Consider the following 55,800-nt stretch of genomic DNA (forward strand, 5'->3'; position numbering starts at 1 on the left):
AATCCGCAGCCGCTCGCCGAGGGGCTCGGCGTGATCGTCAGCGCGGTCGAGGTGACCGAGCACGTCGCCGCGCGCGAGAAGCTCGTCGCCGCGAACGCCGAGCGCGACCGGCTGCTGGGCGAACTGCGCGACGCGAACCAGGCGAAGGACCAGTTTCTCGCGGTGCTCGGCCACGAGCTGCGCAATCCGCTGACGCCGATCTCGCTCGCGCTCGAGCTGATCCGCAACCGCGACGGCCAGGCGACGCCGAACGAGATCGCGATCATCCAGCGGCAGCTCGATCACATGGTCCGGCTGATCGACGACCTGCTCGACGTGTCGCGCATCACGCGCGGCAAGATCACGCTGAAGAAGGAATCCTTGCGGCTCGCGGACATCGTCGACCGCGCGGTCGAGGTCGCCAGCCCGCTGCTCGAGCAGCGCCGTCACCGCCTGCATGTCGACGCCGATCCCGACGCGCGTTGCCACGGCGACCCGGTGCGGCTGTCGCAGGTCGTCGCGAACCTGCTGACCAATGCGGCGAAATACACGATGCCGGGCGGCGACATCACCGTGCGCGCGACGCACGGCGCGGACGGCGCCGCGATCATCGAGGTCTGCGACAACGGCGCCGGCATTCCGCCCGACCGCCTCGACAGCATCTTCGAGCCGTTCTACCGGCTCGACGGCGAAACGAAGCAGGCGCACGGCGGCCTCGGCATCGGCCTCGCGCTCGTGCGCAGCCTCGTGAACCTGCATGGCGGCACGGTGCGCGCGGACAGCGCCGGCCCCGGCTGCGGCAGCACATTTACGATCGCGCTGCCCGAGTACCGGCCGAAAGCCGTGGCGGTGGTCACGCCGCAGCCGCCGCCGGGCATCCGCGAGTTGGCGCCGAGCAGCACCGGCCGGCGCGTGATGCTGGTCGACGACAACGAGGATGCCGCATCGACGCTCGCGCAATGGCTGCGCGACGCCGGCCATGAAGTCGCCGTCGTGCACGACCCGGTGACCGCGCTGGCCGCCTACCGCGCGTACCGCCCCGACGTCGCGATCCTCGATATCGGGCTGCCGGTGATGGACGGCTACGAGCTGCTGCGGCGGCTGAAGGCGATCAACGAAGTGACGACGTGCATGTTCCTCGCGCTGACCGGTTATGGCCGCAGCGCGGATCGCGAGCGCTGCCTCGCGACCGGGTTCCTGCAGCATTTCGTGAAGCCGGTCGATCCGGCCGCGCTGCATCTCGCGATGACGCTGCCGCGGCCGGGCGGCGATGCGCACGACGGCGCGGGTGCGGAAGCCGGACGCTGAACGCTGACCGCGGCACGGCTACGGTACATACGCGCCATAGACGGCGGGCGGCGCGCGGCTCAGTTCTCCGATGAACAGCGGACCGACGTCAGCCCGGCCGACTCGAGAGTGCGGATCAGTTGCGGCAGCATCACGTCGGTGTTGGCCTGTTCGCGCCACTGCACGAGCAGTTCCTCCTCGCGCAGCGCACGCGCGACCGATTCGTGAAAGCCGCGCGTGCGGCACGTGAATCCCGCGGCGTGCAGCCGGGTCGTCAGCCGCTCGCGCGCCGTCGAGCCGAGTTCGTATTCGACCGTGACCCGCGCCGTCCTGACGCCGCGCAGCCGTTCCTCGACCAGCCGCAGCGGCCACACGACGAGCAATGCGAGCACGAGCCCAAGCGCGCCGAGCGACAACTGGCCGCCGCCGATGCACAGTCCGATGATCGTGACGAACCACAGTGTCGCTGCCGTGGTCACGCCGGAGACGAGGCCGTCGCGATGCAGGATGGCGCCCCCGCCGATGAAACCCATCCCGGTCAGGATGCCGAGCGGCAGCCGCATCGGGTCAATCACCGCAAACGCGCCCTCCGGCTTGCCGGCCTGCATCAGCAGCGCATTCACCTGCAGCATCGCCAGGCACGCGGCGAGGCAGACCAGGATCGTCGTGCGCAGCCCGGCCGTCTTGCCGGCTTCACTGCGATCGAGGCCGACCAGCCCGCCCGCGACGAGCGCCAGCGCGATCCTGAGGAGAGCATCGGTCCAATGAAGTACGACCGGCATCGGCTCCATGCGCGCCTCCATGCAAATCGTCATGCGAGATGCGTCGCGGTACGACCGCGGACGACACTCCCGGGACGCAAGGTTCGAGCCCGGCCGCGCGTGCAATGCGCGAACGCCACATCACGCTCTCGACGTATCCGATCGGATACGGACATAGTCGCACGCGATGATTGAACGCCCCGCCGTTTCCGATTGGGTACGAAATGACACGCCGGCTTGCCGTGAACGCATCTTCGTTCCTGAACGGATACGAAATGGTGCCCGGGCCGACGCGTTGTGCCATACTGTTCCCGATCAGATACGAAGCACGGAGAACGTCATGTCGGAGTCCCAGTCCGTCGACACGATCGGCGCGCTCGCCCACCTCATTCGCGCGACGCGGCTCCAGCAGGGGTTCACGCGCGACGAACTCGCGAACGCGACCGGGCTGTCGCCGAAATTCATCAGCCAGGTCGAAGCCGGCAAGCCGACCGCCCAAATCGGCAAGGTCATGCTGCTGCTCGGCGAACTCGGCGTGCGCCTGTACGCGGAATCGTCGGTCGAGATTTCGGAAGCCACCGCGCTGAAGGCCGCGCGACGCCGCAGGAGCAGCCATGGCGGCTAGAACGCTGATCGCCTCCGCCAACGGCGTGCGCATGGGCACGCTGACCGACGACAAAGGTATCTGGTCGTTCGCATACGATCCGCAGTGGCTCGCGTCCGCGGCCGCGTACCCGCTGTCGCCGGCGTTCGCGCTGCGCGCGGACACCTTCACCGACACGTCGACCGATCGCCCTGTCCAGTGGTTCTTCGACAACCTGCTGCCCGAGGAAGGCATGCGCACGTCGCTCGCACGCGAGGCGAAGGTCGATGCCGCCGACGCGTGGGGCCTGCTCGCATACTTCGGGCGCGAATCGGCCGGCGCGCTGACGCTGCTCGCCGACGGCGAGCGGGAAGCGCCCGGCAGCCTGCAGCCGCTGTCGCTCGACGAACTCGAGCGCCGGATCCAGGCGATGCCCGAGCGCGCGCTGACGGCCACCGCGCCCAAGCGCATGTCGGCGGCCGGCGCGCAGCAGAAGCTGCTGCTGGTGCTGCGCGGCGACGCGCCCGACTACACGCTGTACGAGCCGGTCGGCAGCGAGCCGTCGATGCATCTGCTCAAGCCGGACATGCGCGCGGCCGGCTACCCGCATTCGGCGATCAACGAATTCTTCTGCATGAAGCTCGCGAGGAAGATGGGGCTCGACGTGCCCAACGTGCACTTCCTGCGCGCGCCGTCCGCGTGCTACGTGATCGACCGGTTCGACCGCGACGTTGCTTCGGCGCCGGCCGGGCGCGTGCATACGATCGACGCGATGCAGTTGCTCAACTACGACCGCGGCTTCAAGTACCAGCGGGCGAATGCGCAGGAGCTGGCCCGCGCGATCGACCGCACCAGCACGCGCGCGCTGGCGCGCCTGTCGGTGTTCCGCTGGACCGTGTTCAACGTGGTGGTCGGCAATGCCGACGCGCATCTGAAGAACCTGTCGTTCTTCGTCGACGCGCGTGGCTACCGGCTCGCGCCGTTCTACGACATCGTCAGCACGGTCGTGTATCACACGCCGACGCACCGGCCCGACCATCGCGGCGATCATTGGCCGCACTGCGAACTGACGATGCCGCTCGGCAACGCGACGCGGTTTGCCGATATCGATGTGGATGCGCTGATTGCATTCGGCGAGGCGCTCGGGCTCAGAGGCAAGGCGGCGGCCAGCGAACTGCGGCGCTTTCTCGAGCCGCTCGATCGCCACGTCTCGCAAACGCTCGACGAAGTGCGGGAGATCGCGCGGCCGGACGCGGGGGAGATGCGGTTGCTGAATTCGATCGTCGCGATGCCGATCGCGGAGATGGGGCGGGCGCTTCGGCCGATGCGGGATTGAACCGGGATGGGCGGAAAAGCGCCTCGGCGGGCACTGCGCTTCGCCGCGGGCCTCCCCCGCCGGGACACCCGCTCAGCGGCGCACCGCGAATGCGTCGACTCCCGTCAGCGCAGCGGAGTGCGCCCATAGACGCTCGGCCGCCTCGGGATCGATCGCGTGCGGCCGCACGCCGGCCTCCTCGTCGCCGCACGTGACGACCGCGACATCGCAAATTCATCGCTGACCGGCGAGCCAGCAAGCGTCACGGATGTTCGATGGCCACGAGCGCGTCGAACGCGTCGGCTTGCGGAAACGCCGCCCACGATTCCGGTCCCGCCTCGATTTCCTCCACCGTCAACAGGCACGCATCGAGTTCGCGGCGCAACCGTCCGTGATCGATCGACTGCCCGATGAACACGATTTCCTGCCGGCAATCGCCGACCGGCTCCGCCCATTTTTCCAGCACGCCGGCGCGGCGATAGTCGTCGCGCGGCCAGTCCGACTGCGGCACGAACCGCCACCAGCGGCCGACGTAGCCCCACTGGAACCGGCCCCCCGTCTGCACGAGCATGCCGATCTCCTCATGGCGGTGCGCAGCCCACGCATAGCCTTTGCAGCGAAGTAGCCGGCCGTTGGTCCACGGCCGCCGCAGCCAGGCGAGCAGGCGCGCCGGATGAAACGGCGCACGTTCGCGATAGACCCACGATCCGATTCCGTATGTGTCGGACTCCGACGGTCGTTCGTCGACCTGCATGTGGCGCATCCATCCCGGAGATTCGACGAGCGCCGGCAAATCAAAGCGCCGGGTATCGAGCACGTCCGACGGATCGATTTCACCGTCCTGCATCGGCAGAATCCGCGCGGAGGGATTCAACGACGCGAGCACCGCGCGCAGCCTGTCGAAACCCGCATCGCCGATCCGATCGAATCGGCTGACGAGGACGACGTTCGCATACTCGACCTGTTCGATCAGCAGGTCCGACAGCTTGCGTGGCTGCCCGGCTTCACTTCCGTTCGAGGCCGGTTCTTCCGACGTGATCATGTCCTCGAACGTCTCGCCGTTGACTACCGTGACGAGCGTATCGAGCCGCGCGAGTTCGCTGAGGCTGAAGCCGTCGCGATCGAGGAACGCGAACGTCTCCGCGACCGGCATGGGCTCCGAGATTCCAGTCGACTCGATCAGCAGGTAATCGAAGCGCTGCTGTCGCGCGAGCGTGCTGACCTGATCGAGCAGATCGGCGCGCAGCGTGCAACAGATGCAGCCGTTGCTCATCTCGACCAGCTCGTCCACGCCGCGATGCAGCTCGACGTTGCGTCGCACCTCGTCGGCGTCGACGTTCACTTCGCTCATGTCGTTGACGATCACGGCCACCTTCAGGCCGGCGCGATTGCGCAGGATGTAATTCAGCAGCGTCGTCTTCCCGGCGCCGAGGAATCCGGACAGTACCGTCACCGGAATCCGCGCCGGCGGGCCGGCCAGCGCGGGTTGATTCGCCAACGCATTCATGCGCGCGTCTCCGGCGCGCGATCGAGGTAGCCTTCGAACAGGTCGGCCACGACATAACCGTCGTCGGCGGCGTCACCCCAGAGATCCCTCACGCGGAATTCGACGTGATAGGTCGGCTGATGCGCGGCGCCGGTGTCGCCGTGGCCGATCGCGTCCGGGAACGGCCACGATTCGGTCGTCCGGTGCAGCACGACGCCTGTCTTTCCCCGCACGTAGCCCGGTGCCCGGACGTGTCCGCTCACGTATTCGTCGCGCACGACGACGCGATCGCCGACCTCGAACCGCGTCGCGCCCGCGGGCGCCGCCCGGCCGACGGAATGCGACGGGTTCGCGAGCCGGAAGTGCGAACCGAGCGCGCGGTCGAGCTCGTCCTGCGTCAGCACGCCGGTTTCGACGAGCAGCGTCGCGGTCGCGATCACGTAGCGCTCGTAGTAGCGCGTTCCGACATGCTGGCGCACGTCGATCCGTTCGACCGCGTGACGCACTTCGTCGACGCTGAACTTTTTCAATTGATCGACACCGACGAACATCAAGCTATATGCGAGATGTTCCCAGTCTTCCTTGAAGACCGGCTTGTAGCCGAGGCTGTTGATCGTGTGCGGCACCCGGCCGAAGCCCTGGAATCCGCCGAGGTCGTGAAAGCCGTCCATCTGTGATCTCCGAAATGAAGGTCGATAAGAGAATGCGGCGCGGATCAGCTCGCGCGCGGCAGCGCGACGCCGATCAGCACGTCCTTCGTGACAAGCGTTCGCAGTTGTTCCTCGGTCATGTGCCCGGTGCCGGCGGGACGCACGGGCAGCACCAGGTAGCGGCTTTCGGCCGTGGTGTCCCACACCTTCACGACGACGTCGTCGGGCAAGTCGGTACCGAGTTCGCGCAGCACCGTGCGCCCCTCGCGGACGAGCCGCGCGCGGTATTCGAAACCCTTGTACCACTCGGGCGGCAGCCCGAGCACCGGCCAGTTCGTGCACGAGCACAGGCTGCAGACGATCACGTTCTTCAGCGTCGGCGTATCTTCGAGCGCGACGATGTATTCACCCTGCGGGCCGGTGTAACCGAACTGCGCGCACGCGGCGGTACCGTCCTTCAACAGCAGCTCGCGAAACCCCGGATCGACCCACGCGCGCGCGACAATGCGCGCGCCGTTGGCCGGGTCCCAGGTCGTCGACATCAGTTCCGTCAGGCCTTCGATATAGCCGTCCGGGATCAGGTTTTTCTCTTTCATCACGCGAAACAGCGCCCAGGCGCGTTCGCCGGGTGTCGATGCTGTTTCTGCAGAGTGGTTCGCGCTCATCGTGGGGCTCCTCGTGGGGGTTCGGGTCGACCGCCGCCCCGCCGCTGCTTCCCTGGCGGGGCGCGGACACGTCGTATCGGTCACGCTCGACGAGTAGGTTAAGAAGAGAAAAAGCGCGGTTCTTTGCCGGCACGGATCGGAAACTGTGCTGAGACGGATCCGGCACCTGCCTTTGTTGCGACTGCATGGCATCGACGGCAGAGGCCCGCCACAGCCAATTTCTTGTTCCGCCGGAAAACAGAATCGCGGTTTTTGCCTCCCTATTCTCATCCTCAAGCGATGGCCGTTCGGTGTCGCGAATCGTCGGCGCACCCGATGCGCCGATGGATAACAGCGTGCAGCACACCACGACTCCGGCGTCCGGCAACGGCGCGCGTGCGTCGAACATCGGACGCGATGGTATCTGCGCATCCAGGCAAGGGGCATGATGGACAACGTCAACAGAATGAAACTGAAGCGAATCGCGCACTGGATCGGCGCATCGCTGTTGGTCGTCGCGTCGCATTACGCGGGCGCGGTCGAGGTCGATCCGGGCGACTACGAGCAGTACCCGGTCGGCGCGACGATCGGCGTGCTGTATTACAACTATTCGGCGACGAACGCGTACTACGCGAACGGCAGCAAGACGTCGAATTTCGATCTGCAGTCGAACATCGGCATCGCGCGGCTGCTGCACGTATTCCAGATTACCGACCGGCTGACGATCGATCCGCAGGTGCTGCTGCCGTTCGGCCACGTGAGCGGCTTCGGCAATGCGAGCGCGCTCGGCAGCACGACCGGTGTCGGCGACGTGATTCTGACCGCGCCGCTGAAATTCCGCCTGAACGAAGCGAAGGACGTGATCGCCGCGACCGTCTACCTGTATGCGCCGACCGGAAGCTACGACCAGAACCGCGGCCTGAATCTCGGCGCGAACCGCTGGTCGCTCGACTTCCAGGCCGCGTACGTGAAGCATTTCTCGGCGCAGTGGGCGCTCGACCTCGTCGGCGACGCGATCTGGTACGGCAACAACACGTCGTACGGCGCAAGCGGTGCGACGCTGCATCAGCGGATGAGCTACAGCGCGCAGGCGATGGTTCGCTACATGCCTGATCCAGGCACATCGCTCGGCTTAGGGATCACGCAATTCTGGGGCGGCGAAACGCGCGTCGACGGTGTCGACGGCCATGACGCGCTGCGCACGACGCGGATGCGGCTGACGGCGTCGAAGTTCGTGACGAAGGCCGACCAGGTACAGGTCCAGCTTGGCACCGACCTGAGCGTGCGCAACGGGCCGAAGAACAGCCTGCTCGTCGGCCTGCGTTACGCGCACATCTTCTGACGATGAGCCGGCGCCGGGTTCTGCTTCCGGCGCATATCGATTCGTTTTACCGACGGTTGATTCGTCGACACCCGACTCCCTTTCCAATGAGGCCATGCATGGAATCCGCAATCGATAAACACCTGGTCTGCCCGCGCACGCTGTCACGCCGTGTCGCCGACGATTACCAGCCGCCGTTCCCGATGTACGTCGCCCGTGCGGCGGAAGACCTGAGCCAGGTCGTGATGGGCTATTTCGGCGTGCAGTATCGCGGCGCCGACAAGCGCTCCGCCGCTCTGGCCGCGCTGCGCCGGATCGTCGCCGATTTCGATGCGCCGGACGGCCCGGGCAATCATGATCTGACGCAGCACACCGACAACCAGGGCTACGACAATCTGATCGCCGTCGGCTATTGGCGCGACCCTGACGCGTACGCGCGCTGGATCGCGTCGCCGGCGGTCGCCGAATGGTGGGCATCCGACGCGCGACTCGCGGACGGCATCGGCTACTTCCGCGAGATCGTTGCGCCGCGCGCGGAGCAGTTCGAGACGCTGTACGCGTTCACGGACGATTTTCCCGGGGTCGGCTCGATCATGGACGGCGTCAGTGGGGAGATCGAGGAACACGGTTACTGGGGGTCGATGCGCGACCGGTTCCCGATTTCGCAAACCGACTGGATGCATGCGGACGGCGAATTGCGGATCGTCGCGGGTGATCCGGAACGCGGCGGCCGCGTGGTCGTGCTGGCGCACGACAACATCGCGCTGATCCGTTCCGGGCAGGACTGGCGTGCGGCCGAAGACGACGAACGCCGGCTGTATCTCGACGAGATCGAGCCGACGCTTCGCAGCGGGATGGAATTCCTGCGCGACAACGGCGTCGACGTCGGCTGCTATAGCAACCGCTACGTGCGGTCGATCGATCTCGACGGCAATCTGCTCGACGAGAGCTACAACATCGGCCACTGGCGCTCGCTCGACCGCCTCGAGCGATGGGCGGAGTCGCATCCGACACATCTTCGGATCTTCGTCACGTTCTTTCGCGTCGTCACCGGGCTGTCGAAGCTGCGGCTGTATCACGAGGTGTCCGTATTCGACGCGAAACATCAGGTCTACGAATACGTGAACTGCCATCCGACAACCGGGATGATGCGCGACGCCGTCGCCCGCTGAATCGTGCCGGCGCCGCGCAGTTCGGGCGGCGCCGCCTTACTGAACTGGAGAACGTCGATGGCCATCAAACGCCCGACCCGCGAACAACTTTCCGACATCGCAGCCGGCTTCGGCTTTCATGTCGATGCCCGGCAGCTCGCCGATTACGATGAAGTGCTGCAGGCGAATTTCGACGCGTACGACGCGATCGACGCGCTGCCCGACTATCTGCCGACCATCGCGTATCCGCGCACGCCCGGCTACCGCCCGGAAGGCGACGAAAACCGTTATGGCGCGTGGGCGCGCAAGAGCACGATCCACGGCGCCGCCGACGGCAAGCTGCGCGGCAAGACCGTGGCCGTGAAAGACAACATCTGTGTCGGCGGCGTGCCGATGCGCAATGGCGCGAGCACGTTCGAAGGTTACGTGCCCGACGTCGACGCGACTGTCGTCACGCGGATGCTCGACGCCGGCGCGACGATCGCCGGCAAGTCGACCTGCGAGTACTACTGCTTTTCCGGCGGCTCGCATACGAGCGCGTCCGGGCCCGTGCTCAATCCGCGCAAGGCCGGACATTCGGCCGGCGGTTCGTCGTCCGGCAGCGGTGCGCTGATCGCGAGCGGCGAAGTCGACATGGCGCTCGGCAGCGACCAGGGCGGCTCGGTGCGGATTCCGTCCGCGTATTGCGGTGTCTACGGAATGAAGCCGACGCACGGCTTGGTCCCGTATACCGGCGCAATGCCAATCGAGGCGACCGTCGACCACCTCGGGCCGATGACGAGCAACGTGCTCGACAACGCGCTGTTGCTCGACGTGATCGCTGGTGACGACGGGCTCGATCCGCGCCAGCGGGCGCTGCCGCCGCGCGCCGACTATCTCGGTGCGATCCGGGACGGCATCGCCGGCCTGCGGATCGGCATCCTGCGCGAAGGGTTTGGACTCGCGAATTCGGAGGCGGTCGTCGACGAGGCGGTGCTCGTCGCCGCGCATCGGTTGCGCCAGCTTGGCGCGAAGGTCGACGAGGTATCGGTGCCGTTGCATGCGGCCGGAACGGCGATCTGGCTGCCGATTGCCGCCGAAGGCGCGACTCAGCAGATGATGAAGGGCAACAGCCACGGCTTCAACTGGGGCGGCCTGTACGTGACGGGCATGATCGATCATCACGCGGGCTGGCGTGAGCGAGCCGACGAGCTGCCGGATACCGTCAAGGTGACGATGCTGCTCGGAGAATATTTCACGAGCCGGTATCGCGGCCGCTATTACGCGAAGTGCCAGAACCTCGCACGGCGGCTGCGTGCGGATTACGACACGGCCCTGCAATCGTATGATCTTTTGTTGATGCCGACCGTGCCGATACGCGCGTCGAAACTGCCGGAGCCCGGTTGCGCGATGTCCGAATCGCTGGCGCGCGCGTTCGAGATGCTCGCGAATACGGCACCGTTCGACGTATCCGGACATCCGGCAATGTCGCTTCCCTGCGGGATCGCGGAAGATCTACCGATCGGACTGCAACTGGTCGGGCGTCGCTTCGACGAGGCGACGATCTACCGGTGCGCCTATGCGTATGAACAGTCGTCCGACTGGCGCCAGACGACGTTCGCATGATGAGCCGGGCCCGCCGGCGCACCCTGTCGCGTCGGCGGCCAATGCGGCGCGGGTTTCGACCGGGTTGGACAACGCGTTTTTGAACGGGCACGCTACTCGCTGCCGTTTGCTTATCCATGTGGGGCACGATCATGACAACACCTTCGATCCCTCCCTTCCCCGGTTGCGACGACTTCGCCCTCGCGTCAGGCGGTGCGCCGTTCGAATGGACGCGTTCGTCGATCGAGGTCGCGACCGACGGCTCTGTCAGCCAGCGCATCGAATTCTGGCGCGAGATGATCCTGCGCCTGTTTGCGGATGTGCAGATCGCGGCTGTCCAGAAAGACGATTTCTTTGGCCGGGTGCGGCAGCGCAAGTGCGACAAGCTGCGGATCTCGGATATCCACGCGAGCGAACAGGCGGTGACCCGGCGCTTTCGTCAGGCGCGTAGCGAGTACGAGGACAAGTATTTCGCGGTACTGATGCTCGAGGGTAGCCAGTCGGTCGAACAGGACGGCAAGATCGTCACACTGCGTCCGGGCGATTTCGCGGTGTACGACGCGACCAGGCCGCATCACCTGCAGTTCGGCCAGTCGTGGCGCGAAATCGTCGTCAGCATTCCGCGCACGACGCTCAACCAGCTCGTCGTCGGGATGGAGCACCGTACCGCTTGCCCGATGCCGACCGGGCAAGGCGTCGGCTACGTGATGCGCGGGTTTCTCGAACAGATGTCGTCGCAGATCCGCCACGTGTCCGAGGACGAGATGCTGCAGTTGTCGGATACCGCGATCTCGCTGATCGCGATGACCATCGGGAGCCTGCAGCGCAACGACGTCGCGCAGTCGCGGATGAAGGCGCTGACGCTCACGCGCGTGAAACGGCATCTGCTCGAACATCTGCGCGACCCGGAATTGAACCCCACGATGGTCGAGCAGGCGACCGGGATATCGTCGCGGTACATCAACAAGCTGTTCGAGGCAGAAAACACCTCGCTGATGCGCTACATATGGAACCTGCGGCTCGAACGGTGCGCGGAAGATCTCGCGAATCCGCAATGCGGGGTGCTGCGTGTGTCCGACATCGCGTTGCGCTGGGGATTCAACGACATGTCGCATTTCAGCCGAGCGTTCCGCGAACGGTTCGCGGTGGCGCCGCGCGCGTGGCGCCGGCAAGGTGGTGCGGAGAGTTGACGGTGTGACGGTTCCCCGCTGATCCAATTGTCGGTATTCGCTATGGAGAGCGCTCCGCGCCTGAGGCACCTCTCATCGATGCCGAGGCGTTTTTGTTTCGATCCATCAGGATAAGTATTCTTATCACAACATCTCGATTATCGATCCAAACTCGAGCGCACCAAACCACGTCAGATGTGGCTGGCACGCACGAACCTCACCTGCCGATCGGCAGCCCCGTCGGCTCGATCCACCCGAGCCGATACGCGATCAGCAGCGACAGGAACAACGTGATCGACAATCCGACGCGCGCCGCGAGCGACCACGCCATCCGCTTGCTCCTGCCGCGGTCGTGATTCATGAAATACAGCGCGAAAATCAGGCTTCCGATAATCAGCGCGAACGCCACCGAAACCAGCGCAATCTTCATCGTTGATGCTCCTCCAGGCCCGAATCGGCCTTCAGCAGTTCAGTCAGTCTTTGCCGCTCGGCAGCGACGTCGGCCACACCCGATGCCGGCCAGTCCAGCGCCACGCCATTGCCCAGCGAATCGCGCACGAGCGTCTGGTAACGCCGGTCGCTGATTCGCCCGTCGTCCATCGCCTCCGAGATCTCATGTCGAAACGGTAGCGGAAAGCTCGTGTATGCGCGCGACAGCGCCGCATATTGCCGCGCGTCGATCTCCTTCGACGACGGCACGACGGCCCACACGACGGCGGCCACGATGGCTGCGAAAGGAATCGCCGTGTAGCGGAGAACGAACTTGATCGGGGTCATGAGGCGGATATCGAAGTAACGACGACGTAGCGGGGAAATAGCGGCGAAGTCACGCCGCACGGACGGCGCACGTGGGCCGTGTGGAACCGGAAGCCGCCCGCGCAAGCCGCGGCCGGCAGCGTCCTGCCGACATGGCAGACATTGTACTTAAAGCCCCATTGGGCTAACAGAGTATGATAATGTCATTATCATGTCTTGTAGATGATTCGAGCAACCCGGCCCCCTTTGCCGGTGGCCCGCGCGGGCGCCTGACACCTGAAACCGGTGGCGGTCGTCCTGTCCATGCCCGCCGTCCGGGCGATTGAGCGTACCCCTATGCCAGCGCAGTACTTTCGAAGCCTCACCGGAAAACACCGCAGCGCGACCGCGAACCGTCAGCTCGGCTTTTCGCTGGCCTTCGTCGCGGGCGCGGCCAACGCCGGCGGCTACCTGGCAGTCAAGCAATACACGTCGCACATGAGCGGCATCGTGTCGGCGATCGCCGACCAGACGGCGCTCGGCGACATCCAGCTCGCGCTGGCCGGCATCAGTTCGCTGGGGTCGTTCCTGATCGGCGCCAGCTGCTCGGCGATCCTCGTCAACTGGGGGCGGCGTCGCGGCCTGCAGAGCCAGTTCGTGCTGCCGCTGCTGGTCGAAGCCGTGCTACTGCTTCTGTTCGGGCTGCTCGGCAGCCATCTCGCGCTGTGGGAAACGTTCTTCGTGCCGGTCACGGTCACGCTGCTGTGCTTCATCATGGGTCTGCAGAACGCGACGATCACGAAGCTGTCGGGCGCGGAAATCCGCACGACACACGTGACCGGCATCGTGACCGACCTCGGCATCGAGCTCGGCAAGCTGTTCTACTGGAATCGCTCGGCCGTCGACGTGGACGCGCACGCGGTGATCGCCAACCGTTCGAAACTGAGGATTCACGCGACGATGCTCGCGTCGTTCTTCGTCGGCGGGCTCGCCGGCGCGATCGGCTTCAAGCATGTCGGCTACGTGGTGACCGTGCCGCTCGCCTGCCTGCTCGTGATGCTCGCGGCGATGCCGCTGATCGACGACCTGCTTGCGTGGCTCGAACGCCGGCGTTGAGCCGGCGCGCACGCTGCAACGGCGCATTCGGCCGTGGCGCCGAAAGCGGATGCATTATAATTTGATTAACATATCGACCACCCTGCCGCACGATGGAAACGAAAACCGCCCGCCTGACCGTCCTGATCGATCCCGCCAAGAAAGAAGCGTTCGAAATGCTCTGCGCGGAGCAGGATCTCACGCCGTCGCAAGTCGTGCGTCAGTTGATCCGCGAGTATCTCGACAAGCACGGCGTCACGTACAAGACGAAGAGCGCGCTCGGCAAGCGGATGAAGTAACGCGGCAGAACCCACGCCACGCTCGGGTGCAGCTCAGGTGCAGATTTCCCATCGCGCGTGTTCACGCGCGCGCCAGACGAGCCGCTCGGGAGCGATGCACTCCCCTTCCTTCATGCGCCGCGCGGTGGGCGACAGCTTGAGCTCGCCGGCCGACGCGAACCCCAGCGCGCGTTCGAGCAGGATGCGCAGCGACGGCAGCGGGTTGCCGTTCTTCCACGCGAACGCGATGAAGTTGTTGTCGTCGCCGCACGGCAGCAGCGCATACGAAGCGTCGAACACCTCGCGCAATTGCTCGAGATGCCGCGGCAACGCCGGATCGTCGTCCATGAAGTTGATCGCGAGCACGCCCGTTTCGCTCAGCCGCGCACGGCACGCGTCGAAAAAGGCGGTGCCCGTGCAGCGGCCCGGCATGCCGTCGGCGACGAACGCGTCGTGCAGGATCACGTCCGCCTTGACCTCCGGCCGGCCGACGTAGTCCGCGCCATCCGCGCAGATCACGGCGAAGCGCGCGTCGTCTTGCGGAATCCTGAACACGTCGCGCAGCGCGATTACGTCCGGGTTGATCTCGACCGCGTCGATCGCCGTATCGGGCAGATGGCGATAGCAGTACTTCGCCAGCGATCCGCCGCCGAGCCCGATCATGCAGATGCGCGCGGGCGCCGGCTGCAGCAGCAGGAAACCCATCATCACGCGCGTATAGCCGAGTTCGAGCCGGACCGGATCCTTCAGCGACATGAAGCTCTGCGTGCCGAAGTGGTCGAAGTGCAACGAGACCGTGTGCTTGGTCTCGAGCACGAACGGGCGGCCGTCGTTCAATGGCATTGCCAGAAACCGCAGGAATGCGTCATAGGAAATTCGATCCTCGCTCATGGTCGGCAGCCCGGTAGTCGGAGAGTCGGTCGAACCGCGTGCGGTCAGACCTTCTTCAGGTAGCACGCCTTCAGCATGAAGCCGCCCATGTCGGTCTTGCAATCGACTTCGTGATCGCCGCCGACGAGCCGGATGCTCTTGACCTTGGTGCCCATCTTCAACGTGATCGACGAGCCCTTCACGCGCAAGTCCTTGATCAGCACGACCGCATCGCCGTCCGACAGCACGTTGCCGTTCGCGTCCTTGACGACGTCGCCGGCCGGTTCGTCGCCGGCGTCCACGCCGGCACCGGCCGACCATTCATGTCCGCAGTCCGCGCACACGGTCAGCGTGCCGTCCGGGTAGGTGTTTTCCATCGCGCATTGCGGGCAGGCGGGGGCGGCGTTCATTGCAGCTTCCATTCGGTGGGAGTTCGGGTCAATCGAAAAAAAATGCCGGGCACGCAAGCGCGTGGCCCGGATCGCGCATCGCGGCGGCCCGTCGACAGGGCGACGGGGCGGCCTTCATGCACACGGCATTATAATGCAATACACATAATCCAGCTGTCGTATTATAATCGTCCACTTTCGATCATTCGCCGGACTTGATGGCGGTTTCGCTGAGGATGTCGACATGTTCGAGATGAATGAAGCACCGGTGTCGGGCGCGCAAGGCCCGGGGCCCCGTCGGGAAGCCGTGTGCCGGGCCTGCGGGCCGGCCGTTGCACGCCGTTCCGACGACTTTCCCCGGGGCTGATCCGCATCGTGGCAACCGTCGTCTACGTTGAAATCGGCTCGGCATGGAACCGCGACCGCGCGCTTGCGTCCCGCGACGCGATCGTCGCGGCGGCACACCGCTTCGAAAGCGACATCCTGCTGCTCGCCAACGGGCTCAGCGGCAGCGCGAAGGACGCGACGGCCATCGCGGCGCTGCAGATGCATGGCGGCACGTCCGCGCAGGTGCTCGCCACCGGGCCCGACGAGGAAGCCGCGCTCCACGCGCTGCTGCCATTGCTGCAGGCGGGTTGACTCCGCGTCGCCCGACCCCACGGCCTCGTGCCGTTCACCCTGAATCACCACTCTCCGAGGAAGCGATGAACGACAACGTCATGTCCAACACCCCCAACCTGTCGGCCTCCGCACTCTGGGCGCTCGAGCGCCTCGCCGATGTGCGCTACGGCCGCGATGCGCCGGCGCTCGGCTGGTCGGTCGAACAGGAGCTCGTCGGCGCGGGCTTCGTCAGCCATGCGTCGAACAGCCGCTCCGGCGCGTCGATCACCGCGCACGGCCGCAGCTTCTTGAAGAGCCGCAAGTAGGAGCGGCAGACGCGGGCGCGATGCCGCTTCGTGCGAAACATGCGGGCGTATCGATGTCCGCCGTGACGCGTCGGCGCACAACCCGCCGCTGCTGAGTTTCGCCCCGGGCTGCCAGCGATCGACACGCATTCGTCGAGCGCCGTGCGCCCCGGTGAGGCCACGATGTGTCGTCGCGCGACCTTGACCGTGCCGCCACCGGTGGACGTCGGCGACGGCCCTCCGCTCGACGCGTTTGCATTCCCCGAAGCAGGCAGGGATTGGCGGCGGCGCGCCGATTTCCGCGGTATCGTACGGGGCCCTGGCGCGGCGCACGGCCGCGCCTTCCCTGCCCCTTTCACATGGAACGCCGAATGACATTCAGCGCGCTGCCGCCCGTCATGTCCCCGCCGGTTCTCGACACCCCCCGCCTGATACTCGAAGGTCATCCGCTCGGCGACTTCGACGCGCTCGCCGCGATGTGGGCCGAGCCGACCGTCGTTGCGCACATCTTCAACGGCCAGCCGTCCGCGCCACGCGACTCGTGGATGCGACTGCTCGCCTATCGCGGGCTGTGGCCGCTGCTCGGCTACGGCTACTGGGCGATTCGCGAGAAGGCATCGGGCCGCTACGTCGGCGATCTCGGCTTCGCGGACTTCCACCGCGCGGTCGAGCCGTCGATTCGCGGCGTGCCGGAAGCCGGGTGGGCGCTCGCGAGCTGGGCGCACGGCAAAGGTTACGCAAGCGAAGCGCTGTCGCACGCGCTCGACTGGCTCGATGCGCAGAACCGGTTCGAACGCAGCGTATGCCTGATCGCGCCGACCAACGTCGCGTCGCTCCGCGTCGCGGAGAAGGCCGGGTACGTCGATCCGGTGCGGATCCGCTTCAACGACGCCGATTCGCTGCTGTTTTCGCGCGCGTGCAGGTAATCGCGGTGCCCTGCGTCGGCCGCCGCTGGGCGGCTGAGGTCCTCGATGTGGCCGATGTCGTCGATGTCGTCGATGTCGTCGATGTCGTCGATGTCGTCGATGTCGTCGATGTCGTCGATGTCGTCGATGTCGTCGATGTCGCCGAGGTTGCCGAGGTTGCCGAGGTTGCCGGTGTCGCCGACGCGATCGCTGCAGTTATTGCGCGCGAGCCATATCGGCTCGCGACGGCGCCACCGCGCCGACCGTAGCCGCATCCGCGGCCGAGCCGGTCGTCTGCCATCCGCCGCCCAGCGCCTTGTACAGCGCGACGAGATCGGTCCTCGTCTGCAACGCGCCCTGCACCGCCTGCTGCCGCCCCTCCGACCATTGCCGCTCGGCGTCGAGCACGTCGAGGAACGGCGACAACCCCTTCCGGTAACGATCGCGCGCGAGTTCCAGCGCGCCCTGCTCTGCCTTGACCGCATCGTCGAGCGCGGCCGCGCGTGCCTGGTCGGTGCGATAGACGGCCAGCGCGTTGTCGACGTCGCGCAGCGCGACGAGCACGGCCCGTCGATAGGCGAGCGCCGCTTCGGCCTGGCGCGCCTGCGACAGCCGCAGGTTCGATACGAGTTGCCCGCCCGAGAAGATCGGCAACGACACGGCCGGCCCGAACGAGTAGAACAGATGCGACCAGTGCGCGAGCTCGCGCACGTGCGCCGCGCGCAATCCGACCTGCCCGGTCAGCGAAATGTCCGGATAGAACTGCGCGACCGCGACGCCGACGTCGGCGGTCGCCGCATGCAGCTCGGCCTCCGCGCGGCGGATGTCGGGCCGCCGGCGCGCCAGCGTCGACGGCAGCCCCACCGGCACGCTGGGCGGCACGCCCGGCAATGCGCGCGGCGCGTCGAGCAAGTCGTCGAGCGCGCCCGGGGCACCGCCGACCAGATACGCGAGGCCGTTGCGCAGCAGCACGATCTGCTGGTCGAACTGCGGCAGCTGCGCGCGAATCTGCGCGAGCCGCGCGTCGGCGCTGCGCACGTCGAGATCGCTCGCGAGACCGTGCGCGGCCTGCTCGCGCGTGAGATCCAGCAGGTCACGCTGCGCGCGTTGCAGGTCGTCGGCCAGCGCGCGTTGCGCTTCGGCGCCGCGCAGTTGCAGATAGGTCTGCGCGACTTCGGCCTCCAGCGACAGCAGCGCATCGTCGCGGCTCGCGACCGCCGCGCTCGCCTGCGCGCCGGCCGCTTCGACCGAGCGACGCACGCGCCCGAACAGGTCGAGTTCCCATGATGCGTCGAACCCGGCCTGCCACACATTGACCGGCGCTTCGAGCGAATCGATCGCGGCGCGTGCGCCCTGCTGCACGCTCGCGCCGGTGCCCGGCCCGAAGCGGTCGAGCGGCGAACCCGGCGCGCCGAGACGATCGATGCGCTGGTCGATGCCCTGTTCCTCGATGATTCCTTTGAGGCCCAACTGCTCGCGCTGGTAGCTCGCGTTCGCCCGCACGTTCGGCAAGCCCTGCGCGGCGGCCGCGCGCACCTGCGCACGCGCCTGCGCGATGCGCAGCACGGCCGCCTGCACGTCGAGGTTGTCGCGCGCGGCACGCTCGACGAGGCGATCGAGCAGCGGATCGCCGAACGCGCGCCACCAGCGCGGGTCGGGATCGGCGCCGGTCGTCGGCGACGACGGCGCATGCGCGCCGGCGGCCGATGCGCGCGATGCGCCCGATGCGCCCGATGCGCCCGATGCACCCGATGCACCCGATGCACCCGATGCACCCGATGCCGGCGATGCACCCGATGCCTGCGATGCCGGCGATGCCGGCGATGCCGCCGCGGCCGACGCCTGCAGGTCATGCCAGTTCGCCGGCACATCCGCCTGCGGCGGCTTGAAATCCGGCCCGACGGTACAGCCCGCGAGCACCACGCAGGCCGCCAGCATCGCGGCTACGCCGCGCGGTTGCAGCGCATGCCGGCGGCTGCCGCGCTGTCGATTCATCGTCATCGTCAATGCCCTCCCGCGCCGCGTGCGGCCTTCACCGGCGAGAACAGGAACGTCACCGGAATGCTGAACGCGCAGAACACCGCGAGGATCGCGAACACGTCGATATACGCGAGGATCGTCGCCTGCGAGATGAAGGTCTCGTACAGCCGGCCGGTCGCGGTTTGCAGCGCGGCCGGCGGCGGCACGCCCGACAGCGCGCCGATCGCGCGCGCGTTCTCGTGCAGCGCGTCCTGAAAGTTCTGCGACAGCGGCGACATGTGCGTGGACAGGTGCGCCATGCGCGCCTGCGTCCGCTCGCGGATCAGCGCGGTCGACACCGAGATGCCGATCGAACCCGCGACGTTGCGGAACATCGTGAACAGCGCGGACGCGTCGTCGTTGAGCCGCTGCGGGACGGTCAGGTACGCGAGCGTGGTGATCGGCACGAACATGAAGCCGATCGCGAGCGACTGCGCGCAACGGATCATCACCAGGTGCCGGTAGTCGATGTCCGGCACCAGCAGCCGCGAATAGACCAGCGCGCCCGACAGCAGCACGAAACCGAAGCCGACCAGATAGCGCGTCTGCACGTGCGGCATCAGCCGGCTCACGAGCGGGATTTCCAGCGTGATCAGCAGCGCGCCGGGCGACAGCACGAGGCCCGCGAGGGTCGCCGTATAGCCGAGGTGCTGCTGCGCGAGTTGCGGGACGATCACCGCGCTGCCGTACAGCACGGCCGCGAAGGTCGCGATGGTCACGCAGCCGAGCGCGAAGTTGCGGTCGCGCAGGCACGACAGATCGACCACCGGCTTCTTCACGCGCAGCAGCCACAGCGTCGCGCCGATCAGGCCGAGCGCCGACAGCACCGCAAAGACGCGGATGAAGTTCGATCCGAACCAGTCCTCGTCCTCGCCGCGATCGAGCATCACCTGCAGGCAGCCGAGCCCGATCGCGATCAGGCCGATGCCGATGTAGTCGACCGAGATCCCGCGCTCGGCGCCACGCCGCCACGGCGGATCCTCGACGAGCTGCATCACCGCGAGCACGGTCAGCGCGCCGATCGGCACGTTGAGCAGGAACACCCAGCGCCACGAGAAATGATCGGTGATCCAGCCGCCGAGCGTCGGCCCGAGCACCGGCGCGACGACGATCGCGATCGCCGAGATCGAGAATGCGCGGTTGCGCTGTTCGGGCGGAAACGTGTCGAGGATGATCGACTGCTGGTTCGGCTGCAGCCCGCCGCCGAAGAGGCCCTGCAGCACGCGGAACACGATCAGCTCGCCCAGGTTGGTCGCGACGCCGCACAGGAACGAGCACACGGTGAACGCGGCGATGCACAGCAGGAAGTAGCGCTTGCGGCCGAGCAGGCGCCCGAGGAAGCCGGAAATCGGCAGCACGATGCCGTTCGCGACGAGGTACGACGTGAGCGTCCAGGTCGCCTCGTCGTAGCTCGCGGACATCGTCCCGGCGATATGCGGCAGCGCGACGTTGACGATCGTCGTGTCGAGCACCTCCATGAACGCGGCGAGCGTGACGACGATCGCGATGACCCACGGGTTCGCGGCGGGCCGCCACGCGCCGCCGGACGAAGCGGAGCCGTCGGGCGGCTTGTCGGACGGCCGGTTCATCGACGGGCCCCCGTCAACATGGCGGACGTGCGGATGTCGGGCATCGGATCGCTCCGGTGAAAGCGGGCCGCCGCGCGGCGGCCGGTCATTTCAGGTGCACGGTCGGTTCGGCCGACAGGCCGAGACCGAGCGGCGGATTGTTCGGCAGCGGACCGTCGAGCACGATCTTCACGGGCACGCGCTGCACGATCTTCACGAAGTTGCCGGTCGCGTTCTCGGCCGGAAACGCGGAGAAGCGCGCGCCGCTGCCGAGCTGGATGCTGTCGACGTGACCGTGCAGGTCGAGATCGGGATACGCGTCGACCGACACGTCGACGCGATCGCCGATGCGCATCCGCTCCAGTTGGGATTCCTTGAAGTTCGCGGTGATCCACACGCGCGGCGTGACGACCGAGAAGACCGACGCGCCGGCTTGCAGGTACGAGCCGAGTTGAACGTTCCTGCGCGTGACCCAGCCGTCGGACGGTGCGCGCACTTCGCAGTACGACAGGTTGAGGTTCGCCGTATCGAGCTGCGCACGTGCCGCCAGCACCTGCTGGCGGCGCTCCTCGACGGCCGTTTCGGCCTGGCGGATCTGCTGCGGCACGAGGCTCGCGGTGCGCGCCTGGGCTTGCGCCATCGCGACGTTCGCATCGGCGCTCGCCCGCTGCGCGTCGGCCGCGTCGATCGCCTGCTGCGAGGTTGCGCGCGCATCGACCGCGCGCTGTCGTTCCTGCGCGGCGAGCGCCTGCCGGTACGCGGCTTCCGCCGATTCGATCTGGGCACGCGCCTGCCGGTACTGGGCCGGGAATTGCACGTGCGCGATGTCGAGCTGCACCCGCGACGCGTCGAGCTGCGCCTGCGCGAGGCCGAGTTGCGCGCGCGCCGCGTCGACCTGCGCACGGTAGTCGCGCGGATCGATCTCGACCAGCACGTCGCCGCGGTGCACGTAGGTGTTGTCGTCGACGGCGAGCCGTGTCACGTAGCCGGAGACATGCGGCGCAACGGCCACCGCGTTGCCGTCCGTGTATGCGTCGTCGGTGCTTTCCTGATTGCGCGTCGCGAGCCACCACACGAGCCCCGCGATCACCAGCACGACCGCCACCGCGCCGAGGATGATCAACGGCTTCTTGCCCGGCCGCTTCCGTTCGCCTTCACCCGCGCCGTTGCCGCCGTCGCCATCGCCGCCGGTGCGGCCGCCGCGATCGTCGTGCGGATGGCCGTCGCCCCCGCCGCCGCCCGGCGCGTCGGTGTCGCGTTCGTCGTGGCGGCCGGCTCCGGCGCGCCCGCCGTGGCCGCTGTCGGCGGTGCCGTCGCCGGCACGGGTGATGGTGGGCGGTGCAAGCTCCGTAGATCCTGCGTCCGCGTATGGGATCGGAATAGCTACCGGCAGCGCCCACGCACCGCGTCGTCCCGGCGTGAACGCGCGGCGCAGCACGACGCGGAATCGCTCATGAATGGACAACGGGAACAGGGTCACATCGGGCATGAAAGATCGCTCCAGGGCGGTGGCCGCGGGCGGCATTGCCCGCGCCGGCCTTCAAGCGCGCGGGCGAGCAAGCGGCGCACCCGGCCGGCGCGCGGACGGGACGGCACGCGCTGAACTACGTTGAGACGCGGCTCGTACGGGCCGGCGGCCGCTGCCAGGTGTCCGGCCTGCGGAACAAATGACAACGCATTGAAAAATCGCAGGCGGCCCGCGGCCGGCTGCGGGTCCTCTTGAAGCGCGGTTCGCGTATCCGCGCCTGTTCCGAACTCACACGAACAGTGCGCAGCACGAATGCACCACCGTCACGCGTCCGTCTGCCTCTCGCTGACCGGCGGGATCGCGGGGTTCGGAGCCTCGCGCGCGAGGCCTTGCGCGAACACCTTCAACCCTTCGAGCAGCGGCGTCAGCGCGTCCCATAACGCTTCGTCGTGCAGCAATCGGTATGCGCCGCGCACGCCGGGCGCGACATGTTCGTGCTCATCCGGCTTCCACGCGCCGATGTGATGCAGCGCATCGGCCGCCGCGAACGCGGCCTTGCCGAACTGCTCCGGCGGAATGCGCGACAGCGCCATCACGAGTGCGGCAAGATTCTGCACACCGGTTTGCATGCCGGGCTTGTCCAGCGCGCCGACGAACGTCTCGGCCATCTGCGCGTTCGCGCTGACGACCTCGTTCGCGAAGCGCAGAAAGCCGTGCCGGTGCAGGCTGCCGAGCAGGCTTTCGAGCGCGTTGTGCGCATCGGGTTCGGGTGCGGGAGGCGGCGTGCCGGGGGATGGGCGATCGGTCATCAGCTGTTCTCCGGATGGGGCGCCGCACGGCCGCCGTGGCGGCGGCCGCGCGGGCGCCGGATTCGTGTCGTGCTTCGTTCACCGCGCCCGCCGGCGCGCGGCCGAGGCCGCCGTCAGTGCACGGGGCCGCCGGGCGGCGCCTTGTATTCGCTGCGTGCGCCCATCGCGTCCTCGACGGCCTTCACGCCATGCACCGCGGCGATGCCGTCGACGATGGCATGCCGTTCCCCTTCCTCCACCTGCCCGCTCAAGCGCACGTGCCCGTGCGAGACGCTCACGTCGACGTCGCGCGCACGGCCGACCAGATGGCCCAGCGCGGCGCGTACGCGTTCGGCGAGCACCACGTCGTCCGCATCGCCCGAGAGCCAGTCGGCGCGCAGGCCCGCGATCGCGCCGCGCGCGCGGTCGGCTGCCCGCTTCGCCTGCGTGTTCGCATAGTCGAGCACACCGTGCCGGCTCGCCGCCGCCTTGTCGCGCACGTAGGCGCGCCGCCGCCGGCCCGACGCCGGATCGAGGAAGTACATCGCCGCCGCGCCGCACGCCACGGCCACCGCTAGATTCAACAACGGATTGTTCGAACGCGTTCTGGAAGTCATGGGAATCACCGTAGTCGATACCCGGTACCGCCGGGCTTCGTCATCACGAGACAGCATGTGCCGTGCCTCGTACGTAAGCCGCTGCCGCGTGTCCGCCTGCGCGGCATCCGGGCCCGCGTCGCCCGGCGACCGCGCGATCCAACGACGCGCGAAATGACAAGCGCTTGAAAATTCCGCGGCTGGGGGTTGGCCCGCACGAACGAATGGCGCGACGCAGGAAGGCCCGGCGGGCGCGGCGGGCGACGCGGCGCGACGGTGCGAGGTTCGAGCCGTGCATGAGCCGCCCACCGCCTGCGAGCGGGTTCATGGATCCGCGTCGGGGCGACGGGTGTCATCGCGATACATACGCATCCGAGTCGAGGGCGACAACGCGGATGACCGTTAGTTGCGATTGAAGGATGCCGTTGCAATCCGGAAAGCGGAAACGCCATGCCGGGCATCGGTCATCCCCGCGCCAGCCGCGCGGACGCTGCAACATAACCAACCGCCGGGGCACGCAACCGCCGCCTGACCGGCGTTCACGGCGCCGCGCCATGCTCCCTCTGCCAACGCTCCATCAGCGCGATCTCGTCGCGCTGCGCGGCGATGATGCGGCTCGCGAGCTTGCGCAGCGTCGGGTCCTTGCCGTATTTCAGCTCGACCCGCGCCATGTCGATCGCGCCCTGGTGGTGCGGCGTCATGTGCTCGACGAAATCGCGATCGGCGTCGCCGGTGTACGGTGCGGCGTCCATCGCCTCCATCATCCTGTGGTCCGCGCGCTTGTACGCTTGAGTCGGTGTGTCGGGCGCGGCCACGGGGGCCGGCGGGCGCAGTTGGCCCCACGCCGGCAGCGCGGCAACGGCCGCGACCAGCAGCGCGCAGGCCGCGCAGTGCCGGGACGTGCGCATCGGGCGGCGAGTGAACAGATCCATGTCGTGACTCCTCGAAGATTGAACGGCCAGGCGCACGCCGCGCGGCGGACCGAGCTCGCCTACCGCCACCGTGCGCGCGCATGTGCGCCGCACGCGCGATGGATCGCGCGCATCCTGTGCGCCGATCTCGATCCTGCACGCGCGGATGTGTTCGCCGCGCCAGCCGTCAAGCGGCGCGGCGCTCGCATCGGTGTACGTATAGCTGAGCCCCGTCACGGGCTTCGCGTCGACCTCGCCGACGACGATCGTCGGCGCATGCCATGCGTAGGTGCCGTCGGCGTCGGGCCGATCGGTCGGCAAGCGGTACGGACGCGCACGTCGTCGATCGCCAGTACGTCGGAAAGTGCCATCGCCGCACTCCGGATTGCTTGCCGTGTGCTTGCAACGCCAGCATGCAATGCCCGTGCCCGATGCGCGCGGCACGCGCCTTGCGTGAGCGCCGGGCAGCGCCGCGCACGACGATCGCCTGCGCGCAGCGCTTGTGCTCATCCGGAACCAAGGAGAAACGGCATGGCGACAGTGGCGGATTTCATCGTCGAACGGCTGTACGACTGGGGCGTGCGCCGCGTGTACGGCTACCCGGGCGACGGCATCAACGGCTTTTTCGGCGCGCTCAGCCGGGCCGAGGGCAAGATCGAATTCATCCAGGCGCGCCACGAAGAGATGGCGGCCTTCATGGCGTCCGCGCATGCAAAATTTACAGGCGAGCTCGGCGTGTGCGTCGCGACCTCGGGCCCCGGCGCCACGCACCTCGTGACCGGCCTGTACGACGCGCGGCTCGACCACATGCCGGTGCTCGCGATCGTCGGCCAGCAGGCGCGTGCGGCGCTCGGCGGCCACTATCAGCAAGAAGTCGATCTGCCCGCGCTGCTCAAGGACGTGGCGGGCGCTTTCGTCCAGCTTGCAGTGGTGCCCGCGCAGGTGCGCCATCTGGTCGACCGCGCGGTGCGCATCGCGCTCGGCGCGCGCACCGTCACCGCGCTGGTGCTGCCCAGCGACCTGCAGGAACTCGACTACGCGCCGCCGAAGCGCGCGCACGGCACCGTGCATTCGGGGGTCGGCTATACGCCGCCGAAGGTGGTCCCGTATGCGGATGACCTGCAGCGCGCCGCCGACGTGCTCAATGCGGGCAAGAAGGTCGCGATGCTGGTGGGCGCGGGCGCGCTGCACGCGACCGACGAGGCGATCGCGGTGGCCGACCGGCTCGGCGCGGGCGCCGCGAAGGCGCTGCTCGGCAAGGCCGCGCTGCCGGACGACCTGCCGTGGGTGACCGGCTCGATCGGGCTGCTCGGCACCAAGCCGAGCTACGAACTGATGACCGAATGCGACACGCTGCTCGTCGTCGGCTCCGGCTTCCCGTATTCGGAATTCCTGCCGAAGGAAGGCCAGGCGCGCGGCGTGCAGATCGATTTGAAGGCCGACATGCTGAGCCTGCGCTATCCGATGGAGGTGAACCTCGTCGGCGACAGCGCCGAGACGCTGCGCGCGCTGCTGCCGCTGCTGAAGGAGCGCGACGACACCGGCTGGCGCGACCGGGTCGCGAAATGGAATGCGGACTGGCGCGACACGCTGGCCGCGCGCGCGGCCGCGAAGGCGAGCGCCGGGCGCGGCGTGAATCCACAGCGCGCGTTCACCGAGTTGTCGTCGCGGCTGCCCGACGACGTGATCCTGACGAGCGATTCCGGCTCGTGCGCGAACTGGTATGCGCGCGACCTGATGATGCGGCGCGGGATGATGGGCTCGCTGTCGGGCGGGCTCGCGTCGATGGGCGCGGCGGTGCCCTACGCGATCGCCGCGAAGTTCGCGTACCCGGTGCGCCCGGTGATCGCGATGGTCGGCGACGGCGCGATGCAGATGAACAACATGGCCGAGCTGATCACCGTCGCGAAGTACTGGCGGCAATGGCCCGATCCGCGCTGGATCTGCATGGTGCTGAACAACGAGGATCTGAACCAGGTCACGTGGGAACAGCGCGTGATGGAAGGCGACCCGAAGTTCGACGCGTCGCAGCAGATTCCGAACGTGCCGTACTCGCGCTTCGCGACGCTGCTCGGGCTCAAGGGCATCTACGTCGACGATCCGGAACAGCTCGGCGCCGCGTGGGACGAGGCGCTGGCTTCCGACCGCCCGGTCGTGCTCGAGGTGAAAAGCGATCCGGAGGTGCCGCCCCTGCCGCCGCACGTGACGCTGCAGCAGGCGAAGCACTTCGCCGAGACGCTGGTGAAGGGCGACCCGCGCGAAGCGAACGTGATCGTCGAGACCGCGCGGCAGGTGCTGTCGGCCGTGTTGCCGGGCAATGGCGAACATGGTAGCAAGGGGGGCAAGAAGGCGTCGTAGCGGAGGATGGGCGGCACGGCGCGGCGCGGCGCGGCGCGTTCGCGGTGTCGCCCGTCGCGTCCCGTGCGAGGCGGCGCGGCGGCGCGTCAGTGGGTCAGTGCGTCAGTGCGTCAGGACCTCAGCGCGTCAGTGCATCAGCGCGTCAGCGCGTCAGCCGATATCCACGTCGTCCCTTCCGTCGCCCTGCAGCGCGAGCGCCGCGTTGATCAACCCGACCTGCGCGAGCGTGAACGGGAAGTTGCCGCACAGGCGCCGCGCGTTCACGTCGTATTCCTCGGCCAGCAGCCCCACGTCGTTGCGCAGGCTCAGCAGCCGCTCGAACAGCGCGAGCGCATCGTCGTCGCGGCCCTGCATCCGGTACACCTGCACGAGCCAGAAACCGGCGGTGACGAACGCGCCTTCGTCGCCTTCGCAGCCGTCGTTGAAAGGCTGCGGCCGATAGCGGAACGGCAGCCCGTCCTCCAGCAATTCCCGCTCGATCGCGGCAACGGTGCCGACCACGCGCGGATCGCACGCGTCGAGCATGCCCGTCAGCGGAATCAGCAGCAGGCTCACGTCGAGCCCGTCGCCGTCGTAGCGCTCGACGAAGCGACCGAGTTGCTCGTGGTAACCGCGTGTGCACACATCGTCACGAATCGCATCGGCCCAGCGCTGCCACACGTCGAGCGGCGCGTGATGACCGAACGCGCGCGCCGAGCGGCACGCACTTTCGACCGCCGCCCACACCATCACCTTCGACGACGTGAACAGATGCCGGCCGCTGCGCACTTCCCAGATCCCTTCGTCGGGGTCGCGCCAGACCGTCGCGAGATGCTCGATGAGCCGCCGCTCGAGCATCCACGCGTCGTCGTCGGGCGGCAACCCGTGACGGCGCGCATGGTACAGCGCGCCGAGCACCTCGCCGTACACGTCGAGCTGCAGCTGCAGGGCCGCCGCGTTGCCGAAGCGCACCGGTTGCGCGCCTTCGTAGCCGGCCAGATGCGGGGCAGTCCATTCCGCCGCGCGACGACCGCCGTCGGCCGCATACAGCACCTGCAATTGCGACGGATGGTCGGCGATCGCGCGCACCAGCCAGTCGCGCCAGCGCGCGGCCTCTTCGCGGTAGCCGCAGCGCACCAGCGCGCGCAGCGTGAAGCTCGCGTCGCGCAGCCAGCAGAACCGGTAATCCCAGTTGCGCTCGCCGCCAAAACGTTCGGGCAACGAAGTGGTGGGCGCCGCGACGATGCCGCCGGTGCGCAGGCTCGACAGCAGCTTCACCGTGATCAGCGCGCGCTCGATCGCGTCGCGATACGGACCCTCCGCCGTGTTGCACGTCACCCAGCCGCGCCAGAACGACTGCGTATCGCGCACCGATGCGTACGCGTCCGGCACGACCGGCGGCCGGTCGTACGAACGCGCGTAGCTGATCGCGAAATCCACGCGCTCGCCCGCCGTGATCCGCTGCGAGCCGACAAGCCGGTCTTCCTGCACGTCGAGCTGCATCTCGGTATCGAGCCACATCGCATCGCCGCCCGTCATCATCCGCCAGCGCCGGCCGAACGGACGGCACCACGGCAGCGCGTGGCCGTAGTCGAAGCGCACGCCGAGATCGACGTCGATCTCGACCGTGCCGCGCTCGCCGCGCACGCTGCGGATCAGGCACGGATCGGCCGTATTCCAGCTCATCCAGTCGAGGATCACGATGCAGCCCGACGACGTTTCGAAAGTCGTTTCGAGAATCGCGGTGCCGGGCAAATAGCGGCGCACCGCGCGTGCATTCGCGTCGCGCGGCGCAATGCGGAAACGGCCGTTGTCGGGCGTGCCGACGAGTGCGGCGAAGCATGGCGGCGAGTCGAAGTCCGGCCAGCACAGCCAGTCGATGCTGCCGTCGCGCGCGACGAGCGCGGCACTGCGGCCGTCGCCGATCAGCGCGTAGTCCTCGATCCGCATCGCGCTCACCGGTCCAGCTTGCGCGCGGCGACGAAGCCCGCCGCGAGCACCGCGAAGACCGCGGCGAACGCCAGCGCGCGCGACGCGCCAAGGCCCGCTTCGGCGCCGGTGCGGCGCGCTTCGGCGGTGAACGCGCCGCGCGTCGCATGGCCGGCCGACACGGTATGCCACAGATTCGATTCGCGCGGCCCGGCCGGCGTCGCGCGTTGCTGGCCGCGCACGGCAGTCAGCGCCAGATAGCGGTCGAAGCAGCCGGGCGCGAACGCGTTCGCCGCGATCGCGGCGAGCGACGACCAGCCGACCCAGCGCTCGCGGCACGGACGACGCGCGGCCTGCACGATCGCGTCGGCCGCCACTTCCGGCGCATAGACGGGCGCGACCGGACGCGGCGCATTCGGCAACGTCGATTGGGCCCAGTCGAACTGCGGCGTGTCGATCGCCGGCAGTTGCACCATCGTCACGCGCACGCGGCTGTGCGCATGCAGCAGCTCGCAGCGCAGCGCGTCGGTGAAGCCGCGGATCGCATGCTTCGCGCCGCAGTACGCCGACTGCAGCGGGATCGACCGGTACGCGAGCGCGGAGCCGACCTGCACGATCGTGCCGCGATTGCGCGGCGCCATCCGCGCGAGCGCCGCGCGCGTGCCGTACACGCAGCCGAGGTAGGTGACCTCGGTCACGCGTGCATAGTCTTCCGGCGAGATTTCGTCGAACGGCGCGAACACCGTCACCATCGCATTGTTGACCCACACGTCGAGCGGGCCGAGTTCGTTCTCGATGCGCTCGGCGGCCGCATCGAGCGCGGCGGCGTCGCTGACGTCGACGGCGATCGGCAGCGCGTCGACGCCATACGCGCGCACTTCGGACGCGGTGTCGTCCAGCGCGCGCGGATCGCGTGCGAGCAGCGCGACGTTCGCGCCGAGCCGCGCAAACGCGTGCGCGGTCGCGCGGCCGACGCCGGCGCTCGCACCGGTGATCGCGACGGTCTTCACGGTCGATTCCTCCCGCTGTTTCAGGGTGGCCCGTACGCCGAGGGCTGCTTGCGCATTGCGTGCCGGAACGCGATCGGCGTAGCAAGCGGCATGCCGCGCGGCGGGCGGGCCTTGCAATCCGGGCGCCCGCGGTGAACGGTCGCCCAATTTACAAGCCGGCTGTAACGCGCCGGACGTTGCGCCCGCAATCTCCGAGCCATGCGCAAACGCGCAGCGCGCACGGAAATTGCTGCGCCGCGAACGGTTTGTCGTCATGCCATCGAATTCGGCAAGGAGTCGCGTTGCCCGTTCCGCCGTTCACCCAAGCGCGCCGTATCGCGTGCATCGCTTCCGTCGCAAGCCTCGTCGCGCCGGCGGCCGCGCGTGCGGCCGGTGAACTGGGGGAAGCCACCGCCGGGCCCGCCGGACCGCTGCCGCTCGCGTACGTTGCGCATGCGGCCGGCCCCGCCGCGCGGCCGGTGTTCGTGCTCGGCTGGGCGCTCGTCGCACTGTGCACGTTCGTGTGCATCGCGATCGCGGTGTTGCTGCTGATCGCGATATTTCGCCGCCGCACGCAGGCAGGTGGTGCGCCGCGCAGCGGGCTGGCGATCGTGACGGTCGGCTCCGCGATCTCGATCGTGTTGTTGTTCGCCGCGCTCGTGTACATGCTGCGCGTGCTCGGCGTGGTCGCTGCGCCGCCGCGCCCGCCGGCGCTGACGATCGTCGTGACCGCGCACGACTGGTGGTGGGATGTCCGCTATCCCGACGACGCGGGCGGCGCTGCATTCGTCACCGCCAACGAGATCCACATTCCGGTGGGCGAGCCGGTCGCGATCGAGCTGAACAGCGCGGACGTAATCCATGCGTTCTGGGTCCCGCAACTGGCCGGCAAAACGCAGACGATTCCCGGCCAGACCAACCATCAATGGCTGCAAGCCGACCGGCCCGGCGTCTATCGCGGACAGTGCTCGCAATACTGCGGCGCGCAGCACGCGCACATGGCGTTCGAGGTCGTGGCCGAGCCGCCCGACGCGTTTCGCGCATGGCTCGCCGCGCAGCGGCAGCCGGCTCCCGCCCCCGCGGCCGGTGCCGAGCAGCGCGGCCGGCGCGTGTTCGCCACGCGCTGCGCGGGCTGTCACGCGGTGCGCGGCACCGATGCGGCGGGCGACGCGGGCCCCGACCTGTCGCATCTCGGGTCGCGCCGGCTGCTCGCGGCCGGCACGCTCGACAACACGCCGGAGAACCTGCGGCGCTGGATCGCGCACGCGCAGCAGATCAAGCCGCAGACGCTGATGCCGTCGTTCGCGCTCGCGCCGCGCGACGCCGACGATCTCGCGGCCTATCTCGCGACGCTGCATTGAACGGAGGATGACGAATGGCCGTTGCCCACGACACGCCCACCGCGCCCACCGCGCTCAGCCGCGTGCCCGACCTCGGCGACGCGCCGCCGGGCTCCGCGCACGAGCGCGCGCTCGCCGCGCTGTGGGAATCGGAACCCGGCTGGCGCGGCTGGCTCGGCACGGTCGATCACAAGCGCATCGGGCTGCGCTACATCGTCACCGCCTTCGCGTTCCTGCTGCTCGGCGGCGTCGAGGCGCTCGTGATGCGCATCCAGCTCGCGCGGCCGAACGCGACGGTGCTCACCCCCGCGCAGTACGACGCGCTGTTCACGATGCACGGCGTCACGATGATCTTCCTGTACGCGCTGCCGGTGCTGTCCGGCTTCGCGAACTACCTGTGGCCGCTGATGCTCGGCTCGCGCGACATGGCGTTCCCGCGGCTCAATGCGTTCTCGTACTGGGTGTTCCTGTTCGCCGGGCTGTTCCTGTATGCGAGCTTTCCGCTCGGCGCGGTGCCCGACGGCGGCTGGTTCAACTACGTGCCGCTCACGTCGCTCGACTACAGCGCCGGCGCGAACATCGACATCTATGCGCTCGGGATGATCCTGCTCGGCATCTCGACGACCGGCGGCGCGGCGAACTTCGTCGTCACGCTGCTGCGCATGCGCGCGCACGGGATGTCGATCGACCGGCTGCCGATCATCGTATGGGGCACGCTGACCGCATCGGTCGCGAACCTCGTCGCGGTGCCGTCGGTGAGCCTCGCGTTCCTGCTGCTGTGGCTCGACCGCAATGCCGGCACGCACTTCTTCGACGTCGCGAACGGCGGCCGGCCGCTGCTGTGGCAGCACCTGTTCTGGATGTTCGCGCACCCGTGGGTGTACGTGGTCGTGCTGCCCGCGATGGGCATCGTGTCGGACGCGCTGCCGACCTTCTGCCGGCGGCCGCTGGTCGCGTACGAGGCGGTCGCGGTGTCGACGGTCGCGACGATGCTGATCGGCTTCGAGGTGTGGGTCCACCACATGTTCGCGACCGGCATCGCGCCGCTCGCGCTCGCGTTCTTCGGCGCGGCGAGCATGCTGATCTCGATCCCGAGCGCGGTCGCGGTGTTCGCGTGGCTCGCGACGATCTGGACCGGCCGCCCGGTGTTCCGCACGCCGTTCCTGTATTTCGCGGGCTTCGTGCTGATGTTCGTGGTCGGCGGCGTATCCGGCGTGATGACGGCCGCGGTGCCGCTCGACTGGCAGTTGACCGACACGTATTTCGTCGTCGCGCACCTGCATTACGTGCTGCTCGGCATCAACGTGTTCCCGGTGCTCGGCGGCGTCACGTACTGGTTCCCGAAGTTCACCGGGCGGATGATGAACGAGCGCTTCGGACGCCTGACGTTCTGGATCGTGCTGGTCGGCTTCAACCTCGGCTTCTTCCCGATGCACGTCGCCGGACTGCTCGGGATGCCGCGCCGCATCTATACCTATCCATCCGGGATGGGCTGGGACACGTCGAACCTGCTGACCACGATCGGCTCGTTCATCTTCGGCATCGGCATCGTGATGTTCGTCGTCAACGCACTCGTCAGCGCGCGGCGCGGTGCGCGTGCCGGCGAGAATCCGTGGGGCGGCGCCGGGCTCGAATGGTCGGTCGCGTCGCCCACGCCCGTGTACAACTTCGCGGTGCTGCCGCTCGTCGGCTCGCGGCATCCGCTGTGGGAAACCCGCGAGGATCCGAAGCGCACCAGCCTGCGGGTCGGCTACCGGCTCGCCGACGGCCGCGAGGCGCTCGCCGTCACGCCGCTCGCGGCGGCGCCGAGCGCGATCCTGAAGATGCCGGAGGACACCTGCGTGCCGTTCGTGCTCGCGCTGCTTGCCACCGCGGTGTTCGCGGCGATGCTGGCGCGCTCGCCGACGCTCGTCTGCGTGGCCGTCGCCGGGTGCGCGATCGCGAACGCCGTCTGGCTGTGGCCGCGCGGCACGCTCGGGCAGCGCGCGCACCTGCCGGCCCGCGACGACACGCAGGCGCCGTCGGCCGCGGCCGGCGCGCATCCGGACGAACCGTCGTCGGCGACGACGCCGGCCGGCGCGCCGGCCGCGTGCGTCGAACCGCTGCCGGTCGGCAGTTGCGGCGAACGTGCGAGCGGCTGGTGGGGCGTCATCACGCTGATCGTGACCGAGGCCGGCCTGTTCGGCTACCTGCTGTTCTGCTACTTCTATCTGCAGTCGCAATCGTCCGCGCCGTGGCCGCCCGAAGGGATGCCGAAGATCGGCCTCGCGGCCGGCAACACGGTCGTGCTGCTGTCGAGCAGCGTGTTCGTGTGGCTCGCCGAGCGCGCGGTGGGGGCCGGCAAGCGGCCGCGCGCGGTGGCCGCGCTCGCCGTCGCGCTGGTGCTCGGCATCGCGTTCGCGCTGGTTCAGCTGCACGAGTGGCGCGACCATCCGTATGGCCCGACCGTACATCTGTACGGCAGCCTGTACTTCACGATCACCGGCTTCCACCTCGCGCACGTGGTGGCCGGGCTCGTGATCCTCGCGCTGCTCGCCGGCTGGACGGCCGCCGGCTTCTTCAGCGGCGAGCGGCGCGTCGCGCTGACGGTCGGCGGGCTCTACTGGCACTTCGTCGACATCGTGTGGCTGTTCATCTTCACCGCGCTGTACGTGTCGCCGTACTGGCTCAGGAGATCGGGGTGAACGGCGCGCGACGCTCGTGGACGCCCCTGCTCGCGATCGCGGCCGGCCTGATCGGCGCGCCTGCGCTGTGGTTCGCGCAGATGCTCGCGTCCGAGACGCTCGCGTCGACCGCGTGCTATCCGCTCGGCGTCGCGCAGGCCGTGCCTCGCTGGGCGCACGTGGGCGTGTGGCTCGCGCTGATCGCCGCGGGCGCATTCGCGCTGGCGGCGGCGTTCGCCACCTGGCTCGTGCGCACGTGGCAACGCAGGCATGACGCCAATGTTCAGGCCGCGACGCGCGACGACAGCACGCGATTCCTCGCGCGCTGCGGGATGCTCGCCGCGCTCGGGTTCGTGATCGGTCTCGTGTTCACGGGCATCGTGTCGGCTTTCGTGGGGCCGTGCAGTCCATGGCGCTGATCTCGCTCGCTTCGTTCCGCTTTACCGGGCGCGCGATCGGCGTCGCACTCGCCTTACTCGCCGCTTGCGTCGCGCTCGCCGCCTGCGACATGCAGCAGGACGACCATCCTGCGTCCGCCGGCGATACGGCCGACGCCGCGTCGGCGGCGGAAGCGCCCGAACCCGCGTCGGGCTGGCGCTTCGTGCGGATCGGTGCGTCGGCGGGCGATGCCGGTGCGTCGATGTCGGCGCGCGTGAAGGAGGATCGCAGGCTTTCGGGGGCGCCTGCTGCGCAGGCGTCGGCGGTGTCGGCGGTGTCGGCGGTGTCGGCGGCTGCGTCGGCTGCGTCGGCTGCGTCGGTTGCGTCGGTTGCGTCGGTTGCGTCGACGGTGTCGGCCCCAACGCCTGCCGCGCCACCGGATGCGGCATCGGCCAAGGCGGCCCGACGCCCGATGGTCTCCGCTGCCGCCGCGAGCGCCGACGCCGCGACGATCGCGCGCGGCCGCTACCTCGCGCTCGCCGGCGACTGCGCGGCCTGCCACGACGCGGCCGATCACACGCCCTACGCGGGCGGCCAGCCGGTGAATTCACCGTTCGGGCCGATCTATGCGCCGAACATCACGCCCGATCCGGCGCACGGAATCGGCCACTACACGCTGCAGCAGTTCGACGACGCGTTGCGGCGCGGCGTGCGCGCGGACGGCAGTTGGCTGTATCCGGCGATGCCCTACCCGTCGTTCGCGCGGATGAGCGACGCCGACGTGCGCGCGCTCTATGCGTATTTCATGCGCGGCGTCGCGCCGTCCGCGAACGCGGCGAAGCTCACGCGGCTGCCGTTTCCGTTCAACCAGCGCTGGGCGCTCGGGCTATGGAGCCTCGCCTTCGCGAACCGCGACCGGTTCGTGCCGCAACCGTCGCAATCGGCCGAGTGGAATCGCGGCGCGTATCTGGTGCAGGGGCTCGGCCACTGCGGCGCGTGCCATACGCCGCGCGGGCCGGCCTATAACGAGCGCGGCTACGACGAGCGCAGCCCCGCATTCCTGACCGGCGGCATCAACGATCACTGGTTCGCGCCGAACCTGACCGGCGCGGACACGGACGGCCTCGGCCGCTGGACGATCGACGAGCTCGCCGCCTTCCTGCGCAGCGGCCATGCGGTGCGCGGCGCGGTGTTCGGCGCGATGGCGCCGGTCGTCGAAGAGAGCACCGCGCTGCTCAGCGACGACGATCGTCGCGCGATCGCCGTCTACCTGAAATCGTTGCCCGCGCAACCGACTGCCGCGACGAACCCGCTGGGCGTCGGCGTCCCGCGGCTGACGGCCGCCGGGCCGCGGCCGGAAGGCGGTCAGCAGGCGCCGGGGGCCGGCGTGTATGCGGGGTTCTGCGCGCGCTGTCACGGCGCGGACGGCGCCGGCGTGCGCGATCACGGCCCGCCGCTCGCGGGCAATACGGCTGTGCTCGCGGCCGATCCGACGAGCGCGATCCGGATCGTCGTCGAAGGCGCGCGGCCGGCGCCCGGCACGAACGGCCCCGTGCAGCGGATGCCCGCGATGCGCGACGCGCTGACGAGCAGCGAAATCGCGGCGGTGGTCAGCTATGTGCGCGGCGCGTGGGGGAATCGCGCCGCGCCGGTGTCGGAGCAGGAGGTGGGGCGGTTGCGGGCGGCGATTCATCGATGACGGCGGGCTTGCGGGCCGCTCCCGGCGCGATGCCATCGCGGACCGAACCGATCCGATCCGCCGATCGCGATTCACATCGACGTGCGATTTACGTCAAGGGTCCGTCACGCCGTCGTGTTCGCACGTTCGCGCCACTGTTCGATGACGCGCGCTGGCGGATCGCGCCATTCGGCGCATCGCGCATTCAGGTGTTGCCGGAGCGGCGCATCGCGCATCGCGTTCGTCGCGTTCGTCGCGTTCATCGCGTTCATCGCGTTTATCGCGTGTATTGCGTGTATTGCGTGCAGCCCGCGCGCGCGACGATATCCACGGCGCGGGTCGCGGCCAATCCTTTTCTGGTGATGACGGACATTGGTCGCATTCGCGGCGAACCGGCCGCATTCCGACGAAGTCACTACCGCATCGCCACCGCTTCCGATCCCGGCGCCTGCCACCCACCACCGAGCGCCTTGAACGCAGCGACCGCCGCGCGTGCGGATTCGGTTTGCGCCTGCACGCGCTGGTCGGACGCGCGCAGCAGGTTTTCATCGGCCTGCAGCACTTCGATCAGGCTGACGACACCTTTCTGGTACGCCGCAAACGACGCGGCTCTCGCTCGCCCAAGCGAATCCACGCCGCCGCCAAGAACTGCCGCCTGCTCGTCGCGCTTGACGAGCGCCGAGAACGCGTTTTCGACGTCCTCGGTCGCGTGCAGCACCGCGAGCCGATACGCGGCCAGCATTTCGGCATCCTGCCCTTTGGCCTGCGCGATCTGCGCATTGATCCGGCCGAAGTCGAACAGCCGCCAGCGCAGCCCGAGCACGCCCGCGGCCTGGTTGGCGCCGCCGGTAAACAGGTTGCCCGCGCCCATCGTCGTTGCGCTGCCGATCAGCCCGCTCAGCGAGAACTTCGGGTAATACTCGGCGACGGCCACGCCGATGCGCGCGTTCGCCGCCGCCACGCGCCGCTCGGCCACGATCAAATCGGGCCGCCGCCTGAGCAACTCACCGGGCGTTCCCGTCGCTGCGATGCGCGGCGCGACCGGAACGTCGCCGCCGTCGAGCAATTCCGCCCGATGCGTGCCGGGCTGCGAACCGAGCATCACGTCGAGCGCATTCATCGCCGTGTCCAGCGCCGCTTCGAGCACCGGCACCGTGGCGCGAACCTGCGCGAGCGCGCCTTCGGCCTGCCTGACCTGAAGCTCCGCCGCGAGACCCTTGCCATACAGCAAACTGATGGTGGACAGCAGATCCTGCTCGGTCTGCACCTGGTGCCGCGCGACCTTCAGCCGGCCCTGCAACCCGCGAATCGTGATGTAGATGTCCGCGGTTTGCGCGGCGACGGCAAGGCGCGTCGCCACCGCGCCGGCTTCCGACGCCTGGTAGTCGGCAAGCGCCGCTTCGCGGCCGCGGCGCAACCCGCCGAACACGTCCAGCTCCCAGCTCGCGTTGAAGTCGGCCTCATAGTCGCTGCCGTGACGGTCGAAACCCGGCGCCGAGTTCAGCACGCGCCCCAACGGCGTTTCGACCGACTGGTAGACGCGCGCCGCCTGACCACTCACCTCCCCCGAAGGCAGCAGCGCCGCATTCGCCGCCCCCACCGCCGCGCGCGCCTGCGTGACGCGTGCCGCGGCCTGCGCGAGATCGAGGTTCTGCGCCAGGGCCAGCGTGACGTAGCGCGTCAGTTGCGGATCGCCGAACCCCGTCCACCACGTCGCGAGGTCGGCATCGGCGGCCGCGTGCCGCTGGTCCACGGCGGCCTGGCCCTGGAACCGCTGCGGCATCGCGACCTCGGGGCGCACGTAGTCGGGACCGACGGCGCAACCCGTCAACAGGACGGCAACAAGAACCGCGGCAACGACGGGTTTGGGTAGCATGACGGTTTTCGCAAGAATTCGATAGTGACTATAATACCAAATAGTCACTCGTTGTCCATCCTGTCGGCTGCAGCCCATGAAAAAAACCGCTTCTTCCCCGGCCCCCGCGCGGGGGCCGGCCGACCATGACGTCCGGGACCAGATCGTCGTTGCCGCCACCGAGCACTTCAGCCGGTACGGCTATGAGAAAACGACCGTGTCCGATCTCGCGAAGGCGATCGGCTTCTCGAAGGCCTATATCTACAAGTTCTTCGAATCGAAACAGGCGATCGGCGAAATGATCTGCGCGAACTGCCTGCACGAGATCGAGACCGAGGTGCGCGCGGCCGTCGCCGAGGCCGAACTCCCCACCGAGAAGCTGCGGCGGATGTTCAAGGTCTTTACCGAAGCGAGCCTGCGGCTGTTCTTCCGCGACCGCAAGCTGTACGACATCGCCGCGTCGGCCGCCACCGGGAACTGGCAGTCGGTGCAGGCCTACGAAGCGCGCGTGCAGAAACTGCTGCAGGACGTGCTGCAGGCAGGCCGGCAAAACGGCGAGTTCGAGCGCAAGACACCGCTGGACGAAACCGCGATGGCGATCTACCTGGTGATGCGCCCGTACCTGAATCCGCTGCTGCTGCAATACAACCTCGACACGACCGACGCCGCGCCCGCGCAGTTGTCGAACCTCGTTCTGCGCAGCCTCGCCCCCTGATACGTCACCGTTTGTGACCATTGACTATTTTAGTCACTAGATCCACAATGAAAGCCCCGAACATTTCGTCACTGGGTCTTTCATGGTCAGGCGTCGCCTCGCTCTCCTCGCAGTCGCTTCCGCATTGCCGCTCGCGCTAGCCGCGTGCAGCGGAAAAGCGCCTTCCGATCCGCGCACGGAAGCGCCGCTCGTGCGTACCGCCGTCGTGCAGGCGGCCGTTCCCGCGTCCCGCGCGTTTACCGGCACCGTCGCCGCCCGCGTGCAGAGCGACCTCGGGTTCCGGGTGTCCGGCAAGGTGCAGGAGCGGCTCGTCGACGCCGGTCAAACCGTCCGGCGCGGCCAGCCGCTCATGCGGCTCGACCCCGTCGACCTGAAGCTCGCGGCCCGCGCACGCGACGAGGCCGTGGCCGCCGCGCGGGCCCGCGCGCGGCAGACCGCCGAGGATGAAGCCCGCTACCGCGACCTGCGCGGCACCGGAGCGATATCGGCATCGGCCTATGACCAGATCAAGGCGGCGGCCGATGCCGCCAAGGCGCAACTGAGTGCCGCCGAGGCCGACGCGAACGTGTCGCGCAATGCGACAGGCTATGCGGAACTCGTCGCGGACGGCGACGGCGTCGTGATGGAAACCCTCGCCGAGCCCGGTCAGGTGGTCAGTGCGGGCCAGCCGGTGGTGCGGCTCGCGCACGCCGGCAGCCGCGAGGCCGTGATCCAGCTGCCTGAAACCCTGCGCCCGGCGATCGGGTCGAGCGCGCAGGCCGAGCTGTTCGGCAAGCAGGACGCGAGCGTTCCCGCGACGCTGCGCCAGCTCTCCGATACCGCGGATGCCAGAACGCGCACGTTCGAAGCGCGCTATGTGCTGCAAGGTGCATTGGCCGGCGCACCGCTTGGTGCGACCGTGACGATCCGGATCGCGGACGGCGCACCGCAAACCGGCCTGCAGGTGCCGATCGGCGCGCTGCTGGACGCCGGCAAGGGGCCCGGCGTGTGGGTCGTCGCCGGCGATCCGGCCAGAGTGGCGTGGCGGCCGGTCAAGCTCGAGCATCTGGACGACGACAACGCCCGCGTGTCCGGCGCGCTGAAGCAAGGCGAGCGCGTCGTCGCACTCGGCGCCCACTTGCTGCGCGAAGGCGAGACGGTCCGCGTGTCGCCGCAGGCCATCGCGGTCGCAAGCGAAGGAGCACGACCGTGAGCGAGCGCCGCTTCAACCTGTCGGCGCTCGCCGTGCGCGAGCGCGCGGTCACGCTGTTCCTGATCTGCCTGATTTCGCTCGCCGGGCTCGTGTCGTTCTTCAAGCTGGGCCGCGCGGAAGACCCGGCCTTCACGGTCAAGGTGATGACCATCGTCACCGCATGGCCCGGCGCGACGGCGCAGGAAATGCACGATCAGGTCGCCGAAAAAATCGAAAAGCGCATGCAGGAGCTGCGCTGGTACGACCGCACCGAAACCTACACGCGCCCCGGCCTGGCCTTCACGACCCTGACGTTGCTCGACAGCACGCCGCCGTCCGAGGTGCAGGAGCAGTTCTATCAGGCGCGCAAGAAGATCGGCGACGTGGCGAACGATCTTCCGTCGGGCGTGATCGGCCCGATGGTCAACGACGAATATGCGGACGTCACGTTCGCCCTCTTCGCGCTGAAGGCCAAGGGCGAGCCGCAGCGCCTGCTGGTGCGCGACGCGGAGACACTGCGCCAGCGGCTGCTGCACGTGCCGGGTGTGAAGAAGGTCGACATCATCGGCGAACAGGCGGAGCGCATCTATATCCAGCTGTCGCACGACCGGCTCGCGACGCTCGGCGTGAGCCCGCAGGACGTGTTCGCCGCGCTCAACGGCCAGAACGCGCTGACGCCGGCCGGCTCCGTCGAGACGCGCGGCCCGGAGATCTTCATTCGCGTGGACGGCGCGTTCGACAAGCTGCAGAAGATTCGCGACACGCCGATCGTCGCGCAAGGTCGCACGCTGAAACTGTCGGACATCGCCACCGTCGAGCGCGGTTACGAAGACCCGTCGACGTTCCTGATCCGCAACAACGGCGAACCCGCGCTGCTGCTGGGCATCGTGATGCGCGACGGCTGGAACGGGCTCGACCTCGGCAAGGCCCTCGACCACGAGGTCGGCGCGATCAATACCGGGCTGCCGCTCGGCATGAGCCTGACCAAGGTGACCGACCAGTCCGTGAACATCAGCTCCGCCGTCGACGAGTTCATGGTCAAGTTCTTCGCCGCGCTGCTCGTGGTGATGCTGGTGAGCTTCGTCAGCATGGGCTGGCGCGTGGGGCTCGTCGTCGCCGCGGCCGTGCCGCTGACGCTCGCCGTGGTGTTCGTCGTGATGGCCGCGACCGGCAAGAACTTCGACCGCATCACGCTCGGCTCGCTGATCCTCGCGCTCGGCCTGCTGGTCGACGACGCGATCATCGCGATCGAGATGATGGTCGTGAAGATGGAGGAAGGCTACGACCGCGTGGCCGCGTCGGCCTACGCGTGGAGCCATACGGCCGCGCCGATGCTGGCCGGTACGCTGGTGACCGCGGTCGGCTTCATGCCGAACGGCTTCGCGCGCTCCTCCGCGGGCGAATACACCAGCAACATGTTCTGGATCGTCGGGATCGCGCTGATCGCATCGTGGGTCATCGCGGTGGCCTTCACGCCGTACCTCGGCGTGAAGATGCTGCCGGACTTCAAGAAGTTCGAGGGCGGTCACGATGCGATCTACGACACGCCCCGCTACAACCGCTTCCGCCAACTGCTGACGCGCGTGATCGCCCGCAAATGGCTGGTCGCCGGTTCGGTCGTCGGCCTGTTCGTGCTCGCGATTGTCGGCATGGCGATCGTCAAGAAGCAGTTTTTCCCCATCTCCGATCGCCCCGAGGTGCTGATCGAGGTGCAGATGCCGTACGGCACGTCGATTTCGCAAACCAGCGCCACCACGTCGAAGGTCGAGGCATGGCTCGCCAGACAGAAGGAAGCGCGGATCGTCACCGCGTACGTCGGCCAGGGTGCGCCGCGTTTCTATCTGGCGATGGGGCCGGAACTGCCCGATCCGTCGTTCGCGAAGATCGTGGTGCGCTCCGACAGTCAGGAGGAACGTGAGGCATTGAAGGCGCGACTACGAAAAGTCATCGCCGACGGCCTCGCGCCCGAAGCGCGCGTGCGCGTCACGCAACTCGTGTTCGGTCCGTATTCGCCGTTCCCGGTGGCCTACCGGATCACGGGCCCCGATCCGGACACGCTGCGCGGCATCGCGACCGACGTTCAGCGCGTGATGACCGGCAGCCCGATGATGCGCACGGTCAATGCCGACTGGGGCACGCGCGCGCCCACGATGCATTTCACGTTGCAGCAGGATCGCCTGCAGGCGGTCGGATTGACGTCGGGCGCGGTCGCGCAGCAGCTGCAGTTCCTGCTCACGGGGGTGCCCGTCACGGCGGTGCGCGAGGATATTCGAACCGTGCAGGTAATCGCGCGTTCGGGCGGCGATACGCGGCTCGACCCGGCGCGGCTCGACGACTTCACGCTCGTCGGCGCGAACGGCCAGCACATTCCGCTGTCGCAGGTCGGCAAGGTCGACGTGCGAATGGAGGAGCCGATCATGCGCTGGCGCGATCGCGTGCCGACCGTCACCGTGCGCGGCGACATCGCCGATGGCTTGCAGCCGCCCGACGTATCTGCCGCGATCACGAAGGCGCTGCAACCGATCGCCGACAAGCTGCCGAGCGGTTACCGGATCGAGCAGGCCGGCTCCATCGAGGAATCGGGCAAGGCGACCGCGGCGATGCTGCCGCTGTTCCCGATCATGCTCGCGATCACGCTCGTCATCATCATCTTCCAGGTGCGCTCGATCTCCGCGATGGTGATGGTGTTCCTGACGAGCCCGCTCGGGTTGATCGGCGTGGTACCGACGCTGATCCTGTTCGGGCAGCCGTTCGGCATCAACGCGCTGGTCGGGCTCATTGCGCTGTCGGGGATCCTGATGCGCAACACGCTGATCCTGATCGGGCAGATCCACCAGAACGAACTCTCGGGGCTGGACCCGTTCCATGCGGTCGTCGAAGCGACCGTGCAGCGGGCCCGCCCGGTCATCCTGACCGCGATGGCCGCCGTGCTCGCGTTCATTCCGCTCACGCATTCGGTGTTCTGGGGAACGCTTGCATACACGCTGATCGGCGGCACGTTCGCCGGCACGGTCCTCACGCTGGTGTTCTTGCCCGCGATGTATGCGATCTGGTATCGAATCCGGCCCGGTCATGCCGCCGGTTCGCGCCGCGGCGAACACGAGGCGTCGCTTCCCGAACCTACGCTTGCACCCGCGCTCGACGCGCGCGATTGATACCCAGCCCGTTCATCGTATCGAAGGAAGCAGCCATGTCGAACCCCACCGTTGTCGTCGTGACCGGCGTGTCGTCGGGCATCGGGCGCGCCGCCGCCGAGAAGTTCGCGAAGCGCGGGTGCCGCGTGTTCGGTTACAGCACCGCCACCGCCTTGATCTCGACGATATAGCCCGGCGAACCGCCCAGCATGTGCGCACCGACCGCCGTCCACGCCGGCCGCGGATGCGCATGGAAATAGCGGTCGCGCACCTGCATGAACAGCGGCAGGTCGCGCATGTCGGTATGGAAGGTCGTCAGGTCGACCACGTCGTCGAGCGAAGCGCCGCCGGCCTCCAGTACGCGCTTCAGGTTCTCGAACGCCTGCACGATCTGCGCTTCGCGGTCTTCCACCAGTTGCATCGCGGCGTCACGGCCGATCTGGCCGGACACGTAGACGGTATCGCCGACCTTGATCGCCGGTGCATAGCCGATTTTTTCGTACACGGCCTCCATTCCGGCCGGAATGATCGCTTCGCGTTCGCGCATGAGTGTCTCCGTGGCCGGGCTCGCGGCGCCGGCCGATTAGGTGAGTGTCGGATAGCGTGCACGCACGGCTGCGGAGCGTGCACGCGTGAAGCATCGGTTAGGTATGCGATGTACCGCTCAACCCGTATCGCCACCCGCGACCGGTAGCACCGTGCCGGTGATGTAGCTCGCTTCGTCGGACGCGAGGAACAGGATCGGCGCGATCTGTTCGTCGAGGCTGCCGTAGCGCTTGAAGAACGTCGAGTCGGTCACCTGCCGCACCGCTTCGGCCATCCACGCCTGTTCCTGCTCGCTGTCGCCGGCCGCATTGCGCGGCACGCGGCGCGGCGGCGCCGCGGTGCCGCCGGGCGCGGTCGCGACCACGCGGATGTTGTGCTCCGCGTATTCCATCGCGAGCGCCGCCGTCAGCGCATTGACGCCGCCCTTCGCGGCCGAGTACGGCACGCGACGAATCCCGCGCGTCGCGTTCGACGACACGTTGACGATCGTGCCGCCGCCCCCGGCCAGCAGATGCGGCAGCACCGCGTGGCAACTGTAGAGCGTCGGCATCAGCGAGCGGCGGATTTCCGCGTCGATCTGCGCGGGCTCGAACTCGGCGAACGGCCGCATCCGGATCGCGCCGCCGACCCCGTTGATCAGCACGTCGATCCGGCCGAACGTCGCGACCGCGCACGCCATCGCCGCGTGCGCGCCATCGTAGGTTTCGAGATCGGCGACGAAACCGGCCGTGTCGCCGCCCGGCGCTTCGGCGGCCACCTCGGGCACGAAGTCCGCACGATCGACGAACAGCACGCGGCCGCCCTCGGCCGCCGCGCGCAGCGCGACGCCGCGACCGATGCCCTGCGCCGCGCCGGTGACAACGACGACCTTTCCGGAGAATCGTTGCATGGTCATGCCGCCTTTGCCGTCGTCACGTTCGGCGTGAACTTCTCGTAGTGGAAGCTGTTGGGCTTCACGCCCTGGTCGTCGAAGTACTGGCGCACCGCATCGACCATCGGCGGCGGGCCGCACAGGTAGACGTCCACGTCGCCGTCGTTCAGCGCATCGGCCGGAATGTGCTGCGTGACCCAGCCCTTGCGCGCATGGTTCGACGCCGCATCGGCGACGACCGTCGCGAAGCTGAAGTTCGGCAGCTTCGCCGCATACGCTTCGATCGCATCGACCAGCACCAGGTCGAGATCGCGCGTCACGCCGTAGATCAGGTGCACCTTCTGCTGCGAGCCGCCGCGCGCGAGCACCTCCAGCATCGACAGGAACGGCGCGAGGCCCGTGCCGCCCGCGAGGAACAGCAGCGGCCGCGCGACGTCGCGCAGGTAGAAGCTGCCGAGCGGCCCGTTCAGCTCGAGCGTGTCGCCGGGCGCCGCCGATTCGAGCCACGTGCTCATCACGCCGCCGGGAATCTTCTTGATCAGGAATCCGACCTTCGTGTCTCCCGGCGCGGACGAGAACGAGTACGACCGGTGCTGGCCGCTGCCCGGCACGCCGATGTTCACGTACTGCCCAGGCAGGAACGCCGGAGCGGCCGCGTCGACGTCGAGTTCGAGCACGATCGCCGCGTCGTTGTGCGGCTCGACCCGCGTCACCGTCGCGGCAAACGCGCTGTGGCCGGTCTTGCACGCGACCGATGAAGTCGGCACCGCGATCACGCAATCGCTTTGCGGCACCATCTGGCACGTCAGCACGAGGCCGCCGTCCTTCTCGTCCTCGGTGAGCGCGTCGTCGATGTAGTCTTCGCCGAGGTCGTAGCTGCCGCTTTCCGCGCGGCACTTGCAGGTGCCGCACACGCCGTCGGAGCAGTCCATCGGCAGGTTGATCTTCGCGCGAAACGCGGCGTCGAGCACCTTCTCGCCGGCCTTGCAGTCGATGAAGCGGGTGACCCCGTCCTCGAAGTTCAGTGCAATCTTGTAGGTGGACATGACCTCGTCTCCCTCGGTTACTGTCGAAACAATCGGCGTCAGACGTGATACACGTCGAGCACCTGCCGGATATAGTCGTTCTTCAGCACGATCTTCTTGTTCGAGATCAGCAGCGCGTCGTTCACCTTGCGCAGCGTGACGAACATCGTGCCGAAGTAGTGATCGGTCACGCGGTAGCGATGGTTGAGCGTGTCGAAGTTGTAGCGCACGTCCACCTCGCCGTCGCGCTCGGCCAGCACCTCGACGTTCGTCACGTTGTGGCTGGTGCGCGGCTCGGGTGTCGACGCGCCGCTGCGCTCGGTCTTGATCCGGAACACGCGATCCTCGAGGCCGCCGCGATCCGCGTAGTACATCAGCGAGATCTCGCTTTGCGGATCGTCGGTCGGCCGGTCGTCGTCGTCCCACGCGGGCATCCAGTACGTGACGTCCTCCGTGTAGCAGGTCAGCCACTCGTCCCACTCGCGATCGTCGAGCAGGCGCGCTTCGCGATACAGCGCCGCGCAAATGGTCCGGTAATCGATGTTCATGCCGCCACCTCCGCGCGTTCCTTCTTCAGTGCATCGCGCATCACGTGCACCCAGTGTTCGTGCTGGCACACGAACAGCCCCTCGTCCTCGCTGCGCTCGCCCGAAATGCGCGGGTTCAGCCCCATCTTCTTCGCGTTCTCGTCCGGCCCGTGGATCCACAGTGGCGCGCCGCGCGACAGGTCGTTCCACATCGCCGTGATGCCCGCGTAGCCGGCCTGGCAGGCGCGGAATTCCTCGAGATCGTCGGCCGTGCCCATCCCGGTCACGTTGAAGAAATCCTCGTACTGGCGGATCCGCGTCGTGCGGTCGGCTTCGCTCTCGCCCTTCGGCGCGAAGCAGAAGATGCTGACTTCGGTCTTGTCGACGCCGAGCGGACGCACCACGCGGATCTGCGTGCTGAACTGGTCCATCAGGAACACGTTCGGGTATACGCACAGGTTGCGCGTCTGGTTCACGATGAAGTCGGCCTGCGCCGCGCCCACGCGCGCCTCGATCTCGTCGCGGTGCTGGTACACCGGCCGCACTTCCGGGTTCATCGTCTTGGTCCACAGCAGGATGTGGCCGTTGTCGAAGCCGTACACGCCCGCGACCGACTTGCTCCAGCTGTTCGCATCGACGGCCTTGGTGCCGTCTTCCTTGCGGCGGCCCATCGTCGCCGCGTAGTTCCAGTGCACGGTGCTCACGTGATAGCCGTCGCAGCCGTTCTCCATCTGCATCTTCCAGTTGCCTTCGTAGATGTAGGAGGAGTTGCCGCGCAGCACCTCGAGCCCGTTCGGCGCCTGGTCGACGATCTGGTCGATGATCACGCGCGCCTCGCCGAGGTAGTCCTCGAGCGGCAGCACGTCGTCGCTGAGGCTGCCGAACAGGAAGCCGCGATAGCTCTGGAAGCGCGCGACCTTCTTCAGGTCGTGCGAGCCGTGCGTGTTGAACTGCACCGGATACTCGGTCGTCTTCTCGTCCTTCACCTTCAGCAGCTTGCCGGTGTTCGAGAAGGTCCAGCCGTGGAACGGGCACGTGAAGCTGCCCTTGTTGCCGTGCTTGCGGCGGCACAGCATCGCGCCCTTGTGCGCGCAGGCATTAATCACCGCGTGCAGCTCGCCGGCCTTGTCGCGCGTGATGACGACCGGCTGGCGACCGATCCACGTCGTGTAGTAATCGTTGTTGTTCGGGATCTGGCTCTCGTGCGCGAGGTACACCCAGTTGCGCTCGAAGATGTGCTTCATCTCGAGCGCGTACAGCGCCTCGTTCGTGAAGATGTCGCGGCGGCAGCGGAACACGCCGGCTTCCTTGTCGTCCTGCACGGCGGTGGCGAGCAGGTGGTCCAGTTCGGTGGTGGGGTCGATCGTGGCGGACATGTTGGTTCCTCCTGTGCGCGTGCCGGGTCCTGCAAGCACGCTCGCATCGGTATCGATTGAATCTCGCGGGAGCCCGGCGGCGGCGGCGCAAGCGCGCCGCCGCGCCGTCGGGCGGTTACGCCGTGGCGGAAGCGCGCAGGCGTTCGACGATCTGGTTGTCCTTGCCCTCGACGCGCGGCGTCAGGACGAAGTTGAACTCGATGTCCTGGTACGCGTCGGCCTTCAGCCCGAGCGCGGCGCCGCCGGTCTTCGCGGTGACGGGCGGAATCAGTTCCTCGCGCGTCGCATACGCGAAGTCATCCCAGATCAGCGGGTCGCCGTCGATGTTGAACTGCGTCGTCAGCTTGCGGTGGCCGTCGCTGGTCACGAAGAAGTGCACGTGCGCCGGGCGGTTGCCGTGACGGCCGAGGCGATCCAGCAGCTGCTGCGTCGCGCCCTGCGGCGGGCAGCCGTAGCCGACCGGCATCAGCGTGCGGAATTCGTACTTGCCGTCCGCGCCCGTCTTCACCGCGCCGCGCAGGTTGAAATCGCTCTGCTTGCCGGTCGGGTCGAAGTGCGAATAGAAGCCGTGCGAGTTCGCGTGCCAGCACTCGACCAGCGCGCCGGCCACCGGCTTGCCGTCGAGCCCCGTGACCGTGCCGTGGATCACGAGCGGGCCCGCGCCTTCGTCCGCATCGAGGTCGATCTTCGCTACACCTTCGCGCACCGGCGCGCCGGCGACGTACAGCGGGCCTTCGATCGTGCGCGGCGTGCCGCCGTCCAGGCCGATCGCCTCGTCCTCGGCGTCCATCCGGATGTCGAGATACTTCTCGAGGCCGAGACCGGCCGCGAGCAGCGCCGCTTCGCCGTCCTGGCCGAGCTTGTTCAGGTAGTTCACGCCGGCCCACACTTCGTCGGGCGTGATGTCGAGATCGTCGATCGCCTTGAACAGGTCGCCGAGCAGCCGCTGGACGATCTGCTGCGTGCGCGCGTCGCCGGCCTGCGTGCCGTTCGCGCCGTTCGTGCCCGCGTTCGACGCGGCCTTCAGCAGATCCTGCACTTCCTTCGTATCGAAAACTTTGACGCTCATGATGGTGTCTCCACGTGTATTTAGGGGAATCGTGACCCGGGGTGCTCGCTGTCGGAGAACGAGCGGCTCCGTGGCTCAAACGTCGTCGTGTATCGACGACGGGTGGCGACACAACGGCGTCACCGAAATCTTCATGTACGGGAACAGCGGCAGGCCGGTCAGGATGTCGTGCAGCTCGGCGTTGCCCGACACGTCGAACACGCTGTAGTTCGCGTACTCGCCGGCGATGCGCCAGATGTGGCGCCACTTGCCGCTGCGCTGCAGCGCCTGCGAGTACGCCTTCTCGCGGGCCTTGATCTCGTCGGCGACCGCTGCCGGCAGATCGACCGGCAGGTTGACGTCCATGCGTACGTGGAAAAGCATCGTGATGTCCTGATACGTAAGCGGGTTAGCGCGGGTTAGCGGGAGACTTTTGTCAGCCCGTCGCGAGTGAAGCGCGCGACCTTCGCTTCGTCGAGTTCGATGCCGAGGCCCGGGCCGCTCGGCACGGTCAATTCGAAATCGCTGTAGTCGAGCGGGGTCGTGAGAATTTCTTCGGTGATCAGTAGTGGTCCGAACAGTTCGGTGCCCCACTGCAGGTTCGCGAAGCTCGCGAACAGATGCGCGGACGCGACCGTGCTGAACGCGCCTTCGAGCATCGTGCCGCCGTACAGCTCGATGCCGGCCGCGTCCGCGATCGCCGCGACGCGCTGCGCGGCAAAGAGGCCGCCGCTCTGCTCGATCTTGATCGCGAACACGTCCGCGCCGTGCTGCTTCGCGATCTCGAACGCGCTGTCCGGGCCCTGCAGGATTTCATCGGCCATCAGCGCGACCGGGAAGCGGCGCATCAGCCGCGCGAGCGCCGCGGCCGACGCCACCGGCTGCTCGACCAGTTCGCAGCCGGCATCGGCCAGCGCCGGAATCGCGCGCGCCGCCTGCGTTTCGCTCCAGGCCATGTTCACGTCGACGCGCACCGACGCGCGCTCGCCGAGCGCCCGCTTGATTTCGGCCACGTGCCGGATGTCGTCGGCGAGCGCCTTCGCGCCGATCTTCAGCTTGAACACGTTGTGGCGGCGCAGGTCGAGCATCCGCTCGGCCTCGGCGATATCGGTCGCCGTGTGGCCCGATGCGAGCGTCCAGGCGACCGGCAGGCGATCGCGCCGGCGACCGCCGAGCAGCTCGCTGACCGGTACGCCGAGGCGCTTGCCGTGCGCGTCGAGCAGCGCGGTTTCGAGCGCGCTCTTCGCGAAGTGATTGACCTTGGCGAGCTTGCCGAGGAACGCCATCAGCGTCTGGATGCGCGTCGCATCCCGGCCGATGATCGCCGGCGCGAGGTACGCGTCGATCGCAAGCTTCATCGCTTCGGGGCTTTCCGGGCCGTAGGCCATCCCGGCAATCGTCGTGCCTTCGCCGAGGCCCGTCACGCCGTCGCTGCAGAGCACCTTCACCAGCATCAGCGTCTGGCCGTGCATGGTGGCGACCGACAGCTTGTGCGGACGGATCGTCGGCAGGTCGACGAGGCGGGTTTCAATGCGTTCGATGGTGATCGGGGACATGGGGTGCGCTGCGTGTGGGGAGTTCATGGAACGGATTTATACGCGGCGGCGAAATGGAGCGTCCAATACTTTTGGGCGTGGTTTTTGATACCTGCTGGGTATTGAAATTGGGTTTTAGACGCAAAATATTGCGCTGCGCCATACCTTTTTTGCTGGGTATGTGGGCTGGAAGGCTTGCTGGAGCGCGGTCGGGCGTGGGCGGGGTGTTGCTTGGGCGGAGGTAGGATGCGGCTACCTCCGGCAGGGGGAAATCCGGCTGAAACGGATGGCCTGGCTGAGTCGATCAGGGTTTTCCTGAGGGCAAAACGGTGGGGTTGGCCGGCGGGCTTCGGCTTCGGCGTGGGTTTCTGCGAACGACCGGGTGGAGATCAGTATGTGGGTATCGATGCTCGTCGCCGATGCTCCTTGTCTATCAGAAGCTGATGGTAGCTAGCGGCAGGTTTCGGACATTCGGTAGCGTGCGCTCATGCGGACTCTCAAACGACTGCTCCGTACTTGCTAACAAACCTTCCAGCGGTGAGCGGAACAAGCTCACCGATCCGGAAACGGATGCGCATACGGCGATGACTGGTTAGAGCGCGCGCAAACCTCAGTGAGTTGCATCGAAAGCCTGTCCTCGTCCTTCGCTCGCACAACATCAAATCCCTGCGTTGGTACCCTGCACGCCCATTTTTTTGGTGTGACGTTGAAGAAGGAATTGGAAGCGGCCGTAAACGCTGTTATGAGAAAAAAACTAATCGCCCCGGGACTTGTCTTCGCGGTGACGGGCTGCGCAAGTTGGTGTGACGACAGCGCAAACAAGGAAAAATGTCTGAACCGAGTGCATGTGGCTCAAGCTGTCGGCGTGGTAGCGCTTGTCGTCACGGCGGCGGTAGCGGCAGCGAAGGCGGGAGGCGGCGGGACTGGCAGCAATTACCCGGGAAACTGTCAATACGACTGGCAAACTGCCGCAGATGGGTCCCGTTGCGGCGCGCGCTCTGCAGAGTCAGGCCCAGGCGGCTACTAAAGTAAAAAGGTATGCACGCACACATCGACAAATTAGCGCGAATGACCGCTGCGGACAAATGTTCGAATTTTTGCAGCCTCCACAGTTGTCTCAATGCCCCTGCATCTAGAAAGCGGCCGTCGTGCCAATTCATGCACGAGAGACCGCTGCGGGCCGGAAGGCGTCTCTTGCGGCCGTCTGCAGGCGGCCAGGAACGGACTGTCGACATCGATGTCCGGTTCATTGACAATCGTTACGTAAGTCGTCGGCGCACACGCCGAATTCCGATTTAGCAGAATCCCGGCCAAAGCCATGATCGGAGTGAGTCGAAGAAGATAAAGACGAGGCTGACGAAAAGCCGTACTTTGAAATTGCCCCAGTGATGGAGTTTCCAGCGGGAGATAGCCTCCATGGTCGCGGAAGAAGTTATATCTAGGTTTGAAAATGGTGCGCCAAGTGGATGCGTAAATCTTTTGTTTTTTGACCGTACTGACGGAGAGACTGAAGGCAGCTATTACATACATGGGCAAAAGAAGGACTTCGAAAATGATACGGAGTTCTTGGTAAAGTCATTGCGCGACCTCGCAGTGGATATTGAATGGGGAGAGGCCCCCCTGATCGATCTTGAAATCCATCCGTGCGAGCGCGCGTTGCGGATGCCGCGATATGTAAAACCCGGCGAATTCCTGTGTTTTCCATCTCTTGAAATATTGGGCTTTATTCCGCCGGTAAAAATAGAGATGACGTATTTCGTCGAACCAAAATTTATCGGTGTTGAAGAATGCTTTTTATGTGAGACGGATGACGAATATGTACTTTTATATTGGTACACGACAGGCTAACTCAGCGCTCGACACCGACGCTGTGCGTCTGCTTCGGAGCAAGACGACAGGCCCCCTCGCCGGGTTGAGCCAGTCGCAGTCCGCCGTGGCTGCGGCCGGCCGAGTCCGGCGGCGGATTCAACCGGTCACTGGCACTCGATACCGGAATCGTCGACAATCCAACGAGGCAGCGCTAATAGAAGTTCCTTCGACGCGCGGGGGAAAGCCAATGGAAGATGGGTTGATCGCAATCGACGTCATGTGGAAGCACGATTCTGACACGGAGCCTGTCCGTCTCGTGTCCGTCCTCAACCAGAATCGTTATGAGATTTGTAAACTTGAATTCTTTCGCGACGGGCGAGTTGGATTTTCAGACGAAAAGAGATCGGCATTGGGGACGCAACTCGGATTGCTGCCGGTGCCCGCATTGTCCGAGATAAACGCCGACCCGCAGTTCGTAGCACGGGAAACAACGATGGAGGCATTCGAAACGTTGTGGTCTCGCCATGTGACGTGACTGATGACCCCGGCCGAGTTCGGCCAACAGGAGACGTTCCGCGCAATGGCATGAATCGTTGACAAACTGCTGACCGTCGGCACAGCATCAAGTCTTGGCGGCAGCCAGTGGCCATCTAGGACCGGCGATTGCTCTTAAGCAGCCCGTACAGCGCGCTATCCGACACCTCATCGCCAACCACCCACCGATCACGCAACAATCCTTCCCGGACAAATCCGAGCCGTTCGAGAAGGCGCGCCGAGGCTACATTGCGCGGGTCGATATCCGCCTCAATTCGGCGTAAGTTCAGCGTGCCGAATGCGTGCTCGATCAGTGCGGAGGTGGCCTCTGTCATATAGCCGCCTCCCCAATGATTACGTTGCAGACTAAAGCCTATCTCCGCACGTCGGCATTGCTCGTCCGCATGAAAGAGAGCGCAGTCCCCGAGCACTTCGCCGGTTGTCCGCAATTCGAGTGCCCAAATGAACTCCTGACCGTTAGCGGAGGTCCTCAACTTACGCGCGACGCGATCCATCGCCTGATCTAAGCAAGTCATCGTCGGAAACGGCAAATAGCGCATCGCGTCCGCGTCCGACCAGATGGCGAAAAGCGCTTGCACGTCTTCATCGCGAAGCGGCCGCAGAATGAGGCGAGAGGTAGTCAGCGTGATGGGTCCGAACAACGGCATGACGGCTGGCAGGCGAGAATATAGAGGCCCCATTAAAACATGTGAGCCGCGCACCAACAACCGCATGCGTCGAACCGCATGGCGGCGCAGTGTGAGTAAGTCCGCTTTCGGGATTTGAATCCGTCCCTTCAGGGTCGATCGGCGCCGGTCGCGCGTTGCAGGGCGGCGGCCGGCCGCGTTCGGCCAGGAAGCAACGTTCGACGGACGAGTCAAACTCGACGAAAATCCACGACCGAGCAGATGCTCCGTTCATGACATCATGTCAGGCCATTATGGTCAAAAACTGGCTACGCGAAAGCGCAAGAGTTCAGTGGAAGAACTCAAACCCGCGACCATCACTGCACAGCTATGGCAACAATTTTCGACGCTAAAAAGCTCCGCCCAGTCAGCATCGTCGTGGCTTGCGGTGGGCTATTGGCAATGGTGCAATGGTCGCCGGCAATAGTACCCATGCCTCCTGCTCGACTGAGCGACATGTGCAATGTTGACGGTTCTGGAAATGTCATGCCGAGCCAGACGGTGATCGGGAATCTGTCCCAAATCCAAGACTCCTATTTCGTGCAGGATGGCAACGGTCACGCCGTACTGGTTTTACGATGCGTCAAAGGAGCTTGTGCGCCTTTTGACCGTAAACTCGTTCGGAGGCATGTCGGTGAACCGGTACGGGCCGAGTTCTGCAGCGATCACCCGGCCCGTCTACTGATTTCCGGCGTAGAGGTATATCGGCTGACGCAGCAGGTGATTAACAAGAACATTGCCGATATTCAGCGCACGCAGTCGATGATGCGTAGCATCGGGGCCGCTTGGTGTGGTACCTGATTACTATTTCAGGTCGGCATTGAATGGCTTGGACGGCGGCGGCACTCTCGTTAAGGCTTGAAAAAAATACGCCGAACGTCTGCTTTCCGCCAAGTCGAGAGATAGCTTCGGGTCGATCTGCGCCGGTCGCGTGCGCTGGGCGGCGGCCGGCCGAGTTCGGCCATGACAGCCATTGGGTCGCGCTTTCGTACGGACCTTTGAACGTCGGTCACGACTTCAGTACCGGACATTCGTGTACCGACACGATCTGACAAGACGCCGGCCGAAGTGATGCTTCCCGCAGGCGTCCGTGGGCGTTTCATGAGTGACCGTTGTCGGACAAGATCCAAAATCGATGGCTCGCAGCGAGCGGGGTTCGGTTCGTTCGCAGCTGGAAGTGGTTCTTCCTGAAGCTTATCGACAAGCATGGTAGGGAGCGACGCGGTGTGATGCTTCTGCCCCGAAGCTTCCTCCGTGCTTCTCGCTCCGACGCGAAGACGGCTCCTCGCGGTGTGTTGGCGACGAACCGGACGTGGGCGCGCCCTCAGGCAAGCGTCCTGATGGAATTGCTGATACTGCGCGCGCAATCGATCACCGCAGGCGCCAGCCGCGCTTCCGCGTCCGCCAGCGTCCAGCGGCTCGTCGGCGCGACGACGTGAACCGCGCCGACCGGGCGGCGCTCGCCGTCGAGCACCGCCGCCGCGATGGTCATATCGCCGATAAACAACTCTTCGCGGTTCGACGCATAACCGTTGCGCCGCCCAAGCACAAGACGCCTCCCGATCTCCTCAAGATCCGTGACGGTGTACTGCGTGTGCGTCACGCGGTCGCTGGCCGCCAGCAGCGCGCGTGACTCGTCGTCCGGCAGCGCCGCGAGATAGGCCCGCCCCGACGCCGTGCAGTACATTGGAATACGGCTACCTATGGGCATGTGGATCGGCACGAATTTCATGCACACGAACCGCGCCACGTAGACCATGTCGAGGCCATCCGGCTCGGTCAGATTGGTCGTCTCGCCGATGACATTGGTGAGTTCGGATAGAAACGGGTTGGCGACGTCGATCAGCGTGTCGGCGGCAAGATAGTTGAAACCGATTTGCATCACACGCGGCGCGAGCTGATACCGCTTCGTACGCGGATGCTTTCTCACGTAGCCGAGCTTCTCCAGCGTGTAGATCATGCGCTGCGCAGAGCTTTTGGTAATCGACGTCGCCTCCGCGACTTCCGGCAGCGTCATCGAACGGCGTTGCGCGCTGAACGCGCGCAGCACCGCGATTCCCTTCTCCAGCGACTGATTGAACAGCGCATCCGGCGTCTCATCCGGATCCAAAGAGGCTTCCGGCCGCGCGCCGGACGTCTTGCGTGTCATGGAATTACCCAATTGTTTAGGTGTGACATCGAGACTAGCATATCGCATATCGATACTCAAGTTACGCTAATCGATATTTTTGATTCGAATATCATAGTGAAACCGATGGTTGCCGATATTCCTGTCGGCCCTCGCCAACCCCGTGGAGAGACTCATGTTCCAGTTCGCCAAACGCTTCGCTAGTGTCTTTGCAACAGGATTGCTGCTCGCCGGCGCGCCGGCCTGGGCGGTTGCCGCCACCACCTACGAGGTCGGTTCGACGGCCACCGGCGTGCCGTTCACCTTTCTCGACGTAAAGAGCAATTCGATCCAGGGGCTGCTGGTCGATGCGATCACGGCAACGGGCAAGGCGGCGGGCTTCGATGTGAAGATCGAGCAGACCACGTTCTCGTCGCTGATTCCGTCGCTGACCACCAAAAAGATCGACATCATTTCAGCAGCCATGCTGAAGACGCCGGCGCGCGAACAGGTCGTGGATTTCTCCGATACGGTCTATTCGTATGGCGAGGGCCTGATCGTTCGCGCGGACGACAAACGTCAGTACACGTCCATGGACGATCTCAAGGGCGAGATCGTCGGCGCGCAGGTCGGCACCGCGTTCGTCGACGCCTTGAATAAGAAGGGCATCTTCAAGGAAGTGCGCACTTACGATTCGGTCGCCGACATCATGCGCGACGTCGCATTGGGCCGTATCAAGGCGGGCTTCGGCGATCATCCGATCATTGCCTATCAGCTTCAGCACAATCCGAATCCGCAACTGCGCCTCGTCAGCGGATATCAGCCTTCGGTGAAAGGCCAGTTGTGCTTCGTCGTGCGCAAGGGCGACACGGCCACGCTGGAGCAGTTGAATGCCGGCATCAAGAAGATCAAGGCCGACGGAACGCTTACGCAGATCGTCAAGAAGTGGCAGGTGGAATGACGCCGTTTTCAGAATAAGGACTGCCCGCCATGTTCTTCCAGAACGCCGTTGAATTCCTGCCGATCCTGCTGAAAGGTGCGGTCGTCACGATCGAGATCACTTTCTGCTCGTTCGTCCTGAGCACCGTGC

At 66.9% G+C, this 55,800-nt stretch carries 53 protein-coding genes and 1 pseudogene (2 of these 54 running past the window's edge); 27 read left to right on the plus strand and 27 right to left on the minus strand.

The features are described 5' to 3' along the window. Positions 1-1,287, plus strand: partial view of a hybrid sensor histidine kinase/response regulator gene (locus tag ACP26O_RS29060; protein ID WP_175664761.1) — the 3' portion only. It extends 906 nt beyond the left edge of the window; 1,287 of the gene's 2,193 nt are visible here — the last part of the coding sequence; its start codon lies beyond the left edge, outside the window; its stop codon occupies positions 1,285-1,287. A gap of 59 nt (positions 1,288-1,346) precedes the next feature. Here ACP26O_RS29060 and ACP26O_RS29065 read toward each other — a convergent pair whose 3' ends face one another. Continuing rightward, positions 1,347-2,057, minus strand: coding sequence for an MgtC/SapB family protein (locus tag ACP26O_RS29065; RefSeq protein ID WP_105830666.1), 711 nt, complete (start codon positions 2,055-2,057; stop codon positions 1,347-1,349). Positions 2,058-2,367: 310 nt separating this feature from the next. Between ACP26O_RS29065 and ACP26O_RS29070 the strand changes: the two genes are divergently transcribed. Together ACP26O_RS29070 and ACP26O_RS29075 are read left to right on the plus strand one after the other, a co-directional pair. After that, entirely contained in the window at positions 2,368-2,652 is a 285-nt protein-coding gene (locus ACP26O_RS29070) for a helix-turn-helix domain-containing protein (RefSeq protein WP_175664760.1), read from the plus strand. Next, the gene (locus ACP26O_RS29075; protein WP_175664759.1) at positions 2,642-3,946 is read left to right on the plus strand and encodes a HipA domain-containing protein; all 1,305 of its coding nucleotides are present in this window, start codon (positions 2,642-2,644) and stop codon (positions 3,944-3,946) included. The genes ACP26O_RS29070 and ACP26O_RS29075 overlap by 11 nt, the downstream gene beginning before the upstream one ends. Positions 3,947-4,187: 241 nt before the next feature. Here ACP26O_RS29075 and ACP26O_RS29080 read toward each other — a convergent pair whose 3' ends face one another. Genes ACP26O_RS29080 through nthA form a run of 3 tightly spaced genes read right to left on the minus strand, consistent with a single transcriptional unit; the run spans position 4,188 to position 6,726 of the window. Next, positions 4,188-5,432, minus strand: a complete 1,245-nt coding sequence (locus tag ACP26O_RS29080; RefSeq protein ID WP_175664758.1) for a GTP-binding protein — start codon at positions 5,430-5,432, stop codon at positions 4,188-4,190. Then, positions 5,429-6,082, minus strand: coding sequence for a nitrile hydratase subunit beta (gene nthB, locus ACP26O_RS29085; RefSeq protein ID WP_175664757.1), 654 nt, complete (start codon positions 6,080-6,082; stop codon positions 5,429-5,431). Before nthB ends, ACP26O_RS29080 begins: the two co-directional genes overlap by 4 nt. Positions 6,083-6,126: 44 nt before the next feature. Continuing rightward, positions 6,127-6,726, minus strand: a complete 600-nt coding sequence (gene nthA / locus ACP26O_RS29090; protein WP_011661413.1) for a nitrile hydratase subunit alpha — start codon at positions 6,724-6,726, stop codon at positions 6,127-6,129. A 424-nt stretch (positions 6,727-7,150) separates the two neighbouring features. Here nthA and ACP26O_RS29095 point away from each other — a divergent pair, with 424 nt between their 5' ends. The 4 genes from ACP26O_RS29095 (at position 7,151) to ACP26O_RS29110 (ending at position 11,951) form a co-directional block, all read left to right on the plus strand. Continuing rightward, positions 7,151-8,047, plus strand: a complete 897-nt coding sequence (locus ACP26O_RS29095; RefSeq protein WP_175664756.1) for a transporter — start codon at positions 7,151-7,153, stop codon at positions 8,045-8,047. A gap of 98 nt (positions 8,048-8,145) precedes the next feature. Next, positions 8,146-9,198, plus strand: coding sequence for an aliphatic aldoxime dehydratase (locus tag ACP26O_RS29100; RefSeq protein ID WP_175664755.1), 1,053 nt, complete (start codon positions 8,146-8,148; stop codon positions 9,196-9,198). Between the two features lie 57 nt (positions 9,199-9,255). Beyond that, positions 9,256-10,782 (plus strand): amidase, encoded by a 1,527-nt coding sequence (locus tag ACP26O_RS29105; RefSeq protein WP_175664754.1) that lies wholly within the window; start codon positions 9,256-9,258, stop codon positions 10,780-10,782. Positions 10,783-10,913: 131 nt separating this feature from the next. Further along, positions 10,914-11,951: a helix-turn-helix domain-containing protein gene (locus ACP26O_RS29110; protein WP_175664753.1), complete on the plus strand. Its 1,038-nt coding sequence runs from the start codon at positions 10,914-10,916 to the stop codon at positions 11,949-11,951. Between the two features lie 196 nt (positions 11,952-12,147). On the opposite strand, the gene ACP26O_RS29115 is transcribed toward ACP26O_RS29110, so the two are convergent. Together ACP26O_RS29115 and ACP26O_RS29120 are read right to left on the minus strand one after the other, a co-directional pair. After that, positions 12,148-12,360 (minus strand): twin transmembrane helix small protein, encoded by a 213-nt coding sequence (locus tag ACP26O_RS29115; protein ID WP_006752898.1) that lies wholly within the window; start codon positions 12,358-12,360, stop codon positions 12,148-12,150. After that, the gene (locus ACP26O_RS29120; protein WP_175701344.1) at positions 12,357-12,707 is read right to left on the minus strand and encodes a hypothetical protein; all 351 of its coding nucleotides are present in this window, start codon (positions 12,705-12,707) and stop codon (positions 12,357-12,359) included. The genes ACP26O_RS29115 and ACP26O_RS29120 overlap by 4 nt, the downstream gene beginning before the upstream one ends. Before the next feature lie 315 nt (positions 12,708-13,022). On the opposite strand from ACP26O_RS29120, the gene ACP26O_RS29125 reads away from it, so the two are divergent. Both ACP26O_RS29125 and ACP26O_RS29130 read left to right on the plus strand, forming a co-directional pair. Continuing rightward, positions 13,023-13,781 carry a YoaK family protein gene (locus ACP26O_RS29125; RefSeq protein ID WP_011661419.1) on the plus strand — a complete coding sequence of 253 codons (759 nt, stop codon included), beginning with the start codon at positions 13,023-13,025 and terminating at the stop codon, positions 13,779-13,781. A 92-nt stretch (positions 13,782-13,873) separates the two neighbouring features. After that, entirely contained in the window at positions 13,874-14,059 is a 186-nt protein-coding gene (locus ACP26O_RS29130) for a ribbon-helix-helix protein, CopG family (RefSeq protein ID WP_006752901.1), read from the plus strand. 33 nt (positions 14,060-14,092) lie between these two features. Here the strand turns inward: ACP26O_RS29130 and ACP26O_RS29135 are convergent, their stop codons facing one another. Both ACP26O_RS29135 and ACP26O_RS29140 read right to left on the minus strand, forming a co-directional pair. Beyond that, entirely contained in the window at positions 14,093-14,929 is an 837-nt protein-coding gene (locus ACP26O_RS29135) for a spermidine synthase (protein WP_175664751.1), read from the minus strand. A 44-nt stretch (positions 14,930-14,973) separates the two neighbouring features. Then, the gene (locus tag ACP26O_RS29140) at positions 14,974-15,318 is read right to left on the minus strand and encodes a zinc ribbon domain-containing protein YjdM (protein ID WP_175664750.1); all 345 of its coding nucleotides are present in this window, start codon (positions 15,316-15,318) and stop codon (positions 14,974-14,976) included. A 354-nt stretch (positions 15,319-15,672) separates the two neighbouring features. Between ACP26O_RS29140 and ACP26O_RS29145 the strand changes: the two genes are divergently transcribed. The 4 genes from ACP26O_RS29145 (at position 15,673) to ACP26O_RS29160 (ending at position 17,376) form a co-directional block, all read left to right on the plus strand. Continuing rightward, positions 15,673-15,936 (plus strand): HPr family phosphocarrier protein, encoded by a 264-nt coding sequence (locus ACP26O_RS29145; RefSeq protein WP_165754583.1) that lies wholly within the window; start codon positions 15,673-15,675, stop codon positions 15,934-15,936. Between the two features lie 65 nt (positions 15,937-16,001). Continuing rightward, complete coding sequence (locus ACP26O_RS29150; RefSeq protein ID WP_011661424.1) at positions 16,002-16,223, plus strand: hypothetical protein; 222 nt, start codon at positions 16,002-16,004, stop codon at positions 16,221-16,223. Between the two features lie 350 nt (positions 16,224-16,573). Then, on the plus strand, positions 16,574-17,128 hold the full coding sequence (locus ACP26O_RS29155) for a GNAT family N-acetyltransferase (RefSeq protein WP_244099014.1): 555 nt from the start codon (positions 16,574-16,576) through the stop codon (positions 17,126-17,128). A 5-nt stretch (positions 17,129-17,133) separates the two neighbouring features. Then, positions 17,134-17,376 carry a hypothetical protein gene (locus ACP26O_RS29160; protein WP_426356427.1) on the plus strand — a complete coding sequence of 81 codons (243 nt, stop codon included), beginning with the start codon at positions 17,134-17,136 and terminating at the stop codon, positions 17,374-17,376. Here the strand turns inward: ACP26O_RS29160 and ACP26O_RS29165 are convergent. The 6 genes from ACP26O_RS29165 to copM form a co-directional block, all read right to left on the minus strand. Next, positions 17,324-19,108 (minus strand): efflux transporter outer membrane subunit, encoded by a 1,785-nt coding sequence (locus tag ACP26O_RS29165; RefSeq protein ID WP_175664747.1) that lies wholly within the window; start codon positions 19,106-19,108, stop codon positions 17,324-17,326. The genes ACP26O_RS29160 and ACP26O_RS29165 overlap by 53 nt on opposite strands. A gap of 2 nt (positions 19,109-19,110) precedes the next feature. Then, positions 19,111-20,715 (minus strand): DHA2 family efflux MFS transporter permease subunit, encoded by a 1,605-nt coding sequence (locus tag ACP26O_RS29170; protein ID WP_426356428.1) that lies wholly within the window; start codon positions 20,713-20,715, stop codon positions 19,111-19,113. Between the two features lie 85 nt (positions 20,716-20,800). Further along, positions 20,801-22,183 (minus strand): HlyD family secretion protein, encoded by a 1,383-nt coding sequence (locus ACP26O_RS29175; RefSeq protein WP_175664745.1) that lies wholly within the window; start codon positions 22,181-22,183, stop codon positions 20,801-20,803. A 302-nt stretch (positions 22,184-22,485) separates the two neighbouring features. After that, positions 22,486-22,971 (minus strand): hypothetical protein, encoded by a 486-nt coding sequence (locus tag ACP26O_RS29180; RefSeq protein ID WP_011661429.1) that lies wholly within the window; start codon positions 22,969-22,971, stop codon positions 22,486-22,488. 113 nt (positions 22,972-23,084) lie between these two features. Next, the gene (locus ACP26O_RS29185; RefSeq protein ID WP_175664744.1) at positions 23,085-23,567 is read right to left on the minus strand and encodes a BON domain-containing protein; all 483 of its coding nucleotides are present in this window, start codon (positions 23,565-23,567) and stop codon (positions 23,085-23,087) included. A gap of 518 nt (positions 23,568-24,085) precedes the next feature. Next, positions 24,086-24,478 (minus strand): CopM family metallochaperone, encoded by a 393-nt coding sequence (gene copM, locus ACP26O_RS29190; RefSeq protein ID WP_165754784.1) that lies wholly within the window; start codon positions 24,476-24,478, stop codon positions 24,086-24,088. Positions 24,479-24,988: 510 nt separating this feature from the next. Between copM and ACP26O_RS29195 the strand changes: the two genes are divergently transcribed. After that, entirely contained in the window at positions 24,989-26,815 is a 1,827-nt protein-coding gene (locus ACP26O_RS29195) for a thiamine pyrophosphate-requiring protein (protein ID WP_175664743.1), read from the plus strand. Between the two features lie 150 nt (positions 26,816-26,965). On the opposite strand, the gene ACP26O_RS29200 is transcribed toward ACP26O_RS29195, so the two are convergent. Next, a complete protein-coding gene (locus ACP26O_RS29200; RefSeq protein ID WP_175664742.1) occupies positions 26,966-28,744 on the minus strand; it encodes a glycoside hydrolase family 15 protein in 1,779 nt (592 codons plus the stop codon). A gap of 5 nt (positions 28,745-28,749) precedes the next feature. Continuing rightward, on the minus strand, positions 28,750-29,733 hold the full coding sequence (locus ACP26O_RS29205) for an SDR family oxidoreductase (RefSeq protein WP_175664741.1): 984 nt from the start codon (positions 29,731-29,733) through the stop codon (positions 28,750-28,752). Between the two features lie 281 nt (positions 29,734-30,014). Here ACP26O_RS29205 and coxB point away from each other — a divergent pair, with 281 nt between their 5' ends. Genes coxB through ACP26O_RS29225 form a run of 4 tightly spaced genes read left to right on the plus strand, consistent with a single transcriptional unit; the run spans position 30,015 to position 35,792 of the window. Next, positions 30,015-31,073, plus strand: coding sequence for a cytochrome c oxidase subunit II (gene coxB, locus ACP26O_RS29210; protein ID WP_175664740.1), 1,059 nt, complete (start codon positions 30,015-30,017; stop codon positions 31,071-31,073). Positions 31,074-31,087: 14 nt separating this feature from the next. Continuing rightward, positions 31,088-33,736, plus strand: coding sequence for a cytochrome c oxidase subunit I (gene ctaD / locus ACP26O_RS29215; protein WP_175664739.1), 2,649 nt, complete (start codon positions 31,088-31,090; stop codon positions 33,734-33,736). Further along, on the plus strand, positions 33,733-34,134 hold the full coding sequence (locus ACP26O_RS29220) for a cytochrome C oxidase subunit I (protein ID WP_126224911.1): 402 nt from the start codon (positions 33,733-33,735) through the stop codon (positions 34,132-34,134). The genes ctaD and ACP26O_RS29220 overlap by 4 nt, the downstream gene beginning before the upstream one ends. After that, positions 34,125-35,792, plus strand: a complete 1,668-nt coding sequence (locus ACP26O_RS29225) for a c-type cytochrome (protein ID WP_175664738.1) — start codon at positions 34,125-34,127, stop codon at positions 35,790-35,792. Before ACP26O_RS29220 ends, ACP26O_RS29225 begins: the two co-directional genes overlap by 10 nt. Before the next feature lie 394 nt (positions 35,793-36,186). On the opposite strand, the gene ACP26O_RS29230 is transcribed toward ACP26O_RS29225, so the two are convergent. Then, positions 36,187-37,647, minus strand: a complete 1,461-nt coding sequence (locus tag ACP26O_RS29230; protein WP_175664795.1) for an efflux transporter outer membrane subunit — start codon at positions 37,645-37,647, stop codon at positions 36,187-36,189. Between the two features lie 76 nt (positions 37,648-37,723). On the opposite strand from ACP26O_RS29230, the gene ACP26O_RS29235 reads away from it, so the two are divergent. The 4 genes and pseudogenes from ACP26O_RS29235 to ACP26O_RS29250 form a co-directional block, all read left to right on the plus strand. Next, positions 37,724-38,341 (plus strand): TetR/AcrR family transcriptional regulator, encoded by a 618-nt coding sequence (locus ACP26O_RS29235; protein ID WP_006753846.1) that lies wholly within the window; start codon positions 37,724-37,726, stop codon positions 38,339-38,341. A gap of 82 nt (positions 38,342-38,423) precedes the next feature. After that, a complete protein-coding gene (locus ACP26O_RS29240; protein ID WP_175664737.1) occupies positions 38,424-39,533 on the plus strand; it encodes an efflux RND transporter periplasmic adaptor subunit in 1,110 nt (369 codons plus the stop codon). Then, positions 39,530-42,667 (plus strand): efflux RND transporter permease subunit, encoded by a 3,138-nt coding sequence (locus tag ACP26O_RS29245; RefSeq protein ID WP_175664736.1) that lies wholly within the window; start codon positions 39,530-39,532, stop codon positions 42,665-42,667. The genes ACP26O_RS29240 and ACP26O_RS29245 overlap by 4 nt, the downstream gene beginning before the upstream one ends. 35 nt (positions 42,668-42,702) lie before the next feature. Continuing rightward, positions 42,703-42,801 (plus strand): annotated as a pseudogene (locus ACP26O_RS29250) (SDR family NAD(P)-dependent oxidoreductase); the annotation flags it as partial. On the opposite strand, the gene ACP26O_RS29255 reads toward ACP26O_RS29250, so the two are convergent. From ACP26O_RS29255 to ACP26O_RS29290, 8 genes are all read right to left on the minus strand, one after another. Then, positions 42,801-43,193, minus strand: a complete 393-nt coding sequence (locus ACP26O_RS29255) for a RidA family protein (protein ID WP_105830637.1) — start codon at positions 43,191-43,193, stop codon at positions 42,801-42,803. The pseudogene ACP26O_RS29250 and the gene ACP26O_RS29255 overlap by 1 nt on opposite strands. A gap of 117 nt (positions 43,194-43,310) precedes the next feature. Next, the gene (gene benD, locus ACP26O_RS29260; protein ID WP_175664735.1) at positions 43,311-44,087 is read right to left on the minus strand and encodes a benzoate diol dehydrogenase BenD; all 777 of its coding nucleotides are present in this window, start codon (positions 44,085-44,087) and stop codon (positions 43,311-43,313) included. Then, positions 44,084-45,109 carry a benzoate 1,2-dioxygenase electron transfer component BenC gene (gene benC / locus ACP26O_RS29265; protein ID WP_175664734.1) on the minus strand — a complete coding sequence of 342 codons (1,026 nt, stop codon included), beginning with the start codon at positions 45,107-45,109 and terminating at the stop codon, positions 44,084-44,086. The genes benD and benC overlap by 4 nt, the downstream gene beginning before the upstream one ends. Before the next feature lie 38 nt (positions 45,110-45,147). After that, a complete protein-coding gene (gene benB, locus ACP26O_RS29270) occupies positions 45,148-45,636 on the minus strand; it encodes a benzoate 1,2-dioxygenase small subunit (protein ID WP_105786849.1) in 489 nt (162 codons plus the stop codon). Then, positions 45,633-46,991, minus strand: coding sequence for a Rieske 2Fe-2S domain-containing protein (locus ACP26O_RS29275; RefSeq protein ID WP_175664733.1), 1,359 nt, complete (start codon positions 46,989-46,991; stop codon positions 45,633-45,635). The genes benB and ACP26O_RS29275 overlap by 4 nt, the downstream gene beginning before the upstream one ends. 115 nt (positions 46,992-47,106) lie before the next feature. Next, complete coding sequence (gene catA, locus ACP26O_RS29280; RefSeq protein WP_175664732.1) at positions 47,107-48,060, minus strand: catechol 1,2-dioxygenase; 954 nt, start codon at positions 48,058-48,060, stop codon at positions 47,107-47,109. 75 nt (positions 48,061-48,135) lie between these two features. Beyond that, positions 48,136-48,423, minus strand: coding sequence for a muconolactone Delta-isomerase (gene catC, locus ACP26O_RS29285; protein WP_175664731.1), 288 nt, complete (start codon positions 48,421-48,423; stop codon positions 48,136-48,138). 35 nt (positions 48,424-48,458) lie between these two features. Beyond that, positions 48,459-49,595, minus strand: a complete 1,137-nt coding sequence (locus ACP26O_RS29290) for a muconate/chloromuconate family cycloisomerase (RefSeq protein WP_175664730.1) — start codon at positions 49,593-49,595, stop codon at positions 48,459-48,461. 1,395 nt (positions 49,596-50,990) lie between these two features. On the opposite strand from ACP26O_RS29290, the gene ACP26O_RS29295 reads away from it, so the two are divergent. Next, a complete protein-coding gene (locus ACP26O_RS29295; protein WP_426356429.1) occupies positions 50,991-51,422 on the plus strand; it encodes a hypothetical protein in 432 nt (143 codons plus the stop codon). A gap of 208 nt (positions 51,423-51,630) precedes the next feature. Next, positions 51,631-51,918, plus strand: a complete 288-nt coding sequence (locus ACP26O_RS29300; RefSeq protein ID WP_175664729.1) for a DUF6881 domain-containing protein — start codon at positions 51,631-51,633, stop codon at positions 51,916-51,918. Positions 51,919-52,033: 115 nt separating this feature from the next. Here ACP26O_RS29300 and ACP26O_RS29305 read toward each other — a convergent pair whose 3' ends face one another. Further along, on the minus strand, positions 52,034-52,585 hold the full coding sequence (locus tag ACP26O_RS29305) for a GNAT family N-acetyltransferase (protein WP_175664728.1): 552 nt from the start codon (positions 52,583-52,585) through the stop codon (positions 52,034-52,036). A 504-nt stretch (positions 52,586-53,089) separates the two neighbouring features. Here ACP26O_RS29305 and ACP26O_RS29310 point away from each other — a divergent pair. Then, positions 53,090-53,404, plus strand: coding sequence for a hypothetical protein (locus ACP26O_RS29310; RefSeq protein WP_175664727.1), 315 nt, complete (start codon positions 53,090-53,092; stop codon positions 53,402-53,404). A 523-nt stretch (positions 53,405-53,927) separates the two neighbouring features. Here ACP26O_RS29310 and ACP26O_RS29315 read toward each other — a convergent pair. Then, the gene (locus ACP26O_RS29315; RefSeq protein ID WP_105830628.1) at positions 53,928-54,752 is read right to left on the minus strand and encodes an IclR family transcriptional regulator; all 825 of its coding nucleotides are present in this window, start codon (positions 54,750-54,752) and stop codon (positions 53,928-53,930) included. A gap of 154 nt (positions 54,753-54,906) precedes the next feature. Here ACP26O_RS29315 and ACP26O_RS29320 point away from each other — a divergent pair, with 154 nt between their 5' ends. Together ACP26O_RS29320 and ACP26O_RS29325 are read left to right on the plus strand one after the other, a co-directional pair. After that, positions 54,907-55,671 (plus strand): ABC transporter substrate-binding protein, encoded by a 765-nt coding sequence (locus tag ACP26O_RS29320; protein WP_105830627.1) that lies wholly within the window; start codon positions 54,907-54,909, stop codon positions 55,669-55,671. A gap of 29 nt (positions 55,672-55,700) precedes the next feature. Further along, on the plus strand, positions 55,701-55,800 hold the 5' portion of the coding sequence (locus ACP26O_RS29325; protein WP_105830626.1) for an amino acid ABC transporter permease. 557 nt of this gene lie beyond the right edge of the window; the window shows 100 of its 657 coding nt (coding positions 1-100); the start codon lies at positions 55,701-55,703; the stop codon falls past the right edge of the window.

It is taken from the genome of Burkholderia sp. R-40 (genome assembly GCF_049942845.1).
GTDB lineage: Bacteria > Pseudomonadota > Gammaproteobacteria > Burkholderiales > Burkholderiaceae > Burkholderia > Burkholderia ambifaria.

What these genes read in the sequence shown, in the direction of transcription:
- ACP26O_RS29065 (WP_105830666.1), bottom strand. Translation starts at nt 2,057, where the DNA reads ATGGAGCCGATGCCGGTCGTACTTCATTGGACCGATGCTCTCCTCAGG.
- ACP26O_RS29070 (WP_175664760.1), top strand. Translation starts at nt 2,368, where the DNA reads ATGTCGGAGTCCCAGTCCGTCGACACGATCGGCGCGCTCGCCCACCTC.
- ACP26O_RS29075 (WP_175664759.1), top strand. Translation starts at nt 2,642, where the DNA reads ATGGCGGCTAGAACGCTGATCGCCTCCGCCAACGGCGTGCGCATGGGC.
- ACP26O_RS29080 (WP_175664758.1), bottom strand. Translation starts at nt 5,432, where the DNA reads ATGAATGCGTTGGCGAATCAACCCGCGCTGGCCGGCCCGCCGGCGCGG.
- nthB (WP_175664757.1), bottom strand. Translation starts at nt 6,082, where the DNA reads ATGGACGGCTTTCACGACCTCGGCGGATTCCAGGGCTTCGGCCGGGTG.
- nthA (WP_011661413.1), bottom strand. Translation starts at nt 6,726, where the DNA reads ATGAGCGCGAACCACTCTGCAGAAACAGCATCGACACCCGGCGAACGC.
- ACP26O_RS29095 (WP_175664756.1), top strand. Translation starts at nt 7,151, where the DNA reads ATGATGGACAACGTCAACAGAATGAAACTGAAGCGAATCGCGCACTGG.
- ACP26O_RS29100 (WP_175664755.1), top strand. Translation starts at nt 8,146, where the DNA reads ATGGAATCCGCAATCGATAAACACCTGGTCTGCCCGCGCACGCTGTCA.
- ACP26O_RS29105 (WP_175664754.1), top strand. Translation starts at nt 9,256, where the DNA reads ATGGCCATCAAACGCCCGACCCGCGAACAACTTTCCGACATCGCAGCC.
- ACP26O_RS29110 (WP_175664753.1), top strand. Translation starts at nt 10,914, where the DNA reads ATGACAACACCTTCGATCCCTCCCTTCCCCGGTTGCGACGACTTCGCC.
- ACP26O_RS29115 (WP_006752898.1), bottom strand. Translation starts at nt 12,360, where the DNA reads ATGAAGATTGCGCTGGTTTCGGTGGCGTTCGCGCTGATTATCGGAAGC.
- ACP26O_RS29120 (WP_175701344.1), bottom strand. Translation starts at nt 12,707, where the DNA reads ATGACCCCGATCAAGTTCGTTCTCCGCTACACGGCGATTCCTTTCGCA.
- ACP26O_RS29125 (WP_011661419.1), top strand. Translation starts at nt 13,023, where the DNA reads ATGCCAGCGCAGTACTTTCGAAGCCTCACCGGAAAACACCGCAGCGCG.
- ACP26O_RS29130 (WP_006752901.1), top strand. Translation starts at nt 13,874, where the DNA reads ATGGAAACGAAAACCGCCCGCCTGACCGTCCTGATCGATCCCGCCAAG.
- ACP26O_RS29135 (WP_175664751.1), bottom strand. Translation starts at nt 14,929, where the DNA reads ATGAGCGAGGATCGAATTTCCTATGACGCATTCCTGCGGTTTCTGGCA.
- ACP26O_RS29140 (WP_175664750.1), bottom strand. Translation starts at nt 15,318, where the DNA reads ATGAACGCCGCCCCCGCCTGCCCGCAATGCGCGATGGAAAACACCTAC.
- ACP26O_RS29150 (WP_011661424.1), top strand. Translation starts at nt 16,002, where the DNA reads ATGAACGACAACGTCATGTCCAACACCCCCAACCTGTCGGCCTCCGCA.
- ACP26O_RS29155 (WP_244099014.1), top strand. Translation starts at nt 16,574, where the DNA reads ATGACATTCAGCGCGCTGCCGCCCGTCATGTCCCCGCCGGTTCTCGAC.
- ACP26O_RS29165 (WP_175664747.1), bottom strand. Translation starts at nt 19,108, where the DNA reads ATGACGATGAATCGACAGCGCGGCAGCCGCCGGCATGCGCTGCAACCG.
- ACP26O_RS29170 (WP_426356428.1), bottom strand. Translation starts at nt 20,715, where the DNA reads ATGAACCGGCCGTCCGACAAGCCGCCCGACGGCTCCGCTTCGTCCGGC.
- ACP26O_RS29175 (WP_175664745.1), bottom strand. Translation starts at nt 22,183, where the DNA reads ATGCCCGATGTGACCCTGTTCCCGTTGTCCATTCATGAGCGATTCCGC.
- ACP26O_RS29180 (WP_011661429.1), bottom strand. Translation starts at nt 22,971, where the DNA reads ATGACCGATCGCCCATCCCCCGGCACGCCGCCTCCCGCACCCGAACCC.
- ACP26O_RS29185 (WP_175664744.1), bottom strand. Translation starts at nt 23,567, where the DNA reads ATGACTTCCAGAACGCGTTCGAACAATCCGTTGTTGAATCTAGCGGTG.
- copM (WP_165754784.1), bottom strand. Translation starts at nt 24,478, where the DNA reads ATGGATCTGTTCACTCGCCGCCCGATGCGCACGTCCCGGCACTGCGCG.
- ACP26O_RS29195 (WP_175664743.1), top strand. Translation starts at nt 24,989, where the DNA reads ATGGCGACAGTGGCGGATTTCATCGTCGAACGGCTGTACGACTGGGGC.
- ACP26O_RS29200 (WP_175664742.1), bottom strand. Translation starts at nt 28,744, where the DNA reads ATGCGGATCGAGGACTACGCGCTGATCGGCGACGGCCGCAGTGCCGCG.
- ctaD (WP_175664739.1), top strand. Translation starts at nt 31,088, where the DNA reads ATGGCCGTTGCCCACGACACGCCCACCGCGCCCACCGCGCTCAGCCGC.
- ACP26O_RS29225 (WP_175664738.1), top strand. Translation starts at nt 34,125, where the DNA reads ATGGCGCTGATCTCGCTCGCTTCGTTCCGCTTTACCGGGCGCGCGATC.
- ACP26O_RS29230 (WP_175664795.1), bottom strand. Translation starts at nt 37,647, where the DNA reads ATGCTACCCAAACCCGTCGTTGCCGCGGTTCTTGTTGCCGTCCTGTTG.
- ACP26O_RS29235 (WP_006753846.1), top strand. Translation starts at nt 37,724, where the DNA reads ATGAAAAAAACCGCTTCTTCCCCGGCCCCCGCGCGGGGGCCGGCCGAC.
- ACP26O_RS29240 (WP_175664737.1), top strand. Translation starts at nt 38,424, where the DNA reads ATGGTCAGGCGTCGCCTCGCTCTCCTCGCAGTCGCTTCCGCATTGCCG.
- ACP26O_RS29255 (WP_105830637.1), bottom strand. Translation starts at nt 43,193, where the DNA reads ATGCGCGAACGCGAAGCGATCATTCCGGCCGGAATGGAGGCCGTGTAC.
- benD (WP_175664735.1), bottom strand. Translation starts at nt 44,087, where the DNA reads ATGACCATGCAACGATTCTCCGGAAAGGTCGTCGTTGTCACCGGCGCG.
- benC (WP_175664734.1), bottom strand. Translation starts at nt 45,109, where the DNA reads ATGTCCACCTACAAGATTGCACTGAACTTCGAGGACGGGGTCACCCGC.
- benB (WP_105786849.1), bottom strand. Translation starts at nt 45,636, where the DNA reads ATGAACATCGATTACCGGACCATTTGCGCGGCGCTGTATCGCGAAGCG.
- ACP26O_RS29275 (WP_175664733.1), bottom strand. Translation starts at nt 46,991, where the DNA reads ATGTCCGCCACGATCGACCCCACCACCGAACTGGACCACCTGCTCGCC.
- catA (WP_175664732.1), bottom strand. Translation starts at nt 48,060, where the DNA reads ATGAGCGTCAAAGTTTTCGATACGAAGGAAGTGCAGGATCTGCTGAAG.
- catC (WP_175664731.1), bottom strand. Translation starts at nt 48,423, where the DNA reads ATGCTTTTCCACGTACGCATGGACGTCAACCTGCCGGTCGATCTGCCG.
- ACP26O_RS29290 (WP_175664730.1), bottom strand. Translation starts at nt 49,595, where the DNA reads ATGTCCCCGATCACCATCGAACGCATTGAAACCCGCCTCGTCGACCTG.
- ACP26O_RS29295 (WP_426356429.1), top strand. Translation starts at nt 50,991, where the DNA reads ATGGTCGCGGAAGAAGTTATATCTAGGTTTGAAAATGGTGCGCCAAGT.
- ACP26O_RS29300 (WP_175664729.1), top strand. Translation starts at nt 51,631, where the DNA reads ATGGAAGATGGGTTGATCGCAATCGACGTCATGTGGAAGCACGATTCT.
- ACP26O_RS29305 (WP_175664728.1), bottom strand. Translation starts at nt 52,585, where the DNA reads ATGCCGTTGTTCGGACCCATCACGCTGACTACCTCTCGCCTCATTCTG.
- ACP26O_RS29310 (WP_175664727.1), top strand. Translation starts at nt 53,090, where the DNA reads ATGCCGAGCCAGACGGTGATCGGGAATCTGTCCCAAATCCAAGACTCC.
- ACP26O_RS29315 (WP_105830628.1), bottom strand. Translation starts at nt 54,752, where the DNA reads ATGACACGCAAGACGTCCGGCGCGCGGCCGGAAGCCTCTTTGGATCCG.
- ACP26O_RS29320 (WP_105830627.1), top strand. Translation starts at nt 54,907, where the DNA reads ATGTTCCAGTTCGCCAAACGCTTCGCTAGTGTCTTTGCAACAGGATTG.